This is a genomic window from Nonomuraea sp. NPDC050733, from assembly GCF_040654215.1.
Lineage (GTDB): Bacteria > Actinomycetota > Actinomycetes > Streptosporangiales > Streptosporangiaceae > Nonomuraea.
In genome coordinates this window covers 1-56,506 of the sequence record NZ_JBFAHO010000034.1, presented here as the reverse complement: position 1 = coordinate 56,506, position 56,506 = coordinate 1, and the positions used below count along the sequence as shown (strand labels likewise).

The following is a 56,506-nucleotide window of genomic DNA, read 5'->3' as shown; positions in this document are numbered from 1 at the left end:
CTGAGCAGGCGGAGCCGGTCGGCGGGGCTGGTGGTCGTGCCGCCCCAGTACCTGCTCGGTCCCGGCACGGTCTCGCGCAGGCCGACCCGGCGATAGAAGGCGCTCATGCCCTCGCCCGCGCCGACCCGCGCCCACAGCGCGTCGGCGGCCAGGTTGTCGCTCTCCCTGATCATGCGGGAGGCGAGGTCCTGCTCTCCGGCGTCCAGGCTCGGGCGGCGCAGCATCAGCGCGGTCAGGATGTCCACCTTGACGCCGCTGGCGGTGATGAGGTCGTGCTGGTGCTCCCCCTGGCCCAGCCGGACGCCCGTCACCAGGTCGTGCGCGGCGAACACCACCCGCCCCGGGCGTCCGGCCAGGTAGCGGCGCAGGTCGGCCTCCAGCTCGGCGCGGGCCGCAGCGCCCGCCACGGGGTCGGGAAGCATGAGCAGGCACCGTGCGGCCCGGACCCGCTCGCCGGCCGGCTCGGCCACCGGCGGCAGGATCGTCGTCGGCTGGTCCTCGCAGCCGGCGAACCACGGCGGACCGAGCAGCAGCATGGCAGCCGCGGACCACATGACGCGCACACGCCCCACCCCCTGTGACATCAAACGGGGGTTCAGACGGTTTTCTCCCCGCGCGCCCGCCTCGTCACACCTCCTGCCGCTCCACGGCAGAAGCGCTCAGAGGTGGGCGTCGAGGAACGCGGCGGTGGCCTCCACGGCCTGGGTGACGTAGGGCTCCTCGTCGTAGAGGTCGATGTGCCGCTTGGCGTCCAGCCAGACCAGCTTCTTCGGCTCGTCCAGCCGCCGGTACGCCTCCTCGGCGCCCTCGGGCGAGCAGAACCGGTCGACGACTCCGTGGACGATCAGCGCGGGCTTGGGCGACAGGAAGTCGGCGCCCATCATGTTGTCCACGGTGATCAGCTCGCGCACGCTGGCCCGCGTGACCTCGTTGGACCAGTGCGGGGACGCGCCGCGCGCGCTGCCGTAGTAGGCGTACGGCTCGTCGCCGGGCATGGCGGCCTCCCCCTCCTGCGCCACGGCCGGGAGGTACTCGACCGGCCCGCCGAGGTCCTGCCGCTCCAGGGTCTCCCCCAGACCGGCCAGCGCCGCCTGGTAGTCCATGCCGGACCGCATCGTGTACGGGTTGTTGTACGCCCCGGCGATCCCGGCGAAGACCTTCACCCGAGGCTCGAAAGCCGCAAATTTAAGGGCATATCCGGCACCAAGGCAGATGCCCACGGCCCCGATCCGCTCCCCGTCCACCTCCGGCCGCGACCGCAGCAGCGACACCGCCGCCCGCAGGTCGTGCAGCTTGCCCTGCGGGTCCTCGTGCCGCCGGGGCCGGCCGCCGGACTCGCCCCAGTTGCGGTGGTCGAAGGCCAGGGTGACGTACCCGAGGCGGGTCAGCCGCTCCGCGTACAGCCCGGTCACCTGGTCCCGCACCCCGGTGAAGGGACCGGTGAGCACCAGCCCCGGACGCGGCCCCTCGACCTCCGGCACCCTCAGCTCGCCGGCCAGCGTGACGTCGTCGGCCTGGAAGTCGATTCTCATGCCCCCAGTGTGCGGGCCGCGGGGATCGTCCGCGGCCCGCACAGCGCGCGGATCAGGAGTCGAAGCCCAGCCCCATCCGGTCGAGGGCGCGCAGCCACAGGTTGCGCCGGCCCTCGTGCCGGTCGGCCTGCGCGATCGACCAGCGGGTGAACTGGATCACCCCCGACCGCATCGGCTCCGGCGGGAACGGCACCGGCTTCTCCTTGACCATGCGCAGCTCGGTCCGCTCCGTGCGCTCGCCCGACAGCAGGTCCAGCATCACGTTGGCGCCGAAGCGGGTGGCTCCCACGCCCATGCCGGTGTAGCCGGCCGCGTACGCGAGCCGGCCGCCGTGCGCCTGCCCGTAGAAGGCGCTGAACCGGCTGCACGTGTCGATCACGCCGCCCCAGCGGTGCGTGAAGCGCACCCCCGCGAGCTGCGGGAACGTGGCGAAGAAGTGCCGCGCCAGCGTGGCGAACGTCTCGTCGCGCTGGTCGTACTCCGGCTTGACCAGGCCCCCGTTGTAGTAGACGGCGTCGTAGCCGCCCCACAGGATCCGGTTGTCCTCGGTGAGCCGGTAGTAGTGGAACCGGTTGGCCGAGTCGCCGACGCCCTGCCGGTTGCCCCAGCCGAGGGCGCCGAGCTGGGACGGGGTGAGCGGCTCGGTCATCAGCGCGTAGTCGTAGACCGGCACCACGAAGTGCTTGAGCCGCCGCAGCAGCGGCGGGAACACCCCGGTGCCGAGCGCGACCCGGCGCCCGGTGGCGACGCCGTGCGGAGTGCGCAGGCCGATCGTGACGCCGTCGTCGTCCAGCGAGCGCACCGGGCTGCGCTCGTACACGCGGACGCCGAGCCGCAGGCACGCCTCCCGCAGTCCCCACGCCAGCCGGGCGGGGTCGAGCATGGCGCAGCCCCTGCGGTCCCACAGGCCGGCCAGGTAGGTGGGCGAGTCCAGCTCGGCCCGCACCTGGTCGCGGTCCATCGGGACGTAGTCGAGGCCGAGATCGGCGATGACGTCGAGATGCTCGTTCAGGCTCTCCAGTTGCCAGGGCTCGGTGGCGACGTTCAGCTCACCGGTGCGCTCGAAGGCGCAGTCGATGCCGTAACGTCCCAGGGTCGCCTCGATCTCGTCGAGGTTGTCCACGCCCAGCCGTTCCAGCCGGTCGATCTCGTCCGGCCAGCGCTCCAGCCCGTTGGCCAGGCCATGGGTGAGGGTCGCCATGCAGAACCCGCCGTTGCGGCCGGAGGCCGCCCAGCCGATCCTGCGCCCCTCCAGCAGGACGACGTCCTGCCCGGGGTCACGCTCCTTGGCCATCAGGGCGGTCCACAGCCCCGAGAAGCCTCCGCCGACGACGACCAGGTCGGCGCTCGTGTGTCCGAAGAGCCGCGGCAGCGGCTCGGGTCTGGCCGGGGTGTCCAGCCAGTACGGCTTGCGCTCCGCGTCAGCAAGCGCCTTCAGCGGATCCACAAATCCCACTTCCCTACGAAAGTCAGAGTTCTATGAAAAATTGCGGGATCTCAAAGGGGTGATCACGCGCGGGTTCCCCCCGCCGGTATCCGATCTCGCCTCCCTGTTCTTGGCCGGAGTACGCCGAACCCCCCGCGGAGCCGCGGGGGGAAGCCTGGTGGAACGGTGGGTCAGGTACGGCGGCGGGCCGCGACCGCGTTGGCGATCGCGATGAGCACGCCGATTCCGAAGATCAACGTGCCCATGACGTTGACCTGGGGCGGGATGCCCGTCTTCACCGACCCGATGATCCACAGCGGGAAGGTGATGGTGGAGCCGTTGACGAAGCTGGTCACCACGTAGTCGTCGATCGACAGCGCGAAGGCCAGCATGGCGCCCGCCAGCACGCCGGGCAGCACGGCCGGCAGCGTGACCTGCCGGAAGGTGCCCCAGCCCGTGGCGCCGAGGTCCCGGGCCGCCTCCTCCAGCGACGGGTCGAGGGTGACGACCCTGGCCCGCACGGTGACGGTGACGAAGGACAGCGAGAACAGCACGTGCGCGATGATGATCGAGCCGGCGTCGCGCGGCAGGTTCGCGGAGACGAACAGCGACAGCAGCGACGCCCCCATGACCAGCTCGGGCGTGGAGATGGCGGCGAAGACGAGGAAGTTCGTCACCCCGCGCCCGCGGAAGCGGTGGCGGCCGAGCGCGAGGCCCAGCATGGTGCCGATGACGACGGTGATGACCGTGCTCGCGACCGCGACGGTGAGGGAGTTCTTCAGCGCCGTGGTCAGGTCGGAGATGCCGAACAGCTCGTGGTACCAGCGGAGCGTGAAGCCCTGCCAGCTCGTGTTCGACTTGCTCTTCTTGTCGTTGAACCCGAACAGGATCATCACGGCGATCGGCGACGACAGCCAGACGATGATCAGCCAGGTGTAGGCGTGCAGCAGGCGGTCGCCGATCCGCCGCCGTGGCCCGGCCGTCCGGATGGCGCTCATCGGGCCGCCGCCTCGAGGACGTTCTCGGTGCCGAGCGCCCGGGCGTAGATGAAGATCCCGACCAGCAGCACCGCCATGAGCGTGAACGACAGCGCCGAGGCCGTCGGGTAGTCGAGGTTCGTGAGGTACTCGGTCTGGATGATGTTGCCGATCATGGTGTTGCCGGTGCCGCCGAGCACCTGGGCGTTGACCGGGTCGGCCGTGGCCGGCACGAAGGTCATGAGCACCCCGGCGAACACCCCGGGCAGCGACAGCGGCAGCACCACCCGCCGGAAGGCCGCCGTCCGGGAGGCGTACAGGTCCTGGGCGGCCTCGACGACCCGCGGGTCCACCCGCTCCAGCGCCACGTAGATCGGCAGGATCATGAACGGCAGGAAGTTGTACGTCAGCCCGCCCACCACGGCCACCGTGGTGGCCAGCACGTGGAACTCCGGTGGCAGCAGCCCCCAGCCCTTCAGGGTGCCGAAGACGATCCCGTCGTCGGCCAGCAGGAACCCCCACGAGATGGTCCGCAGCACGAACGACACGAAGAACGGCAGCAGCAGCAGGAACAGGTACACGGACTTGCGGCTGCCGCCCTTGAAGGCGATCCAGTACGCCACCGGGTAACCGATGACCAGCATCGCCACCGTGGCCAGGCCGCCGTACCAGAGGGACCGGACGAGCTGGGTGCTGTACCTGCTCAGCGCGTCGGAGTAGTTGGAGAAGCTGAACGTCATCGCGAAGCCGTCGATGGCGTTGCCGGTCTGCAGCGACACCGAGGCCATCGCGGCCAGCGGCACCACCAGGAAGACCGCCAGCCACATCCAGCTCGGCAGCGCGAGCAGGTAGGGAGTCAGCCGCTTCATCGTCTACGCCTGGGTGATCGACTGGAAGATCGGGTTGAACACCTGCTCCTGCTGGGTGGTGAGCTTGGTGTAGGAGCGGAGCTTGGCGTAGTCCGCCTCCGAGGGGAACATGAGGGGGCTGTCCACCATCTCCTCCAGCGCCTTCTTGTCCTCGCCGGTGGCCTTGGCGGCCTTCTCCTTGAGGAGGTCCTGCACGGCGGGCACCGGGGTGACGAACTGGATGAACTCGTCCAGCTCGGCGGCGACAGCCAGCTGGTAGAGGAAGTCCATGAGCATGAGCGCGTCGACCGGGTTGGCGGCGCCCTTCGGGATGAGCATGTTGTCGGTCCAGATGGTGCCCCCTTCCTCGGGCACCACGAACTTGACGGGCTCACCGGCGAGCTGGCGCTGGAAGACGTCGCCGGACCACGCCATGGTCAGCCAGACGTCGCCCTTGGACACCGCATCGATGTACGACTGGTCGTAGTACTTGCGGACGATCCCGGCGTCGCGCTGCGCCTTGAGCTTGTCCCCGGCCTTCTTCCAGTCGGCCTCGGAGGAGTTCTCCGGGTCGATGCCGAGGGAGATCATGCCGAAGTTGGCGATCTCCTGGGCGTCGCCCATCATGCCGACCCGGCCCTTGTACTTCGGGTCGAACAGCGCCTCGATGCTGGTGATGTCGTCCTTGACGTACTTGGTGTTGTACGCGATCCCGGTCACGCCCGAGGTGTACGGGACCGTGTAGGTGCTGCCCGGGTCGTAGGCGCGGTTCTTGTACTTGTCGCCGGCGTTGGCCGCGAAGTTCGGCAGCTTGGAGTGGTCCAGGGCGACGCAGTAGCCGAGGTCGATCATGTGCTGGAGTTGGACGCCGTTGGTCATGACGACGATGTCGTAACCGAGCGACTGCCCGGCCCGCAGCACCGGGTCGGCCTTGCCGAAGAACTCCGCATTCTCCTGGATGACCTCCTTGTACTGGTAGGAGATCCCGGTCTCGCTCTGGAACTTCTTCAGCGGCGCCTGGTCCTCGGGCATGTACTCGGGCCAGTTGGCGAACACCACGCGGCCGTGCTTGGTCTGCTGGGCCCAGTAGTCCTTGACCGCGTCGGCCTTCGGCGGCGCCGCCTTCTGACCCTGCACGCCGCAGGCGGCCAGCGCCAGTCCGGCGGCCGACAGGCCCGCGAGGCGGAAGGCGTCGCGACGGGTACGGGGCCGGGTCATGCCCCTCAGCAGGGCGGGGTCGTGCTGGTGGTCCATGGGGTGGTTCAACTTCCTATCGCGTAAGAGTGCTGCGCCGGCCACGACAGCCAGACCGGGTCGCCCCGCTCGGCCGTGGTCGTCGCGTCGTGCGCGTTCTGCTGGAACACCGTGACCTCGGCCCCGTCCCCGACGCGCACGGCGTAGCTGTTGTAGGTGCCCAGGTAGACCACCTCGCTGACGGTCCCCGGCACGACGCTCACGTCGCCGTCCGGCTTGTCCAGGGTGATGGTGATCTTCTCCGGCCGGACGGTGAGGGTGACGTCCCCGTCCCGGTCCGGCACGAGGACCCGGCCCCCGCCGACCTCCAGGACCCCGCCGGCCGCGGTGCCGGTGAGCAGGTTGGAGGTGCCGATGAAGCCGGCGACGAACGCGGTGGCCGGCCGCTCGTAGATCTCCCTCGGCCCGCCGAGCTGCTCGACCAGCCCGTCGTTCATGACGGCGATCCGGTCGCTCATGGTGAGCGCCTCGTTCTGGTCATGGGTGACGTACACGAAGGTGATGCCGACCTCGCGCTGGATCCGCTTGAGCTCGATCTGCATGGCCTGGCGGAGCTTGAGGTCGAGCGCGCCGAGCGGCTCGTCGAGCAGGAGCGCCCGCGGCCGGTTGACCAGGGCGCGGGCCAGTGCGACCCGTTGCTGCTGGCCGCCCGACATCTCCCGCGGCCGGCGCTTCTCCCTGCCGGTCAGGTCGACGATCTCCAGCATCTCGCCGACCCGCCGCCTGATCTCCTCCTGCGGCGTGCGCCGCTGCTTGAGGCCGAACGCCACGTTGTCCCACACGTTCATGTGCGGGAACAGCGCGTACGACTGGAAGACCATGTTGACGTCACGCTTGTTCGGCGGGACGTTCGTGACGTCGTTGCCGTGCAGCCTGACCACGCCGCTCGACGGCTCCTCGAAGCCGGCGATCATCCGCATGGTCGTGGTCTTGCCGCACCCGGACGGGCCGAGCAGGGAGAAGAACTCCCCTTCGGCGATGCCGAGCGTGACACCCTTCACCGCCTGGACGACCTCGCCGTGCGAGAGGTACTCCTTGACGACGCCGTCGAGTTCGATCGCGTTCAGCTCGGCCATGTTCCGGATCTGTCCTTGTCGTGCTTATTCGCCGATGTAGTGCATGACGTGCTTGACCCTCGTGTAGTCATGCAGACCGAACACCGAGAGGTCCTTGCCGTAGCCGGAGTGCTTGAAGCCGCCGTGCGGCATCTCCGACACGAACGGGATGTGCGTGTTGACCCACACCACGCCGAAGTCCAGACGGTTCGACATGCGCATGGCGCGGCCGTGGTCCGAGGTCCACACCGAGCCGCTCAGGCCGTACCTCACGTCGTTGGCCTTGGCCAGCGCGTCGGCCTCGTCGGTGAACGTCTGGACGGTGATGACGGGCCCGAAGACCTCGTTCTGCACCATCTCGTCGTCCTGCCGCAGCCCGTCGACGATCGTGGGGGCGAAGAAGTAGCCCTTGTCGCCTACGCGGTGGCCGCCGGTCAGCACCTTGGCGTGCGCCGGGACCCGCTCGACGAAGCCCTGCACCTTGGCGAGCTGGTCGGCGTTGTTGAGCGGGCCGTACAGGGCGTCCGTGTCGGACAGGTCACCCGTGACGGTGCCGGCCGCGGCCTCGGTGAGCGCGGCCACGAACTCGTCGTGGACGCTCTCCTGGACCAGCACGCGGCAGGCCGCGGTGCAGTCCTGGCCCGCGTTGTAGAGGCCGGCGGTCGCGATGTCCGAGGCGGCCTTGCGCAGGTCCTTGACGTCGTCGAAGACCACGACGGGCGCCTTGCCGCCGAGCTCCAGGTGGACGCGCTTGAGGTCGTCGGCGGCGCTCCTCGCCACCGACATGCCCGCGCCGACCGAGCCGGTGATGGCGACCATCGCGGCCGTCGGGTGGCCGACGACCAGCGCGCCGGTCTCCCGGTCGCCGGTGACGACGTTGAAGACGCCGGCGGGCAGCACGTCGCCGAGGATCTCGGCCAGCTTCAGCGTGGAGGCCGGGGTGGTGTCGGACGGCTTGAGCACGACCGTGTTGCCGGCGGCCAGCGCGGGAGCGATCTTCCAGACGGCCATCATCATGGGGTAGTTCCACGGCGTGACCTGACCGACCACGCCGATGGGCTCGTGCCGGATGACGCTGGTGTGGTCGGCGAGGAACTCACCGGCGGTCGGCCCCTCCAGCGTGCGCGCGGCGCCCGCGAAGAACCGGAAGTGGTCGGCGGCGACCGGGGTCTCGTCCTCGGCCATGCGGGCGCGCGGCTTGCCGGTGTCACGGCACTCGGCCTCGTTGATCTCGTCGGCCCGCGCGTCGATCGCGTCGGCGACCTTGAGCAGCAGGTTCGCCCGCTCGCCCGGGGTGGTCCGGCCCCAGGACTCGAAAGCGGCAGCCGCGGCGGCGTAGGCAGCGTCGACGTCCTCGGCTCCGGAGATCGGGGCCTGGACGTAGGCCTCGCCGGTGCACGGGTCGATGATGTCGGAGAATCGGCCGCTCTTGGCGTCCACGAACTCACCGTTGATGAAGTTCTGCAGACGGGTGGTCAAGGTGATGACCTCCTGGTGAGGTGGCTGAGATGCCGCGACTCTTACAGAGTGGTTGCATCAGGGACAAGGGATTTCGTGGCGAAGATACCAAATTGCTACGAATTCGCTTGACAGGGCGTCGAGAACTGACAACATGTCGCACCAGGACGGCAATGGAACGGGAACGCGCCCGTAACGCGCGCCGCTAGGAGGACTCGCTCGCGATGACGACCCCGCCACGCGCACGCCGCGGCAGTGACACGGCGCCCGGACAGTTCACGCTCGACGACCTGTCCAAGCGGATCATCGAGCAGCTCCAGATCGACGGGCGCATGCCGTACGCGGCGATCGGCAAGGCCGTCGGCCTGTCGGAGGCGGCCGTCCGCCAGCGGGTGCAGCGCCTCCAGGACTCAGGGGTCATGCAGATCGTCGCGGTGACCGACCCGCTCACCCTGGGGTTCCCGCGCCAGGCGATGATCGGTGTGAACATCGAGGGCGACCTGGAATCGGTCGCCGACGAGCTGGCGGCCATCGAGGAGATCGACTATGTCGTCCTCACGGCCGGCTCCTTCGACGTGATCGTCGAGGTCGTGTGCGAAGGCGACGGCCACCTCCTCGACATTCTCAGTAAAATTCGGGCAATTCCTGCGGTCCGTGCCACGGAGTCGTTCGTCTATCTGAAACTGCGGAAGCAGACGTACTCCTGGGGCACCCGTTGACCTTCTGACACAAAGGTCCCCATCGCCCCACCGCTCTCACCGGTGCGGCGTCGGCCGCAGGCAGTCGCAACGGCATGAGCCAGACCTCCACCGCCCTGACCTCCGCCTGAGCCGCCAGCACGCGGTCGAGCCCGGTCAGGTTCTCCGCGACGACGGCGTGGGCGCCGCACAGCACCCGGTGTGCCGGGAAGTCCGCCGCGGGCGTCGGGTCGACGCTCAGCGCGTCCACAGGCCGCCCGCCGCCTCGGACTCCACGACCAGTGAGATGACCGGCCATGCCGGTCAGGCGCAGATCTCCTCGGCGGTGCCGTCCAGGGCTCACGCCAGGAGTTCCTCCATGGATGTCACATAGGAGGCGCGCTCGATCCACTTGCAGAGCACCTCCATGTCGGTGGTCGCCATGATCCGCTCGCGGTCCTGCTCGGTCAGCGCCACGTCACGGAAGTCGAGCAGCCTTATCACCGCCTTGGCCTCACCTCGGGCCTCACCTCGGGCCTCCCCCTCGGCGAGCAGGCTGCGGGCGTACTCTCCCTGGTAGAAGTAGGTCTGGGTGGCCATGAGTCGCTCCATTTCCTTCTGGGCATCGCCCTTCAGCGCCACGGTGACATACTCAGCGTAACGGTGCGCGATCGCTGGGTCGGTGGTCTCTCTTTCACGTTCAGTCGCCTGTCTGGATCGTGGCGATCTCCCAGGGCTGGAGGGGCAGGCGGAGGACTCCGTCCGTGACCGAAAGCGGGTCGCCCGGCCGGCCGCGGAGGTCGGCGTGGCGGGCACGGGTGAACGTGCCCCGCACCACCGCCTCCGTGCGGCCGGGGGTGAGGGCCACGACCCGCAGCTCCTTCCAGTCGTCGCGCATTCGCAGGGAGGTCATCACCACACCGTCGCCCGTGACCGACAGGCCAGAGGCTGCCGGGGGCAGCGTGAGCGACGGATCGCCCGTGCCGGGCACCGGGAGCAGGTCGTGGCGGAAGCGCTCCGCCTCCGGCGGAACCGCCGTCCAGCTCCCCTCGTACGGCATCAGCGCCAGCGTGACCGAGCGCAGCCCGCGTGACTGGGCGGCGGGCGTCGGGAGCTGGGGACCGGCGGGCTCGGGACGCAGCGCGTGGCGGTTGCGCGACAGGTAGCCGATGGAGCGGAGCAGGGTCAGCGCCAGCTCCGTGCCCTCACCCTGTCCCGCGCCGCCCCAGGCGGAGCCGTCCACGAGCTCGTACTCCGTGACGTGCTCCAGCAGCGCCGCCACTCCCCCGGCGGCCACCCACGACGAGGCCGGGAAGGTGGGCAGCGGCTCCTCGCCGCAGCCGCCCTCGGCGGTCAGGCCGCGGGTGACGACCGCGAACTGGCCCTCGGCGTGCGAGGCCGTCGCCGGGGCGGGCAGCGGCACGTGCAGCCGGACCCGGTGGTCGTCGCAGCGGTTGTCGAACGCCACCCGCAGACGGACGAACGGCTCGCCGGTCCGCAGCTCGACGCGGGTGTCCACGACGATCTCCTCGGTGGCGCCGGTCCGGGCGGGCGCGGGCAGCTCGGGCGTGCCCTCGATGCCGGCTCCCGCCGCGGGCCACCGGTACGTACGGCGCACGTCCAGCGCGGCGACCAGCGGCCCGGAGCAGACCGTGACGACCTCGACGGTCTCGGGGGCGGACACGACCCGGTCCTGGGCGGGGGGCGCGTGGTTGTAGCTGTCGCCGACGTCGCCGCCGTCCACGACGCGGGCCGCGCCGGTGAGCGTGACACCCCCGGCGGAGGTCAGCGACAGCGTTCCGTCCTCGGCCACCTCGACGCGGAGGAGGCCGTTGTCGAGCGCCACGCCGTCGATCCGTACGCCGTCCGGCGCCTCGGGGGTGTGCGGGGTGACGGCGAAGCCGTTGGAGCCGGCCCGGACGGCGACCGGGGGCTCCGGGCGGAGGCTCGTGTGGCCGAGCGGCGGGACCTCCACCAGGGCGGCCACCTTGCGGCGGGGCTCGGCGACGATGCGGACCCGCGTCACGCCCTCGACCGCGTCCCGCACCTCGGCCACGTTGAAGGCGGTGCGCGGCTCCCGCGCCACCTCGAAGGTGAGCACCCCGTCCTCGACCGACCAACCCGTGATGTGCTGGCCGTACAACTCGGTCCCGTGGACGAACGTCAGCGCCGTGGCCGGGTCCATCTCCTCGTCGAGCAGCAGCGTGGGGGCGTACTCCAGCGGCTGGACGGGCACGGGGGCGCCCGTGGCGTCCACCAGCGGGTCGTGCCCGGCCACGTCCAGGTGGACGACGCCGCGCCGGGTGACGGGCGTGGGGTTGACGACGAGCACCCCGCCGGAGGGGACCGTGGCGGCCAGCTTGGCGGTCACCATGTCGCGGACGGCGTGCCCGAGGTGCTCGGCCTCGGCGATGCGCGCGGCGACCTGCTGGGCGGTCTCGTCCACGCCGCAGCCGGTGACGGAGTCGTGGCCGCTGGCGTCGACGAGCCGCCACCACGCCATGTCGAGGAACCGGCCGGGCCACGCGTCGCCCCAGAGGGCGGCCAGCGGCTCGGCGTAGCGCTCGACCATGCGCTCGGCGCGGCTCATGGCCTGCTTGACGTGGGCGCGGACGGAGATGACGCCGGGCAGGATGTTGGCGCGGGCGTGGGAGCGCAGCTCGCCCTCGACGCGGGGCAGGCCCTCGACGGAGCCGCCGTCGCCGTACGCCGTGACGTAGCCGGACAGGGTGTCCATGCGGGCCCCGATCGCGGCCACAATGCCGGGCAGTCCCCGTACGGGCGCCGAGTGGTCGGTGCCGTACATCGCGAGCAGCGCGCCCTCGGGCCCGTGCCACTCGCGCATGCGGCGGGTGAAGACGGCCGCCCGCTCGGCGAGCCGCTCCGGGTCCTCGAACAGGTGGGCGCCGTTGCCGTAGCCGCCGATGGGCAGGTACTGCGTGCGTACCGCGGTGCCGTCGGGGGCCGTCCAGGCGAACGCGTCGGTCACCACGGACGACGGGACCCCCCGGTAGACGCAGGCGTACAGGAGCCCGGCCTTCCGCAGGATCTGCGGCATCTGCGCGGTGTGGCCGAACATGTCCGGCAGGTAGCCCACGGGCATGGCGCCGCCGAGCTTGTCGGCCCGGTCCATGCCGAGCTCCAGGTTCCGGATGATGTTCTCGCCGGAGCACAGGAACTCGTCGAGCAGGATCTGCCACGGCCCGACGGCGAGCCGCCCCGACTCGACCAGCGCCGCCACGCGGTCGCGCTGCTCGGGCCGGACCTCCAGGTAGTCGTCCACGCAGGCGAGCTGCCCGTCGAGGGTGAAGTGGTAGCCGGGCTCGCGCTCCATGGTGTCGAGCACCTCGTCCAGCAGGGCCACCAGCCGCAGCCGGAAGCGCTGGAAGGGCTCGTACCACTCGCGGTCCCAGTGCGTGTGCGGGACCACCACGATGTCGTTCGAGCCGGTCACGCTGCTTCCCCTCCGATCGGCAGTCCGTGCTGCACGGCGTAGCGGGCGGCGATCCGCTGGGCCGTGACGATGTCCTCCAGGGCGCCGGCCGCGCCGGTGAGCGGCGGCTCGCCCTCGGTGACGTAGGCGTGGAAGGCGGCGAGCTGCGTCTCGAACGCCTCGGTCACCTCCCGCCACTCGGTGCGTCCCTCACCGCCGGGCTCGGCGCCCGGCGTGACGACGGTGAGCGTGGTGGGCGCGTTGACCAGGTACGGGGCGGGGAAGGCCAGCTCCAGGGTGCCCCGGTCGTGGTGGACGGCGACCGTCTCCCGGTAGGCGGGGTAGTCCTCCAGGTAGTGCCAGCGGATGGAGAAGCGCCCGGCGACCGGGAGCGTGCCGGCGATCTCCACGGAGCCGGGGGCGGGGCCCCAGGTCTCGACGTGGGAGATCTCGGCCGGGGAGCCGGTGAGCCTGCGCAGCAGCGACAGGTCGTGGCAGACGGAGCCGAGGGCCACGCCGTACAGGGCGCGGACGGACTCGGGGGCCTGCTCGCCGAGGGCGCGGGAGACCAGGGCGTCCTCGTCGGCGCGCAGCGCGGCGAGCAGCGCGGGGTCCAGGTCGCCGGCCCGGGTGAGGTTGGCGAAGGCGAGCTGCGACCCGGCGCTCGGGTGCAGCACGGTCACCTCGACGGACCGGACGGCCTCGGGCCCGCCCAGCTCGGCCAGCAGCCGCTCGGCCCGCCGCACGGCGGGGTCGTACTGCTTCATGTAGCCGACCATGAGCCGCCCCTCGGGCAGTGCGGCCACCTCCGCCCGGGTCAGCGCCAGGGGCTTCTCGCACAGCACGGCGTGACCGGCGGCCAGCGCCTGCCGTACCGGCTCGCCGTGGGAGCCCGAGGCGAGCATGACCACGGCCTCGAACCCGCCGCCGGCGAGCATGTCCGCCAGGGACGTGTAGCGGCCGGGGGCGCCCAGGCGGTCGCCGACGGCGTCGGCGAGCGTGGGCGACAGGTCGCACACGGCGGTCACTTCGAACAGGTCGCGGCGCCTCGACAGCAGCGGCGCGTAGACCGCCTGCGTGACGGCTCCGCATCCGACCAGCGCGATCTTCAGAGTCACAGTCCCAGCTCTCTCAGCTTCTCCCGGTTGGCGGCCTGGTCGGCGATGTTGCGCTCGACCGTGCGGCGGCCGGGCAGGGTGTCCTGCTCGATGATCACCCAGCCCTCGTACCCCATGTCGTCCAGCGCCCGGACCACTCCGGGCAGGTCCAGCTCGCCCTCGCCGAGCTGGGCGAACCCGCCGCGGCCCATCAGCTCGCGCAGGTCCGCGCCGTCGGCGATCGCCTGGGCGAGGATCTCGGTGTCGCCGTCCTTGATGTGGACGTGCCCGACACGGCCCGCCCAGTCGCGCAGCGCCGTCACCGGGTCGCCGCCGGCGAGCAGCAGGTGGCCGGTGTCGAGACAGAGCGGCACGTCGGTCAGCTCCAGCAGCCGCTCCACGTCCTCGGGGGTCTCGACGTACGTGCCGAGGTGATGGTGGAAGACGGGCTCGAGACCGCGGTCGCGGCAGCGCTGGACCGCCTCCTGGACGCGGGCGGCGTACGCGGGCCACTCGGAGGCGGGCAGCCCTGGAGCGTTCCCGCCGGGGCGGGCGAAGCGCTCGGGCGAGCCGGAGCAGGCCAGCGTCGGCCGGGGCGCGAGGTGCGCCGGGGCGGGCGGCGCGGCGGCGAACACGTCGAGCGTGGCGTCGAGCGTGACCAGGCTCTTCTGGAACGCCTCGGCGTCGCGGTAGGCCAGGTCGGTCCAGCCGCCGGCGAGCAGGAGCCCGCCGAGCCGGTCGGCGATGTCTCCGGCGGTGCCGAGGTAGCCGAGCGGGCCGAGGTCGATGCCCTCGTAGCCGGCGTCGGACAGCGCGCGGACCATCTCGCCGGCACTCAGCGGCGGCGGCTCGGTGGCCAGCTCGAACACGCCGAAGCTCACGGGAGCGTTGGCGACACTGATCATTCCGGTGTTCATGGCCTCACTCCGTGAGGCTGCTCGTTCGCTCACATCCGCCGCCTTCCCTCGTCGCTCTGGTCGCTGCGCTCCCGCCGCTCCTCAGTCCAGGCGGCGGCGCTCACTCGCATAGCGCGATCACCTCGTTCTCGTAGGTTTCCAGCCGGTGCCGGCCCTCGCCGGCGGGCACCAGGGTCCGGGCGCCACGGATGACCTGCCGGCCGCCGCCGGGGCGGACCAGGACGAGGCCGTCGGCGTCCAGGGCGAGCAGTTCGTCGCCGAGCCGGAGCAGCAGGGGCTCCCCCGGCCCCGCCGAGATCGCGGTGCGGCCGGCGGCCACGGCGCCGAACGCGGCGGCCGGGTCCTCGGCCAGCACCCACGTGGTGGGCGAGCCGGGCAGGCCGTCGTCGCCCGGCCGGTGGAAGTCGCTGGCCCCGATCGCCACCAGGTCGTCGCGCCAGGCGTCGGCCCAGGCCAGGGGCGCGCCCCAGCGGCGGTCCCACCAGCCGGAGTGCCACACCTCGGCCACGTGGGGCCGCTCGGCCAGGGGCTGCAGCCAGGCGCAGTCGCCGCCGAGCGGGTGGTTGATCGACATGAGGCCGCCGTGGTCGCGGGCGTGCCGGGCCCAGGAGTCGGCGGGCTCGCGGAAGTCGACCCAGCCGACGTCGCCGAACACGTTGGCGTGGCCGCGGTCGGTGGTGACCTCCTGGCCGGGCAGCAGCGTGATGCCCCGGCCGGCCGAGGTCAGCTCGGGGTGGTGGCTGACCGTGTTGTGATCGGTGACGGCCAGGAAGTCGAGTCCCCGACCGCGGGCCAGCGCGGCCAGCTCGCCTACGGTCAGCGAGCCGTCGCTGTGGACGGTGTGGGAGTGGAAGTCTCCGGCGTACCAGCGCAGGCCGTCCACGGCGGGGATGTCGCGGCGTGGCGGGCGCTCGGCGACGGGCGGCTCGGCCGTGACCGGGGCGGGCGGCGCCGCGTCGGCGACGGTGATCTCCAGCGTGTAGTCCAGGCCCTCGGGAGGGACGCGGTGCAGCCGCAGCCACACCGTCCACGGGCCGGGCTCCACGGGGCCGGGCAGGTAGCCGGGCGTCGCCCACTCCTCCGTGATCGTGTACGTGTCCCGGGCGCCGCCCGACCAGCCGCGGAACCCTCGCGGGCTGCCGCTGCCGAGGTCGAGCACCCCCCGGGACCGGTCGTAGGACAGCCGTACGGTCACCCCCGCGGCCCCGGCCGGCACCTCGAACGGCACCTCCCGGAGCATGCTCTCCAGCCGGTCGTCGAGGGTCCAGCGCCCCCGGATCACGCTCATCCCACCAGCTCCCCGTCGCGGTAGACCAGCGCCCGGTCGCGGCGCGGCACGGCGAAGCCCTCGTCGCCGACGGCCGGCTCGCTGCCCTCGGGCACGACGGCCTGCACGGTGACGTCGTTGACGTCGAGGGTCACCAGGTGGGAGGCGCCGAGGTTCTCCACGATCACCACCTTCCCGGCCAGCGAGCCCTCCGACGACCCGTCCGCGGGCTTGGCCGCGTAGGCGTTGTACTCGGGCCGTACGCCGTAGACGACCTTCTCGCCGTCGGCCAGCAGCCCGGCGGCCGAGGTCGGCACGGGCACGGTGCGGCCGGCCACCTCCAGCGTGTCACCGCGGACGACGGCGTCGAGCAGGTTCATGGGGGTGGAGCCGATGAAGGAGGCGACGAACGTGTTGGCGGGCCGCTGGAACACCTCGGCCGGGGTGCCGATCTGCCGGATCACGCCCGCCTCCATCACGGCCATCCGGTCGGCCATGGCCAGCGCCTCGGCCTGGTCGTGGGTGACGAAGACGGTGGTGACGCCCAGCTCGCGCTGGAGCTTCTTCAGGAACGTGCGGGCCTCCAGGCGCAGCCGGGCGTCCAGGTTCGACAGCGGCTCGTCGAACAGGAACGCCTGCGCCTGGGTCGCCATGACGCGGGCCAGCGCGACGCGCTGCTGCTGGCCGCCGGAGAGCTGGCCGGGCCGCCGGTCCATCAGGCGCTCCAGGCCCAGCCGGGCCGCGACCTCGCCGGCCCTGCGGTGGCGCTCGGCCTTGGGGACCTTCTTGATGCGCAGCGGGTAGGCGACGTTGTCGGTGACGTCCATGTGCGGGAACAGCGCGTAGTCCTGGAAGACCATGGCGATGTCCCGGGCGCCCGGCTGCACGGAGGTCACGTCGCGCTCGCCGATGACGACCGAGCCGCCGGTGGCGGTCTCCAGCCCGGCGATCGTGCGCAGCAGGGTGGTCTTGCCGCACCCGGAGGGGCCGAGCAGCGCGAAGAACTCGCCGTCGGGGATGACCAGGTCCAGCGAGTCGAGCGCCTTGACGCCGCCGGGGTAGACCTTGGTCAGCCCTCGCAGTTCGATTGCCGCCATTACCGCTTGATCCCTCCGTGGAAGCGGAAGCCGTACTTCTTGCTGACGAACAGGTACATGAGCACCACGGGCACCGAGTAGAGCAGTCCGAACGTGGACAACAGCCGCAGGTTCGCCTGGCCGCCCTCGGTGTAGAGCGTGTACATGATGACCGCCGCCGGCTGCTTCTCCACGTCGCTGAGCAGCAGGTACGGCATGAGGAAGTTGCCCCAGACGTTGGCCACGGCCCACACCGCGATCGTCGCCAGGCCGGGCCGTACCAGGGGTACGACCACGTGCGCGACGATCTGCAGCGGCGAGGCGCCGAAGACCCGCGCCGACTCCTCGTACGACTTCGGCGTGGAGTCCATGAAGTCCTTGAGCATGAAGATCGCCGCGGGCAGCAGGCCGCCGGTCAGGATGAGGATCAGCCCGAGCTGCGAGTCGATGAGGCCGAGCTCGACGGCGAGCTGGAACAGCGGCACCATCGCGGCCGTGCCCGTGATGATCGACGAGAGCAGCAGCAGCGCGTAGAGCAGCGCGTCGCGGCCGGGCAGGCGCACGCGGCTGAGCGCGTAGGCGGCCAGCGCCGACAGCAGGACCACGAGCAGGGCCGTGCCGACGGACAGCAGCAGCGAGTTGTACAGCGACGGCAGCGCGTACGGGTGCTCCAGGATGGCCTGGAAGTTGTCGAAGGTGAAGTCCGGCATGCGGACCTCGTAGGTGGGATCACTGGTCAGCGGCGCCGACGCCAGCCACAGCAGCGGGATGGTGAAGAAGGCGAGCAGCACCGCGGTCAGCGTGTAGAAGCCGATCCGGCCCAGCACGAAGCGTGTCATCTCTTGCTCCTGAGCAGGCGCAGATAGAACACCGCCACGACCAGGTTGATCAGCAGGATGGCCGTGGAGACCGCGGCGCCGTAGCCGAGCTGGCCGCCCTGCAGGGCGACCTTGTAGACGTGGACGGCCAGCACCTCGCTCTTCCCCTCGGGACCACCCGCGGTGATCATGAACGGGGTGAAGTCGTTGAACGTCCAGAGGCTGATCAGCAGCAGGTTGGTGAGGATGTGCCCCTTGATGTGGGGGAAGACCACGTCCCTGAGCTGCTGCCAGCCGGAGGCTCCGGCCAGGCGGGCGCTCTCCAGGTGCGAGGGCGGCACGTTCCCGAGGGCGGCGCCGTACAGCATCATCGAGAACGCGGTGCCGCGCCAGGTGTTGAAGATGACGATGGACAGCATCGGGTGTTCGAGCAGCCAGGCGTAGTCGCCGGTGGCGAGCAGCGCGTTCAGCGTGCCGCCGTCGGCGTCGAGCAGGGCCACCCACAGGAACGACACGACGGCGCTCGGCAGGATCCAGGCCAGGATGACCAGGCCCTCGACGATCCGCTTGAGCGGCCCGCGCCTGTCGCGCAGCAGCCAGGCGATCGCGAACCCGAGCCCCACCTGGCCGATCACCGCCGAGCCGAGCACGAACTGGACGGTCAGCCAGGTCGAGTTCCAGAACGACGGGTCGCCTATCGCCGACAGGAAGTTGTCGAGCCCGACGAACTTCGGGTCGGCTGCGGCGACGCCGGTCAGCCGGTAGTCGGTCAGCCCGAGATAGAGCACCCACAGCGCGGGGAAGACGAGGAAGACCGCGATGAGCAGCAGCGCGGGGGCCACGAAGGCGCCCGCGCGCCACCGGCCCAGGCCCGCCGCGTCGACGCTGTAGCGGCGGGCCGTGGAGTCCGTGGCCGCGCCGGCGAGGTCAGGAGGAGACGTTACCTGCGCCACCGACGATTCCTTCGAGCTTCTTCTGGTACTCGGCGGCCGCCTCGTCCGGCGTCTTGCCGCTGACCACCGCCGAGGTGGCCTCCTGGAGCGCCACCGACACCTGCGGGTAGACGGCGACCGGCGGCCGGTAGGCCGTGAGCGGCAGCACCTTCTCCGAGATGAACGTCAGCAGCGGCTCGCCGGCCAGGATCTCCTTGTTGACGTCGGTGCGCGGGGTGATGCGCACGTTGCCGTCCTTGGTCTCCTCCTTCAGCGCCTCGGGCGACAGCGTGAAGGCCAGCAGCTCGAAGGCCTCCTTCGGGTGCTTGCTGTTCGGGTTGACCGTGCGCAGCGCGCCGCCGGACATGCTGACGAAGTCCTGGCCGCGGATGCCCTTGCCGGGCTCCATGGCGGGGATGAGGGCGTAGCCGACGCTCTGGTCGCGGTCGGCCATCTTGGCGACGCCGTCCTTGGGGTTGACGACGCCGCGCCAGAAGTAGTCGCCCTCCAGCAGGATGCCGATCTTGCCCTGGGCGAACTGCTGGAACGACTTGTCGCGGCCCTTGGCCTCCTGCTGGAGCCGGGGGTCGCCGAGGCCGCTGCCGCCGTAGATCTTCTGGTAGAAGCCGAGGACGTCCTTGACCGGCTGCGCGGCGCCGGCCCACTTGCCGTCCTTCTGGACCTCGCCGCCCGCCCCGGCCAGCAGCGGCAGCACGCCCTGCATGGTGGTGGCCTCGCCCATCGCGGTGCCGGCGTTGACCTGGATCGGCACGGGCACGCCGGCCGTCTTGAGCTTGGCGCCCGCGTCGAGGATCTCCTGCCAGCTCTTCGGCTGCCAGTCGGCCGGCAGGCCGGCCTTCTGGAAGAGCGGCTTGCTGAAGTAGAGCACGCGACCGTCGGTGCCGACGGGCAACGCGTACTTCTTGCCGTTGAAGGTGGCCAGGCCCTGCACGGACTCGGGGATCTGGGCCCAGCCCTCCCAGCTCTCCGCCTCGGGCCCGGCCAGCTCGGCCAGCGGCTTGATGTAGCCGGCCTCGGCGAACTCACCGGCCCAGATGCCGTCGATGTCGATCACGTCGGCGCCCTTGCCGGACTTCAGATCCAGGGAGAGCTTGGTCTTGTACTGCTCGTCGTCGACACCGCTGGGGACGAACTTGACCTTGACGTCCTTGCCCTTGGCCTTCTGGGCCGCCTCGAACTTGGGAACCACCCAGTTGGCGACGAAGTCCGCCGCCCTCGCGTTCTTGCCGCCCGCGATGGCGTTCTGGGCGATCGTCAGCTCTATCGTGCCGCCGTCACCGTCACCGGACGACCCACCGCACGCGGTCAGCGCCAGACCGGACGCGGCCAGAACCGCGACCACGTTCACCGATCTTCTCCGCAATCCCATGCAAACCCTCCGACTCATCCGTAACGGAGCCCACGCCAATATGTCATGACATCTAGATGACGTAAAGGTTTGGATATATTTCAGGGATGTGTCGACAGTACTCGGGACCTCGGCCCGCCGACCGGTGGCGACGACCCGGGTTCGGACGATCTCGGGGGTGGCACCTACCCAGTAGGGATTCGGACTGGCAGAATGCAGCACTGAACGGACATCGGTATGTCAGGACAATAGATCATACTGGGGAGTGGGACTCTCACTGGAGGTGCGTTGTTCGACCTGATCACGATCGGCCGCTGCGGCGTCGACGTCTACCCCCTGCAAACAGGCGTGGGCTTGGACCGCGTCGAGACCTTCGGCAAGTTCCTGGGCGGCAGCCCGACGAACGTCGCCGTGGCGGCGGCCCGGCACGGCCTGCACTCCGCGGTCATCACCGCCACGGGAGCCGACCCCTTCGGCGCGTACGTACGGCGGGCGATCCGTGACTTCGGCGTGGACGACACGTTCGTGGCCACGGTCGAGGGATCGCCCACGCCCGTCACGTTCTGCGAGATCTTCCCCCCCGATGACTTCCCGATCTACTTCTACCGGGGCGGGCACCCACCCGACCTCCAGATCAGCGCCGACTCGCTGGACCTGGACGCGATCCGCGCGGCCACGGTGTTCTGGTTCACCGCCACCGGCCTGAGCCAGGAGCCGAGCCGCTCCGCCCACGCCGCGGCGCTGGCCGCCCGCGGCTCCGGGTGGACCGTGTTCGACCTCGACTACCGGCCCGTGCTGTGGGAGTCGCCCGAGGCGGCCCGGCGGGGCGTGCGCGAGATGCTGCCCCACGCGAACGTGGCCGTCGGCAACCTCGACGAGGTCGAGAACGCGGTCGGCACGCGCGACCCCGAGGCCGCGGCACAGGCGCTGCTCGACGCCGGGATGCGGGTCGCCGTGGTGAAGATGGGGCCCGAAGGGGTGCTGGCCCGCTCCGCGGACGAGCGGGCCGTGGTGGAGCCGGTCAAGGTCGAGGTGGTCAACGGCATCGGCGCCGGGGACGCCTTCGGCGGCGCCCTGTGCCTCGGGCTGATCCGGGGCTGGCCGCTGGAGCGGACCGTCCGCTTCGCCAACGCGGCCGGCGCCTACGTGGCCGCCCGCCTGGCCTGCGCCGACGCCATGCCGACCACGGACGAGGTGCTTGCCCTCCAATGAGTGACGTGATCCTGCCCACCGATGCCGTGTCCAACGGCTCCCCTGCCACCACCGACTCCCGCTACGAGCAGCTCACCCGCATCCGCTCCACCCGGCCCGGTGAGATCGCGCGGGCAGCGGCACGGCGACGCCGGCGCGGGCTGCCCGGCGAGGACGAGCGGCTGCTCGTCATCGCCGCCGACCACCCGGCCCGCGGCTCGCTGTCCGTACGGGACCGGCCGCTCGCGATGGCCAGCCGCACGGACCTGCTGGACCGGCTGTGCACGGCCCTGGCCAGGCCCGGCGTGGACGGCATCCTCGCCTCCCCCGACGTGCTGGAGGACCTGCTCCTGCTGGGAGGCCTGGAAGGCAAGCTGGCCTTCGGCTCGATGAACCGGGGCGGCCTCCAGGGATCGGTGTTCGAGGCAGACGACCGGTTCACCGGCTACGACGCCGCCTCCATCGACGCCATGCGGCTCGACGGCGGCAAGATGCTGTGCCGCATCGACCCCGACGACCACGCGACCGTGTCCACGCTGGAGTCGTGCGCCCACGCCATCACCGACCTGGCCCGGCGGCAGCTCGTCGCCATGGTCGAGCCGTTCTGGTCGAGCCGCTCCGGCGGCGGGCCGCTGCGCAACGACCTGTCGCCCGACGCGGTGATCCGGTCGATCAGCGTCGCCCAGGCGCTCGGCGTCACCTCCGCCTACACCTGGCTGAAGATCCCCGCAGTCGCGGAGATGGAGCGGGTCATGGCGGCCACCACGCTTCCCGCGCTGCTGCTCGGCGGCGACCCGCCCGACATGGACGCCGCCTACGCCGACTGGGGGCGCGCGCTGCGGCTGCCCGGCGTGCGCGGTCTCGTGATCGGCCGCGCCCTGCTCTACCCTCCGGACGACGACGTCGCCACGGCCGTGGACGGTGCGGCCGCGCTGATTCGAGAGGTTGGCTGATGACATACCTTCCGTACGGCAAGGCCGCCAACGGGCCCTGGTCGGTGGAGATCACCCCGGACGTGGCCGGCTGGACGTACTCAGGGCTGCGGGTGGTGGAGCTGGGGGACGAGCCGGTGTCGTTCGCCACGGGCGGGGAGGAGATGATCGTCCTGCCGCTGGCGGGCTCCTGCACCGTGCGGTGCGCCCCCTCCGGCTCGGCCGAGGTCGTGTGGCGGCTGGAAGGGCGGGAGTCGGTCTTCCACGGCCCCTCCGACTTCGCCTACCTGCCGATCTCCTCGGAGGTGACGCTGGAGGGACGGGGCCGGATCGCCCTGCCGTCCGCCCGCGCCGGCCGCGCGCTGGAGCCCCGGTACGTGCCCGCCTCGCAGGTGCCGGTGGAGCTGCGCGGCGCCGGCCAGGCCAGCCGCCAGGTCAACAACTTCGGCGCCCCCGGCGTCTTCGACTGCGACAAGCTGGTGGCCGTCGAGGTGCTCACCCCGGGCGGCAACTGGTCGTCCTATCCTCCGCACAAGCACGACACGCCCGGCGCGGGCGAGGCCGTGCTGGAGGAGGTGTACTACTTCGAGGTGGCCGGCGAGGGCCAGGGCTACCAGCGGGTCTACTCCTCCGAGCGGGGCCGCGTCGACACCCTCGCCGAAGTGTCCTCCGGTGACGTGGTGCTCGTGCCCTACGGCTACCACGGCCCGTCGATGGCGGCGCCCGGCTACGACATGTACTACCTGAACGTACTGGCCGGACCGGCCGAGGAGCGGACCATGGCCTTCTGCGACGACCCCCGGCACGCCTGGATCCGCGCCACCTGGCAGGACCAGGCCGTCGACCCGCGCCTGCCGTTCGGGGGCGGGCGATGACGCGCCTGACCGTCGCCCAGGCGGTCGTGCGCTTCCTGGCCGCCCAGTGGACCGAGCGCGACGGCGCCGAGCACCGGCTGTTCGGCGGCTGCCTCGGCATCTTCGGTCACGGCAACGTCGCCGGGCTCGGCCAGGCCCTGGCCACCTCGGAGGAGGACCTGCCCTACCGGCTCAGCCGCAACGAGCAGGCGATGGTCCACACGGCCGCCGCCTACGCCCGGGCCGCCAACCGCCTGTCCACGCTGGCCTGCACCACCTCCATCGGCCCCGGCGCGACCAACATGATCACGGGCGCGGCGGGCGCCACCATCAACCGGCTGCCCGTGCTGCTGCTGCCCGGCGACGTGTTCTCCACCCGCGTGGCCAACCCGGTGCTCCAGGAGCTGGAGGACCCGCGCTCGTACGACGTGTCGGTCAACGACTGCTTCCGGCCCGTCTCCCGCTTCTGGGACCGCGTCAACCGGCCCGAGCAGCTGCCCTCGGCGCTGCTCGCGGCCACGCGGGTGCTCACCGACCCGGCCGAGACCGGCGCGGTGACGCTCGCGCTGCCGCAGGACGTCCAGGCGGAGGCGTACGACTGGCCGGACGAGCTGTTCGAGCGGCGCGTCTGGCACATCCCCCGGCAGCGTCCGGAGCGGGCCGCCGTGGCCAGGGCCGTCGAGCTGGTCAGGTCGGCAGCCCGGCCGGTCATCATCGCCGGCGGCGGCGTCCTCTACAGCGAGGCCGCCGAGCGGCTGCGCGAGTTCGCCGAGGCCCACGGCATCCCGGTGGCCGAGACGCAGGCCGGCAAGGGCGCCCTGCCGCACGGTCACCCGCTGGCGCTGGGCGCGGTCGGCGCGACCGGCACGACGGCCGCCAACACACTGGCCCGCGAGGCCGACCTGGTCATCGGCGTCGGCACCCGCTACAGCGACTTCACCACGGCCTCCCGCTCCCTGTTCGGGGCCGGCACGCGCTTCGTGAACCTCAACGTCACCGCCTTCGACGCGGCCAAGCTGTCCGGGCTGCAGCTCGTGGGCGACGCCCGCGAGGGCCTGGCCGACCTGGGCGAGGCGCTGGCCGGCCGGGACACCGGCGCCGCGTACCGCGAGCGGGCCGCCGCGCTGATCCGCGCCTGGGACGCCACGGTGGACGCCGCCTACGGGCAGGACGGCTCACCGCTGCCGCAGGGCGCCGTGCTCGGCGCGGTCAACGCAGCCGCGGGCGACGACGGGGTGGTGGTGTGCGCGGCCGGCTCCATGCCGGGCGACCTGCACAAGCTCTGGCGGCCCAGCGGCCCCGGCTCCTACCACGTCGAGTACGGCTACTCCTGCATGGGCTACGAGATCGCCGGCGGCCTCGGGGTCAAGCTGGCGGCGCCCGAGCGGGAGGTGTTCGTCCTGGTGGGCGACGGCTCCTACCTCATGATGGCCCAGGAGCTCGTCACGGCCGTGGCCGAGGGGATCAAGCTGGTCGTGGTCCTGGTCGACAACTCCGGCTTCGCCTCGATCGGCGCCCTGTCGGAGAGCGTCGGCGCCGAGCGGCTCGGCACGTCGTACGCCTACCGGGGCGCCGGCCGCTACGACGGCGGGCCGCTGCCGGTGGACCTGGCCGCCAACGCCGCCAGCCTGGGCGCCACCGTCCTGCGCGCCGAATCGGTGGAAGGGCTGCGCGAGGCGCTGAAGGAGGCGCGTGCGGCCACGGCCACCACGGTCGTGTACGTCCGCACCGACCCGCTCGGCCAGGCGCCCTCGTCGGAGGCATGGTGGGACGTGCCGGTGGCGGAGGTCACCACGACGGCCGCGGGCGAGCAGGCGCGGCAGGCGTACGAGTCGGGCAAGAAGGAGCAGCGGCAGCACCTGGCGCCCCTGGACTGAGTGGTTGCCCGGAGAGATCCGGGGAACGCCTCTGTACCGAGCACGACGTCGGGAGGCGGGGATGGCCGGGAGCCGGACATGAGGGCGTGGCGCGCGCTGGGATGGATCGCGCTCATCGCGGTGGGGCTCTACGTGTTCTCCGTCCTGCGTACCGTGGCCATCTCGATCGTCGTCGGCCTCCTCCTGACCGCGCTGCTGCACCCGCCGGCCGAGTGGCTGCGGCGGCGCGGCCTGAACCGGGCGCTGGCCACCACGGTGGTCTTCCTCGGCGGCTTCCTGCTCGCCGGGGCGTTCGTGGCGCTCGTCGTGCCGCCCACCGTGGCCAGCGTCGCGGAGCTGCACGACAGCGTCGGCAAGGCCGTCAACGACCTGAACGGCCTGGCCTCCCGGCTCGGCCTCAACGGCGGGTCCCTGACCGCACGGGCCGGGGACTACCTGTCCACGCAGGGGCGGCAGATCGCGAGCGGGGCGCTCACGGGCGTGCGGACGGCGGGGGAGATCGTCGTCGGCGCCGTGGTGGCCGTCGTCCTGGCCATCTACTTCCTCCACGGCGGCGACCACCTGTGGCGGTGGCTGGTCGAGCTGCTGCCCGTCCAGGCCCGCCCGCGCGCCGACCGGGCCGGTGAGCTGATCTACGGCATCGTCGGCCGCTACATCCGGGGCGTCGCCCTGGTGGGGCTGGTGGACGGGTTCTTCATCGGGCTCGCGCTGTGGATCCTGGGCGTGCCCATCGCGCTGCCGCTCGCGGTGCTGACGTTCGTCGGGGCGTTCCTGCCGGTGGTGGGGGCGTTCGTGGCGGGGCTGCTGGCCGCGGTGGTCGCGTTCGTGGCCAAGGGCTGGCTGGTGGCGCTGATCGTCGTCGCGGTGACCGTGCTCGTGCAGCAGCTGGAAGGGCACGTGCTGGCGCCGCAGATCTACGGCCGGGCGCTCGACCTGCCGGCCCCGGTCATCCTGATCGCCATCGCGGTGGGCAGTCTGGTCGGCGGGATCACCGGCGCGTTCCTCGCCGCGCCGGTCGCGTCGGTGATCGTGGCCCTCCTGCACGACCGCGCCCACGACGCCGCGCACGAGCTGCCCCCGGCTCCACCTCCGGCTCCGCCGCCCGCTCCGGCCCCCGCCCGGCCGGCCGAACCGGCCTGAGACGGCCCAAGACGGCCCGAGACGGGCTGAGTCTGCCCGAACCGGCCAGAGACGGGCCATGATGGTCACCATGCGATGGGTGACGTTCGACTGTTTCGGCACGCTGGTGGACTGGCGGCACGGCATCGCGACCAGCGCCGAGCTGGTCGCGCCCGGACACGGCGAGCGGCTGCTCGACGCCTACATCCCGCACGAGCAAGCGGTCCAGGAGGAGTCTCCGGGCCTGCGCTACCGCGAGGTGCTGGCCGAGGCGCTGCGCCGCGCCTGCGCCGAGGAGAGTGTCGAGCTGCGGCCCGACGACGCCGGGATCCTGGCCGCCACGCTCCCCTACTGGCCCGTCTTCCCCGACGTCGGCGCCGAGCTGGCCCGGCTGCGGGAGGCCGGCTGGCGGATCGCGCTGCTGACCAACTGCGACCGCGACCTGATCGCCGGGACCCGGCGGCGGCTGCCCGTGCCGTTCGACGCGGTCGTGACCTCCGAGGACGCCGGCGCCTACAAGCCGGACCTCGCGCCTTTCACCATGTTCAGGGACTCGTTCGACCCCGAGCGGTGGGTGCACGTGGCGCAGAGCTACGTCCACGACATGGTGCCGGCGCACCGGCTGGGGCTGCGCCGCGTGTGGATCAACCGGCAGGGTGATCGGCCCGCCGACCCGTCGGTGCCGCAGGACGTCCTGCCGGACCTGCGCGGCCTGGTCACCCTGCTCTGACCGGCCGCAGGGTCACCCGCGCTGCTCCAGCACGTCGGAGATGCCCGCCAGGAAGGCGTCCACGTCCGAGATGAGGTAGCCCGACCTCAGCAGCACGGTCGAGAACTTCGCCTCCCGCACCTCCTTGGCCGTCACCGGGTACTCGGTGGTGCCGCGCAGCGTGGCCACGATCCGGTCGAGGAACGCGTCCACCTCGTCCTCGTTGTAGCCGGTTCCCATCCGGCCGGGCCGGAACGCCACCCGCTCCACCCGCGCCGCCTGTGTCTCGAACCACTCCTCGCGCAGCATCTCCCCGGTCGGCTCCGCCATGGCCGCCAGCCTGACGGGGCTCCTGGCCTGTGTCTCCAGCGCCACGACGAACGCCTCCAGGGCGAAGTCCACGGCCGTCTCGTGGTAGCCGCCGCGCCTGGGGCGGAAGGTGGCCCGGCGAACGTCGTCGGCGGTCACGGGCTCCGCCTCACCCGCTCCCCGGCCCAGCGCCGACTCGATGCGCCCGATCAGGGCGTCGACCTCGGCCGGGTCATATCCGGAACGCATGCCCATGACGCGCGGAAAGCGGTTCAAGCCCACTCCTCCCGGAAGCTGCTGAGGGGTTTCGATCTCTATTGTGGGGTTCTTTATCCCGATGATGCGAGCCGCCTTATACCGTTACAGCACCATGTGGCTCGCTCAGGTGTCATTCCGCTACCGGAGACGCGACCGTTACGTCATCGAGGCCGCGGACGCCCGCCTCGCTCCCGGTGACGTGGTCGAGCTCAGCGGCCCCAACGGCGCGGGCAAGTCGACGCTGCTGCGCCTGCTGGCCGGTCTCACCCGGCCCACCTCCGGGACCGTCACCGGACGGCCCGGCGTCGTCGGGTACGTCCCCGACCGCTTCCCCACCGGTCAGCCGTTCACCGTGGCCGGCTACCTGGGCCACATGGCGCGCGTGCGCGGCGGCGCCCGCTGGGAGCCCTGGGCCGAGCGCCTCGGCCTGGCCCGGTTCGCGGGCGCGCGGCTGGGCGAGCTGTCGAAGGGCACGGCGCACAAGGTCGGCCTGGTGCAGGCGCTCATGGCCGAGCCCGGGCTGCTGGTGCTGGACGAGCCGTTCGCGGGCCTGGACCTGGACACCCGCGACGCGCTGCCGGGCATCGTCACGGAGGTGGCCGCGCGGGACGGCATCGTCGTGGCGAGCGACCACCAGGGCGGACTGCGCACGCTGGCCGGGCTGCGCCTCTGGTCGTTACGCGACGGCCACCTGAGCGAGCACGCCGGCCCGCCGCCCGTGCCCTCCCCCGACGCCGCCCCCTGGAACGTGGACGAGGAGAAGACGGTGACCGTCGAGGTGAGCGTGCCGGCCCGCGACCTGGAGGCGTTCCTGCGCCGGACCCGCGACGACGGCTACCGGGCCCGCGCCCTCACCGGCGAGGAGGCCCCGTGACTGCCCTGGTGGTCTTCCGCCTCGCCGCCTACGTGCGCTCCCACCGCGTCTACCAGGCCCTGCTGCCCGTCATCATCACGCTCTCGATCGTCTACGCCAGCCGCGCGCCCCGCGGCTCCGAGGCGGCCGCGTTGACGGACGGGGCCGTGCTGATCATCCCGTTCCTGGCCTGGGCGGCGCGGAGCCTGCTCGACACCGAGCCCGACGAGCAGCGCGCCATCTCCGCCACCGCCGCGGGCGGGCGCGGGCGCGAGACGGCCGCCGGGCTGCTGGCGGCCCTGGTCGCGTGCGGCGCGTTCGCGACACTGGCCCTGGGCTGCGGGCTGGCGCTCGGCCTGTCCGCCGCTCCTCCGCCCGGCGTCTCCATCGCCGGCGCGGTGGTCCACGCCCTCGCCGCCCTGGCCGGGGTCGCGCTCGGCGCTCTCACCAGCCGGGCCGTCGTGCCGTCACCGGCGTTCTCGGCCATGGGGCTCGTGGGCGGGTTCCTGGTGATGCTCGTGCTCAGCGTCTCTCCCGCGTACTGGCTGACGGTGCCGGTGGCGGCCTGGATGAAGGCCGCGGCGGCGGGGCGGCTGGTGGCCGAGCTGCCGGGGCTGGGCGCCATCTCGCTCGCGTGGTGCCTCGTGGGGCTGGGCGTGTACGGGTACCTGCGACGCACGAGACCTTGACGGCTCCGGTCCAGCCGGTGAGTGGTCCCCGGCCGGCGGTGCGCGCGTAACGGCGGCCGGCCCCGTGCGGGCTCAGCGGGCGTCTTCCTGGAGGTCCTCAGCCCTGTGCGGCGGGTGGGGGCTGCCTGGCCTTGCCGTGAAGGATGGGTGACTCAGGCGTCCGCGGCGGCGAGCTGGCCGCAGGCGCCGTCGATCTCGCGCCCGCGCGTGTCGCGGACCGTCACCGGCACCCCGTGGAACTGCAGCCGGCGCACGAACGCCCGCTCGTCCTCCGGACGCGAGGCCGTCCACTTCGAGCCCGGCGTCGGGTTGAGCGGGATCAGATTGACGTGCACCAGCTTGTTGCGCACCAGCTTGCCGAGCAGGTCGGCCCGCCATTCCTGGTCGTTGATGTCCTTGATCAGCGCGTACTCGATCGACACCCGCCGCTTCGTCCTGGCCGCGTACGCCCACGCCGCGTCGAGCACCTCGGCGACCTTCCACCGCGTGTTGATCGGCACCAGCGTGTCGCGCAGCTCGTCGTCCGGCGCGTGCAGCGACAGCGCGAGCGTCACCGGCAGCCCCTCCTCGGCCAGCTTGCCGATCGCCGGCACCAGGCCGACCGTGGACACCGTGACCCCGCGCGCCGAGATGCCGAGCCCGTGCGGCGCCGGCTCCACCAGGCGGCGCACCGCGCCGATCACCTGCTTGTAGTTGGCCAGCGGCTCGCCCATGCCCATGAAGACCACGTTGCTGACCCGGCCCGGCCCGCCCGGCACCTCGCCCGCCGCAAGCGCCCGCGCGCCCGACACGACCTGCTCGACGATCTCGGCGGTCGACATGTTGCGGGTCAGCCCGGCCTGGCCGGTGGCGCAGAACGGGCAGTTCATGCCGCAGCCGGCCTGTGACGACACGCACATCGTGACCCGGTCGGGGTAGCGCATGAGGACCGACTCCACCAGCGCCCCGTCGAACAGCCGCCACAGCGTCTTGCGGGTCGTGCCGGCGTCGGTCGTCAGCTCCTTGACCGGGGTGAGCAGCGACGGCAGCAGCGTCGACAGCTTGTCGCGTGAGGCCGCCGGCAGGTCCGTCATCGCGTCCACGTCGGCGGTGAGGCGCTCGAAGTAGTGGCGCGACAGCTGGTCGGCGCGGAACGCCTTCTCCCCGAGCTCGGTCACCGCCGCCCGCCGGTCCGCCATGGACAGGTCGGCCAGGTGCCGGGCGGGCTTGGCCCTGCGCGGCGCGACGAACGTGAGCTGACCTGGCTGCTGGGACACGGGACTGCCTTCTGCTAGAGGGGGTTACCGACCAGGGTAGTGAACGCTCGGCGCGAAGGCGTCATTCCGGGGGCATCTGTTCCGGCGCGGTGCGCCGGGGGGGGAGCTCCCGGTCGCGGTACCGCTCGCACAGGGGTCCTCCGCCGATCTACAGTCATCTCGTATGACGATTTTCCGGTCGGCGTCTGGCGAGGGGCGGGCCGAGGTCGTCCTCACCGCCGTCAACCCGTACGGCAGCCGCGAGCTCGTGGTCGAGCGCGACGAGGACGCCTCGGTGGCCTACCTGCGCGCGCCCGACGGCACCGTGCACGGCGCGGTGTGGCTGGCCAACCACCGCGCCGCCCCACCGGTCGTCGACCTGGCCCGCGTCAACTCCGGCCGGCCGCCGCTGATGCCCAGGCCCGGCACGACGCACCCCGCCGGGCGCGGCCCGCTCGGCAGGCTGACCGTCCTGTGGTTCGAGGAGGGGGACGGCGTGGCCCTCTACGAGGACGACGACCTGCTGGCCGTCATCCCGGGCTGGGCCGACATGAGCAGGGGCATGCCCGGCTACGCGCGCGACGCCGTGGGCGAGTCGCCGTTCGCGTGGGCGCTGTCGGAGGCGCTGGAGGGTCTGGCGCCGCGCATCTCCAACGCCCGCTCCTACTGGGTGTGGCGCCACGCGGAGGGGTCGTGGCCGTCGTTCCAGCAGTTCGCGATGGGCCACATCGACGCGGTGCTGGGGCGGGCCGGGCGCTACTGGGACGCGAGCGGCGACCGGCTGCCGACCGTCGGCATCACCGAGCGTCCGCCGCGCGAGGGCCGGCCGTTCAGCGTGTTGTCCACGGTCGGCATGAGCTGCCAGCGCATGCCCACGGTCGAGCAGTGGATCGACCAGCCCGACGCGTACGCCCGGATCGAGCTGGCCGTGGCCACCCGCGACGACCCGCGTGAGGCGGCGCTGCTGCTCGTCTGGCTGGCGCAGTACCCCTGGCACTCGGTCACCTGGCTCGGCCACGGGCACACCGCGAAGTGGTACCACGAGCCGGCCACGTTCCCGCTGGGACCGCGGTACGCGGGAGTGCTCATGCTCGCCGATCCCCCCGACATGCCCGACTTGTCGGGATTCACGTTCGGAGGTGAGGCGGTGCGCTGGCTCTGGCTCACGCCCATCACGGCCGAGGAGCTAGAAGAACACCGTCATTAGCAGCCACACCGGCACCAGCGTGGTCACCAGCGAGTCGAGCCGGTCCATGAGGCCGCCGTGGCCCGGCAGGATGGTGCCGAGGTCCTTGATGCCGAGATCCCGCTTGATCATCGACTCGATCAGGTCGCCCACGGTCGCCAGCAGCGCGGCCAGCGCGCCGATCAGCGCTCCCTGCCAGAGCCGCCCGTCGAACAGCCAGGTCACCAGCCACGCCCCGACCACCGTGCAGGCCACCACCGACCCGGCCAGGCCCTCCCAGGTCTTCTTCGGGCTGATGACGGTCAGCTGGTGCTTGCCGAACAGCACACCCGCGACGTAGCCGCCGATGTCGCTGGCCACGGTCACCGCGATGAACACGATCACCCGGTCGCGGCCGTCGCCCGGCGCCAGCAGCAGCGCCACGAAGCCCGCCAGCAGCGGCGGGTAGACGAGCAGGAAGACGGAGCCCGTCGCGTCACGGACGTACCCGGCGGTGCGCCCGCCCTCGCCCTCGTCGCCCGTGAACATGCGCCAGATCAGCAGGACGAACACCGACACCACGAACACGCCGAGCAGCCAGACCGGCCCGCCCCAGTACGCCCCGGCCTGCATGGCGGCCATCGACACCAGCACCGGCACGACGGGCACCCGGATGCCGCGGGACGCGAACGCCTGTGTCATCTCGACCACGCCGACACCCACGGCCGCCACGACCACGACCAGGAAGAGCTCCTTGACCGTGTAGAGGGAGGCGATGACGAGCGCGCCCAGCCCCACGCCCACCGCGATCGCGGCGGGCAGGTTGCGTCCCGTACGGCCGCCGCCGCTCGGGCTGCCGCCAGCCGTACGTTCTTCCACAGAGACTCTCCATAAGCCACGGCCCCCGCCATCGGGCGAGGGCCGTGCGGCGGGCGCCGCTCAGACCTCGAGCAGCTCGGCTTCCTTGTGCTTGAGCAGCTCGTCGATCTTCGCGACGTGCTTCTGCGTCACGTCGTCGAGCTCCTTCTCGGCGCGCCGCACCTCGTCCTCGCCCGCCTCGCCATCCTTGATCATCTTGTCAAGGGTCTCCTTGGCGGAGCGACGGATGTTGCGCACCGACACCTTGGCGTGCTCGCCCTTGTTACGGGCCACCTTGATGTACTCCTTGCGGCGCTCCTCCGACAGCTCGGGGAACGACACACGGATCAGCTGGCCGTCGTTGCTCGGGTTGACGCCGAGGTCGGAGTCGCGGATCGCCTTCTCGATCGCGGCCATCGAGCCCTTGTCGTAGGGCTGGATGATGACCATGCGGGCCTCGGGCACGTGGAACGAGGCCAACTGCTGGATCGGGGTCGGCGAGCCGTAGTACTCGGCACTGATCTTGTTGAACATCGAGGGCGTGACACGGCCCGTGCGGATGGCCGCGAAGTCCTCCTTCGCGACCGACACGGCCTTGTCCATCTTCTCCTCGGCTTCGAGGAGGGTTTCGTCGATCACAGCGGCTCCCTGTCTTCTAGCTGGCGGATCGGGCTCGCTCGCTCACTTGCCTGCGGGACTCACCAGCGTGCCGATTTTCTCACCGCGGACCGCTCGCAGGATGTTGCCCTCACCCATGAGATCGAAGACCACGATCGGGAGGTCGTTGTCCTTGCACAGGCTGATCGCGGTCGCGTCCATGACCTGCAGGTCCCGGATCAGCACCTCGCCGTAGTCGAGGTGGTCGAACCGCACCGCGTCCGGGTTCTTGCGCGGGTCGGAGTCGTAGACGCCGTCGACCTGGGTGCCCTTGAGCAGCGCCTCGGCGCCGATCTCCAGGGCGCGCTGCGACGCGGCGGTGTCGGTGGAGAAGAACGGCGAGCCGAGCCCCGCCCCGAAGATCACCACGCGGCCCTTCTCCAGGTGCCTGATCGCCCGGCGCGGCAGGAACGGCTCGGCCACCTGCTGCATGGTGATGGCCGTCTGCACCCGCGTCTCCACGCCGCGCCGTTCCAGGAAGTCCTGCAACGCCAGGCAGTTGATGACCGTGCCCAGCATGCCCATGTAGTCGGCGCGGGCCCGGTCGATGCCCTGTTCCGACAGGGCGGCCCCGCGGAACATGTTGCCACCGCCGACCACGACCGCGACCTGCACGCCCTCGCGGACGGCCTCGGCGATCGAGTCGGCCAGGTGGTCGACCACGAGCGGGTCGATCCCCAGCGGGTCACCGCCGGCGAACGCCTCACCCGACAGCTTCAGCATCACCCGCTTCCAGCGCAGCGGGCTCTGGGACGAACCCGGACGCGAGGAAGCCGCCGGCGTGGCTGGCTCCTGATTGTCCTGCACGGCGGCGGCCTCCTTCTTAGAAGTTTCGGTGAGCTGAGGGTTCGCTCAAGCCTAAGCCTGACCGACCTTGAAGCGGACGAACGAGAGCACCTCGGCGCCGTTCTCCTCGGCGTACTTCGCCACGCTCTTCTTGTTGTCCTTGACGAACGCCTGCTGGAGCAGCGTGAAGTCCTTGTACCAGCCGTTGACGCGGCCCTCGACGATCTTGCCGATGGCGGCCTCGGGCTTGCCCTCCTCGCGGGTCATCTCCTCGAAGAGCTTGCGCTCCTTCTCGACGACCTCGGCGGGCACGGAGGCGGGGCTCAGGTACTGCGGGGCCATCGCCGCGGCGTGCTGGGCGATGTCCTTGGCGACCTCGGCGTTCGGCTTGTCGAGCTGCACGAGCACGCCGACGGCCGGCGGCAGGGCCGGGTCGGTGCGGTGCATGTAGGCGCCGATGTAGCCGCCCTCCAGCACCGCGAAGCGGCGGACCTCGATCTTCTCGCCCAGCGCGGCGTTGGCCACGTCCAGGTGCTCCTTGACGGTCTTGCCGCCGAAGGAGGACTCGAGCAGGGTGGCCACGTCGGCCGGCTTGGTGGCCAGCACGTGGTCGACGACCTGGGCGGCCAGCTCCTGGAAGCGCTCGCCCTTGGCGACGAAGTCGGTCTCGCAGTTGAGCTCGAGCAGCGCGGCGGCGGAGTCGCCGTCCTGCTTGAGGGCGACCAGGCCGTTGGAGGCGGTGCGCGCCTCGCGCTTGCCGACGTCCTTGGCGCCCTTCAGGCGCAGCAGCTCGATGGCGCGGTCGAAGTCACCCTCGGACTCCTCCAGCGCCTTCTTGCAGTCCATCATGCCGGCAGCGGTGATCTCGCGAAGCCGCTTGACGTCGGCCATGTTCACGGAAGCCATTGCTTTTTCCTCGTGGGATTTCGTCGTGGATCGGATGGGCGCCGGGTCCGGCACCCACCCTGGGGTGGTACGGCCGGCGCGTGCCGTGTGGAAGCTTGGCCCTGCTCGGTGTCTAACCCGAGCCGGTGGGCGCTAACCCGGGCGGGGGCCCGGTTTCGCGTCCTTGTGCTGGTGACCGGTGCGGCGCCTCAGGGACTCTCTCCCGGCACGTCGCCCGGAGGCGCTTCCTGGGAGAGGGTGTCCCCCGGCGGTGCGGCGGCGTCGCGCCGGCGTCGCCTCGGGACGATGCGCCCCGGGCCGCCGTCACATCGCTGGACCGTCGTCCCGGCCCCGACCGATGCACCGAGCCTCGTCCCTGACCTGAGCGACCTCCCGGAACCTCGTCCCGGGGCCTCGCCCCTCACCGGAGCGATGTCCTGGGACCTCGTCCCTGACCGGAGCGACGTCCCGAGAGACGTCCAGCCGGAGCGGCGGCGGCCGGCGGTGCGATGCCGGCCGGAGTGGCGTCCGGCGGCTCGGCCCGGCCGCCCCGTACGGACGGCCGGGCTGGGAGCCAGGCGACTCGGTCGGTCAGGCCTGCGGCTGCTCGGCGCCGGCCTCGGGCGCGGCGGCCTCGGTCGCAGCGGCCTCGGGCGCGGCGGCCTCAGCCTCAGGAGCGGCCTCAGCCTCGGGCGCGGTCTCAGCCGGAGCGGCGGCCTCGGCCTCAGGAGCGGCCTCGGTCGCGGCAGCCTCGGGCGCGGCGGCCTCGCCGGTGCCCTGCTCGATGAGCTCGCGCTCCCACTCGGCCAGCGGCTCGGCGGCGGCGGGCTTCTCGTCACCACGGGCGGCGCCGGAGCGGGCCATCAGACCGGCGGCGACACCGTCGGCGACGACCCGGGTCAGCAGGCCGACGGCGCGGATCGCGTCGTCGTTGCCGGGGATGGGGTAGTCGACCTCGTCGGGGTCGCAGTTGGTGTCGAGGATCGCGACGACAGGGATGCCAAGCTTCTTGGCCTCGCTGATCGCGATGTGCTCCTTCTTGGTGTCGACGACCCACACGGCGCTGGGCACGCGGCCCATGTCCCGGATGCCGCCGAGCGTGCGCTCCAGCTTGTCCTTCTCACGCCGGCGCATGAGGAGCTCCTTCTTGGTGAGCCCCGAGCCCGCGACGTTGTCGAAGTCGAGCTCCTCCAGCTCCTTCAGGCGCTGGAGCCTCTTGTGCACGGTGGAGAAGTTGGTGAGCATGCCACCCAGCCAGCGCTGGTTGACGTACGGCATGCCGACGCGGGCGGCCTGCTCGGAGATGGCCTCCTGAGCCTGCTTCTTGGTGCCGATGAACAGGATCGTGCCGCCGTGGGCGACGGTCTCCTTGACGAAGTCGTAGGCGCGGTCGATGTACGACAGCGACTTCTGCAGGTCGATGATGTAGATGCCGTTGCGCTCGGTGAAGATGAAGCGCTTCATCTTCGGGTTCCACCGGCGAGTCTGGTGTCCGAAGTGAACGCCGCTTTCGAGCAGCTGTCGCATGGTGACGACGGGGGCCATCAGCTGGTCCTCCAGGTCAGGGCGCCCGGCAGGCGGGCGCGATTCTCGGTTGTGACGCGGCGGCCAACGGCCACCGCCCTGATGCCCCGAATCACGCCAGCCGGGCCAGGCCCGGACCGATGGTGTGATCCGTGACGGGGCATGCGAAGTCGGCCTGTGGTAACAGGCCACCGGAAAGTCTACCTTGCACGCCGCCCCGGCCTGACCGCCTCCGGTCAACCGGTCGTCCCACCTGCGTCGTGGTTCTCCGTGGGGAGCCCCGGCGCCGGCCTCCGCACATGCGGGAACAGGTTGAACTGCGCCTCCGCGACCCGGGCCCCCTCCGGCGCCGCCTCGGGCGGCCGGTGGCGGGCGACGTACGGCTGCAGGAGCTTCTGGATCTCCTGCCCCAGCCGGGCCAGCTCGGCGGCGTCGACCCGGAGAATGGTGCGCGAGAAGGTGGTGGCGTCGCGCCACTCCTGCGGCTCCTGGTCGTGGTTGGCCAGAGCCCGCCGCGCCTCCTGGTCCGCCTCCTTGCGGAACGCCTCGATCAGCAGGTCCTTGGCCTCACGCACCTCCGGCCGGTCGTCGGGCAGCCGGCCGATGGCGAAGGATTTGTCCACCGCCTTCCACAGGCGCTCCCTCCCGTCCCCCCGGGGCGGCGCGTCCTCCACGAACCCGTACTTGGCCAGCATGCGCAGGTGATAGCTGGCCGCGCTGGGCGTGATGCCCGCTCCCTCGGCGACGTCGGTGGCCGTGACGCTGCCTCCGGCGCCGAGCCGGTTGAGGATCGCCAGGCGTGCCGGATGCGCCAGAGCCCGCATCGCCTTGGGATCGCTGAGGCTCTCCATCTCCCGCGTCATGGGCACAAGGTACCCGGCTCCCGATGTGAAGCATTGCCTTCAGAACTATGAAGCGTTACTTTCACACAATATGAAGCGTTCCCTTCACACCTCCGCCGCTGTGACGCCCCTCCGGAAGCAGCGTGACTACCGCTTACTGTGGGGCGCCCGGACCGTCTCGGTCACCGGCTCGGAAGTGTCCAAGCTGGCGATCCCCCTCACCGCCGTCACGCTGCTCACGGCGTCTCCCGCCGAGATGGGCCTGCTCACGGCCGCCGCCTCGGTCCCCGCCCTGGTGTTCGGCCTCCAGACGGGCGCGATCGCGGACCGGCTCACCCGGCACCGCCCGGTCATGATCGCCTGCGAGCTGGTGGCGGGCCTGGCGGCGTCGACCGTTCCGGTGGCGTGGCTGCTGGGAACGCTGGACGTGATCTGGCTGATCGCCGTCGCGCTCGTCGTGGGCACCGCGTCGGTGCTGTTCCGAGCCGTGAACTTCCCGCACCTGGCCGTCATCGTCCCCCCGGACCAGCGCACCGAGGCGATGGCGGGCCTGCAGGCGTCCTACTCCGTCGCCTCGGTCGCCGGCCCCGGCCTCGCGGGGCTGCTCGTCCAGCTCCTCACGGCCCCGCTCGCCGTACTGGCCGAGACCCTGTCGTTCCTGACGTCGGCCGTGCTGCTGCGCTCCATCCGCATCCCGGACCGTCACGAGCCCGCCCCGTCACGGGGCATGTGGCGTGACGTGGTCGAGGGACTCCGCGTCAGCGCCACCCACCCCGTGCTCCGTGCCCTGCTCGGCGCGGGGGTCACGATCAACTTCTTCGCGATGACCTACATGGCCGTCCACATGCTGTACATGGTCGACACCCTGGGCATCCCCCAGGGCCTCATCGGGGCCCTCATCGCCTTCAGCGGTCTCGGCGGCCTGCTCGGCGCCTGGGTCACGACCCGCCTGGCCGGCCGCTACGGCGCGAACCGCGTCCTGCTCGCGTCCGTGCTGTTCTTCCCGGTGGAGGTCCTCATCGTCGGCCTGCTGAGCGGCCCGCTCTGGTGGAAGCTGGCGGTGCTCGCCATATCCGGAACGGTCACCGGCGGCATCGTGGTGGCGTTCTCCACCTGCATGGGCGCCGTCATGCTCGACGAGGCCACGCCCGAGCTGCGGGGCCGCGTCAACGCCACGACGACGTTCGCGGTCCAGGGCGTCATGGCGCTGGGCGGACTGACGGGCGGCCTCCTGGCGGAGTGGGTGGGCCTTCGCGCCGTCATCCTCATCTCGGCCGCGGGCATCGCCCTCAGCACACTGTGGATCTGGGCCTCCCCCCTACGTCCGGGCCGTCGCGACGCCCCCCACGCGTCACGTGACGCCACCTCGTCGACGGCCGGCCTGGACGGGTCTCCTGTATGAGCGCCCGGACCGGCGGGGGGCCGGCGGAGGCCGTGGACCTCACGCCACGCGTGGGGACCACGGCCGCCCCCGTGAGGCGCCGCGGGCCCTCCGCGTGCCGGGAGATCCGCCCATGAGGCCCCGCGGGCCGGTCTCCCGGCACACGGGACCTCGCCCGCCCTGGGGCGTCAGCAGTCGGCGGTGCCGCTCGGCGCGTAGACCCCCGCGTACAGGTCCGCCCGGCTGTAGGCGCCCACCCACTCGCACGGTCCGTCCGGCCAGCCGTCGACCACCGCGCGCATCTGCCGCGACGAGCCGCAGGCGTTGTACACCCGCGCGTACCAGTAGATGATCTGCTTCTTCACCGCCCCCTCATAGGCTCCGCAGCCCAGCGCCGCCACCCGGGCTCCGGCCGCGGCCGGGCTGTCGGCGGCCGTAGCCGCACCGGGAGAGGCCAGGACCGTGCCGGCGCACAACGCCGCGGCCGCGATCGTCGTCAGGAGCCTGCCGTTCTTCATCGTGGTCACGCCTTTCTCCGGTGGGGGTCACGGCTTGGTCAGCTTGACCAGGAAACCGTCGTGATCGGTGTAGGTCAGCCCGTACTTGTCGGTGCCGACGAAGGAGAAGTCGTTGGTGAAGATGACGTGCTGCACGTCGCCGTCGCCCTTGCGGATGTTTCCGGACGGCACACAGTTCTGGGCGTTCTCCGGATCGGAGGTGTCGTATTCCAGGTTGAAGTCGCCGCCGACCACCGTTTTGCCGGACACGCCCTCCTGCGACCTGATGGACGGCACCACGCTGAACATCAGCGCCTGGCACTGCGCCAGGGCGACCGGCTCGCTGGAGGAGCTCAGGTGGGTGGCGCAGGACAGGTGGTCGCCGATGGCGTAGGCACAGGCGAAGGTGCGCATCTCGTTGGTGGAGTCCTGGGTCGCGTACTGACCGACCCAGCCGTTGGCGCCCCGCCACTGCGCCACGGGAACCCGGCCGAGCACGGCGTTGCCGAAACTGTCGCCGTTCGTGCAGGTGACCGGCCCGCCGGTCTGCCGGTTGACGGCCGGGTAGAACATGTAATAGGTCCAGTCGTCCGGCCATGCCTCGGCCAGCGAGGGTTGCAGGTAGTCGGGCAGGTCGTTGGAGCAGATCTCGTTCAGCGTCACCAGGTCGGGGGCGAGGTAGTAGATCAGGTCGCCGCCTTCGAAGACGGCCTGGCCGCCGGCGTAGCAGCCCGCGTAGCCGCTGTTGCACAGGTTGAGCTGAAGCTCCTTGAACGGGCGCGCGGCCGCAGTGCGGGCCGTGTCCGTCCGCGGCACACCCTTGGGGGCCGCGGGCCTGGCCTTGCCGCCGCGGGCCTTGGCCGTCACCGCGCCGGCCTTGGCCCCCATGGGCGCGGCGCTCTGCGCGGGCAGCCGCTGGACGGCAGTGGTTCCGGCGGTTCCGGCGGTTTCCTCCGGAGCGGCGGTGGTCGCGGCGGCGGGGGGCGTGCAGGTCAGCGTGAGGACGAGCCCGGACGCGGCAGCCAGGGCGGCGGCCAGACGTCGGGCGATGCGAACACGGGGCAATGTCACGGGCATTTCCTCCATCGGGCGCGGGACAACGGATTTCCGGTGCCGTTGATGTCCGATGGTGGCGATAAACGCGAGAGCCAGAAAGAGCCTTTGCGCCCTAGCGAAAACCCGACAAACACCAATAAAAGCATCTTGACTGGTGCTGTATGTCGTGGTGGGGTGCCGGGTGTAAAGCCGAGGCAGAGGGGAATGAATGGGCACCTTACGAATCCATTTCACCGCGGAAGACCTGGCGCGCGTCACCCTGGCCGATGGGCCGGACCCCTTGTGGGAGGTGATCTTCACGCGGTTCCGGTTCCGGGACCGGGTGCGTCCGCTGACCTTTCGCCCGTGGTTCGAGGAACTGCACGCCGAACCCGCCAGGACCGCCGGGATGCGGCAGGGCGCCCGCCTCCTCGACTCTCTCGTTCCGACCGGGCCGTACTTCCCCGACTTCCTCACTCCCCCTGAGGGCCTGCTCGGCCTCGAACGCGGACTCGCGGCGCTGCTCGGCACGCCCAGGACGCGGCTGGCGACCGAACTGGGGCGCCTGGCCCGCCACCAGAGCCTGCCCGGCTGGGCACGGCCCCTCGCCGAGGGAGATCTCGGCACGCTCAAAGGACTGGTGGCCGCGCTGCGCGACTACCACGAGGCCGCCGTGGCCCCCTTCCACGCGCTGATCACCGCCGCCGTGGCCGTCGATCTCGCCAGCCGCACGCGGAGCATGCTCAGCGGTGGAATCGATCGGCTGTTCGCCGGGATGGGGCCGCTGGTCCGCTGGACACCCCCCGTTCTCCAGACCGACTACATCGTCGACAAGGACCTGGTGCTCGGCGGGCGCGGGCTGCGGCTGGTGCCCTCCTACTTCTGCCACCGCACTCCGCTGACTCTGGCCGACCCCGAGCTGCCGCCCGTCCTCATCTATCCCATCGAGCAGCGACACCGCTGGCGGCAGGCGGCGACCCGCCGGGGAGATCTCGGCGCGCTCATGGGCGCCAACCGCTCGGCTGTGCTGCACGCCCTCGACCGCAGCGCCACCACCACGCAGCTGGCCCGCATGCTGCGCATCTCACCGGCAGCGGCCAGCCGCCACACCACCGTGCTGCGCGAGGCCGGGCTCATCGAGACCCGCCGCGACGGCACCGCCGTCCTGCACACGCTCACCGCGCTCGGCACGGCGCTGCTGGAGGGCACCGCGGGCGATCCCCGCTGACGCACGACCCGCGCCGAACAGGCGGGCACCTGTACGAGGTGATCAGCGAGCCCCCAGCCGCCCACGAATCCACACAAGCGTGATGCCCTAACCAAGCCAACGACTGTTGGCGCCGCTGAATGGGCACGGCGCGCAGCGGTGCTCTCAGCACCGCGCCTGTGCACAACCCACAGCCATCCACAGAACCACGTTCACCAGCTCGAACCGTGCAGGGCCCCCGCCAAACTGCCGGGCATGCCGACACCTCCTCCCCCGCATCCCCCGTCCAAGAGCGCACGTCAGAAGGGACGCAGTACGGCCGCCGCCGCTGCCGCCGCCCAGCACCGCAAAACTGAGACACATCCCAAGCAGCCCGATGGCCGGCCACCCCGCGAAGGCCACCTCAGCCACCCTCGCCGCCTTCGCCCCCTCAGCCGACATGAGACCCGGAGCACCGATCCCCCGCGACGATCACGCGCCACGCCCATCCCCACAAGCGGCCATCCCCAGTGGCAGTACAAGATCTCGCGCGCCTCCGGAGCACCGGAGCACGAAGAACCGCTCCAGCACACGACCGGGCCCGCCCATGCTCACTCCGCTCCCACACAGACCCGAATCAGCGGCATCCCGACGCGCCCGTCCCCGATATCCGGCACGACCACGATCTCCGGCCGGATGGCCATGACCCTGGCCCTGCTCATCGTTCTCGCCCTGGTCCAGCTCCTCCCGGCGTCACCCGCGGCAGCCGCCCCGCCCGTCTGGCGCTGGCCCCTGGACGGCCGGCCGAGGATCGTGCGCCACTTCGCCCCGCCCCTCGAACGCTGGCTGGCCGGCCACCGCGGCATCGACCTCGCCGCTCCACCCGCGACCCCTGTCCTGGCCGCCGGCGCCGGCACCGTCCGTTACGCCGGCCGTCTCGCAGGCCGAGGTGTCGTGTCCGTCGAGCATCCCGGCGGCCTGCGGACGACGTACCTCCCCGTCATGCCCTCGGTCCGGCGTGGTCAGCACGTCTCCGCGGGGGATCCGATCGGCACGGTGGAGGCTTCGGCGAACCACCATTGCGACGAGTCGTGCCTGCACTGGGGCCTCCTACGACCGCCCCGCTACCTGGACCCCCTGCTCCTCCTGGGACAGGCTCACATTCGACTGCTCCCCTTCTGGGACCCCGTACCGGAGGTGAACGTACGGTTCCCGCCCGACGCCCCCTCCGGAGCACGCCCGGAGACTCTCGACGTGAGATCTGGAGGACGCCCGGAGACTCTCGACATGAGAGGGGAGGACACGCACGAAGGACCGCCCATGAGCCCGGCCTTCGCCACGCCCCATGTGACGCCGCCGCCCCCCACCGCCCCTGGGCCAATCCGGCCGCACGACACGACTCACCCCGAAACAAGCGGCTCAGCCACCCTGCAAGCCGTCACCACCACACCGAACAGCAGCCGGGAAAGCAGTTCCCCGACGAGAACCCGCTCTCCCGCCACCACCGCAGCAGCGTCTCAGCCGCTCATCACCCTGGCGCAACATGAGCAGAGACGCACAACGACCACCGCGAACCACCAGCACACTCCCACCGAGGCGCACACCGCCACCCATGCCATCACCGATCCAGTCGCCCCCACCGCCCCGACGCAGAGACCGACACCGACACCGTCGCCGCTGAGAGCGCCCCTGAGGTGCTCCAGGGCACTGTGGTCCAGGGCACTGTGGTCCCGGGCACTGTGGTCCCGGGCACTGTGGTCCCGGGCACTGTGGTCCCGGGCGCTGTGGTCCCGGGCGCTGTGGTCCCGGGCGCTGTGGTCCCGGGCGCTGTGGTCCCGGGCGCTGTGGCCCCGGAGGACTCGGAGAGCACGGACGACGCGGAAGACGCGAAGGACTCGGAAGACGCGAGGAGCACTGCGGTCGCCGACGGTGGGCGAGCCGGCAGCGCCATGGCCGGCGCATCCCCGCTCATTCCCGGGCATCGCCGCATGCTCTTCACCGCACTGGACAACCCAATGCCGTGCACATCACCACACAACCCACCTCAGACGCCGAGTTCCGCCTCCACCGTGTGGTCTCTACGGTTCCCGCACGGTGCCGCCGCAGCCCCCGCGGCAGGCGCCCTGGGCACGGCCACGCTCCTCGCCGGCATCCTCCTGGTCGTACTGCTGCGTCATCGCAAACCAAGCCGCCCAAGGAAACCAAGGCAGAGACCGGCACGAGGCGCTCATCGAAAGCCTCAACGCGCGGAAGCGAACAACTCCGCACGAAGGTGAGGACGACACACCACGACACCACCCACGCCACCTGCCCGCCACCCACCCACCGCGAGCGGCGGGACGGCGAGACGGCGAGGCAGCGAGACGACAAGACCGTGAGGCGGCGAGGAGGCGAGGAGGCGAGGAGGCGAGGAGGCGAGGAGGCGAGGAGGCGAGGAGGCGAGGAGGCGAGGAGGCGAGGAGGCGAGGAGGCGAGGCGGCGAGGCGGCGAGGCGGCGAGGCGGCGAGGCGGCGAGGCGATCGACGCAGATCCCACATCCCTATGACGACATGACACGTCGGCGATGATGCTCGCCCCGAGTTCAGGCGCGTGGGTGGGCCTGGCGGTAGGCGGCGCGCAAGCGGTCAATCGAGACGTGGGTGTAGATCTGCGTGGTGTTGAGTGAGGCGTGGCCGAGCAGTTCCTGGACGCTGCGAAGGTCGGCGCCTCCTTCCAGCAGGTGGGTGGCGGCACTGTGTCGAAGGCCGTGGGGGCTCAGGTCGGGCGTGCCCTCCACCGTTCTCAGCCTTCCGTGTACGGCTCTGCGGACGGTGCCGGGGTCGATTCGGCCGCCTCGGGTTCCGAGGAAGAGCGCCGCCCCCGAGTGTGGGCGGATCCACAACGGGCGACCGTGTACGCACCAGCGATCCAGGGCCCGCAGGGCGGGACCGCCGAAGGGTACCGAACGCTCCTTGCGGCCTTTGCCGAGCACCCGGATGACGTTGCGATCGCGGTCCACGTCGTCCACGTCCAGCGCGCACAGTTCGCTCACCCGTACGCCGGTCGCGTACAGCAGCTCCAGGATCGCCTGGTCGCGGAGTTCTTTGGGGTCGTCGGTCGTCGGCAGGTCCAGAGCGGTTCGTGCTTGACTCTGGTCGAGTACCGCGGGGAGGGTACGAGGCGCCTTGGCGCTGCCGAGCAGCAGACCCGGGTCATCCGGCAGCCAGCCTCGGCGGTGACAGTAGGCGGTGAACGTACGGGCACACGCGGTGCGCCGCGCGAGAGTCGCCCTCGCCTTTCCCTCGGCGTGCTGGCCTGCCAGCCATTCCCGCAGCGTAGCGATGTCCAGACAGTCGAACCGGGCGTCGAGGTGCGCCATCAAGGACGCGACATCCGACAGGTAGGCCCTGACGGTATGCGGTGAAAGGTCTCGTTCGCGACGCAGGTACCTGTCGAATTCGGCGAGGACTTCGCCAAGGTTCGCTTCCTGACTCACTTCACCCCCATGGCCGGCATCGGACGCATCGGCAGCTTTGGTACCCATCATGGCGCCTCGTGCCCGATCTGAGCCAATACTCACCGACCAGGCGACCCAGCTGAGATAGCGCGCGGCTCGCGCCCTTAGGGATGGCTCAGTCCTGGTGGGGGCGTTATGAAATGAAGACGGCCATCGCTTGATCCTTCGAAGGGCAAAGTGAAAATCGAAGGAGACGACGATGGCCGTGGACACCAGTGTGATGCCTGAGCGATGGCCAGCCACGGCAGATCGAGACCGGGGACCCCGACTTGTCGCGATCCACGATGAAGACCATGGGGGCGTTGATGTCGGCCGAGGCCGAAAGCCTGTGCGGGGCCGCATACGCTCGCCGGGGGTGGGACGTTCGTGCGTGGTTCGGCACTCGATGGCGGCACGACACACGACGTTGGTACGACGTTCGCGGGTGGTTCGAGGCTCGACGTCGGTTCAACATTCGTGGGTGGTTCGAGGCTCGTGGGTGGTTCGACACCCCTGGGTGGTTCGAGGCTCGTTGGTCATTCGACATTCATGGGCGGTTCGACGCTCGTAGGTGGTTCGACGCTCGTAGGTGGTTCGACGCTCGTAGGTGGTTCGACACGCGTCGGTCATACGACGCTCGACGTCGGTTCGACGCTCGTGGGTGGTTCGGCACCCTACGTCGGTACGGCACACGGCGGAGGTTCGATGAAAGTGTCTGCGCCTGCGGAATTGGCCGGGTCGGGGAGGGCGGTGTCCGCTTTGCGGTACGAAGCGGAGGCTCGGCGGAGGCGCCAGCCTTTCTCCACGCGTTCGACGTAGCCGGCGGCGGCCAGGCCGCCGAGGGCGCTGAGGGTCGCGTCCAGCGAAACGCCCGCTGACAGGGCGATGCTGGCCGGGCCGGTGCCGCCTCGGGACGGGACGGCGTCCAGGACCTTCCGGGTGACCTCGCTCAAGGCGTCTCTCGGAACGGCCGGGCCGCGTGCGCAGGGAGCGAGGTCGCCTCCGATCGTGCCCACCAGCTCGATCACCTCCTCGGGCGTCGTGACGCAGGTCGCCTTACGTTCGCGCAGGAGGCGGTGACATCCGGCGGACAGCGTGGACGTGACCGGGCCGGGCACGGCGGCGAGGTGGCGGTTCAGCCCAAGGGCATGGGTGGCCGTGTTGAGGGCGCCGCTGCGGAGTGCCGCCTCCACGACCACGGTGCCGCGTGAAAGCGCGGCGATCAGCCGGTTGCGGATCAGGAAGCGGGCACGCGTGGGGTGTACGCCGGGCGGGCACTCGCTGACGATCACCCCTTGGTCACGGACGGCCGCGAACAGCTCGTGATGGCCGCGAGGGTACGAGATGTCGACACCGCAGGCCAGGACGACGACCGTCGGGGTGTCCGAGGCCAGTGCCCCTCGGTGGGCCGCGCCGTCCACGCCGTAGGCGCCTCCGGAGACCACGGTCCAGCCGTCCTCTCCCAGTCCGAGCCCGAACTCGGCGGCCACGTGCGCCCCGTACGGAGTTGCCGCCCGTGCGCCGACGATCGCCACGGAGCGCAGACAGGAGAACCGCAGATCGACCGTTCCGTACAGCCACAGACCCAGTGGCCTGGCGGCGCCGAGCTGGTCGAGCTGCGTGGGCCATTCCGGGCTCCCGGGCACGATCAGCCGCGCACCGAGCCGCTCACCCGCCACCAGGTCGACCTCCGGGGCCGCCGCAGAATCCGCCGCGGCCAGGCGGGCGTGCCAGGTGCTCAACCGTTGATCGAGTTTGGTCGAGGGCTGATGCTGTGTCTCCCGCGCCGCGAACTCCGGAGGTATCGTGCGCTCGCGGATGGCGCGAACGGCCGCTGGTGCGCCGGAGTGAGCCACAAGGCGGCCCATCATCGCGTCTCCGGCGTCGGCGACACGCATGAGAGCGGCCCTCGCCTCGAGTTCGGCACTGTTCATGATCGTGATGTGACCTTGCCTGCACTGGTGGGATGGAAACTCGCCTGCACGGATGGGATGAGGAAATGGGCCGACCGTCCAGGAGCCGGTGGTGGTCCTCTGCCGTTCCCATGCCGATGGTGTCGGTGATGACGTGGATCTCGCCGGTCTCACCGTGAGGAGGGGACGCTGGTGGTCATGAGTTCAACCCCATCCACAGGGCCAGGGCGGTGCCGGTTTCGTCGGGGCCTGGCTGGGGTTTGCCGGCGAGGTCGGCGAGGGTCCAGGCCACTCTGACGACGCGGTCGAGGCCGCGGGCGCTGAGTGCGCCCGAGTCGAGGCAGGACGCGACCTGCTTCATCGCCTCGTCGCTGGGCCGGTAGTCGGCGTGCAGTGCGGCGGACGGGATCTCGGCGTTCGTACGCCACGGAGTGCCGGACAGGCGTTCGGCCGCCCGTTGCCGGGCGCTGAGGACGCGGGCCGCCACGGTCGTGCTCGACTCGACGAACTGGCGGTCCGCCATCAGCTCGCGCCGGGACGAACGCGCCACGGTGACCTTCATGTCGATGCGGTCGATGAGGGGGCCCGAGAGCCGGCCGAGGTAGCGGCGCTTGATGGTGGGAGTGCAGGTGCAGCTGTCGGCTTTGTCCTGCGGCTGGGCGCACGGGCAGGGGTTGGCGGCCATGACCAGGATGAACCTCGCGGGGAACGTCACTGACCCGGCGGACCGCGACACCGTCACCTGACCCGACTCCAAGGGCTGACGGAGAGCGTCGAGCACATGGCGCGGGAACTCCGGAGCCTCGTCCATGAACAGCACTCCCCGATGGGCCAGGGAGACGGCCCCCGGTCGCACGATGGTGCTGCCTCCGCCCACAATGGCGGCTGATGTGGCCGTATGGTGCGGGCTCACGAGCGGCGGTCTGTTGACCATGGGGCTGTTGGACGGGAGTACGCCGGCGACGGAGTGGATGGCCGTCACCTCCAGCGCGTGGTCGAGCTCCAGATCCGGCAGCAGGGTGGGCAGGCGCTCAGCGAGCAGCGTCTTGCCGGTGCCAGGCGGACCGAGCATCCAGAGATTGTGGCCACCGGCCGCACAGACCTCCAGGGCCCGGCGCGCGACAGGCTGGCCGACCACGTCCGAAAGGTCGACGGCCGGGGAGACCGCGGGCCGTACCGGGTCCGTGAGGTCGAACGGGAGGGGCGCCGGCGGCGGATCTCCCTTGCGCAGCCACTCCACGAGCTGTCGCAGGTCGGACACGGGCATGATCTTCACGTCGGGGACCAGGGCGGCCTCCGCCGCGTTGGCCGAGGGGATCACGACAGTGACCTCGCCATGCTTGGCGGCGCCCAGAACGGACGGCAGCACGCCGCGTACGGGCCTGAGCCGCCCATCGAGGCCGAGCTCCCCCAGGAAGAACGGCTCGGCGATGCGCTCGGCCGGTATCACACCCGCTGCGCCGAGGATTGCCACGGCGATGGCGAGATCGAACTGGCTGCCCCGCTTCGGCAGGCTGGCCGGGAACAGGCTCACCGTGATGCGAGCATCGGGCCAGGGGTAACGGCTGTTGACCATGGCCGAACGGACCCGCTCCCGGGCCTCGGACAGCGCCGTGTCGGGCAAGCCGATGAGATGGATGCCGGCCAGGCCGTTGCCGACGTCTGCCTCCACCTCGACGCTGCGGCCGGACACACCGACCAGCGCCACGCTGCGGGTGCGTGCCACGGCCATCTAGACCGCCCCCCGGACATGGAGAAGGGAGTAGTCGCCCGCGAAGCGCTCCAGTGCGATCACATCGACCCGCACGGTCTCGAACCTGCGCGGCTGGCCCGTCAGCCATTGGGCCGCGAGCATTCTGAGCCGGCTCAGCTTGGCCGGTCGTACGGACTCCAGGGCAGTGCCGTGGGAGCGGCCCGATCGGGTCTTGACCTCGACCACCACCAGCGTGGGACCGTCTTCGGCGATGATGTCGATCTCGCCGTGACGGCATCGCCAGTTGCGGTCGATGATGGTGAGTCCCTCGGATGTGAGGTAGTCGACGGCGAGTTGCTCGCCGTGTCTTCCGAGCTCGTTCTTCGTGGCCATGTGGCAGCACCTCCGGGCACCGACTTTCGCGGATGGGGGGTGGCGGCGTGGGGCCGAACGAGGTTCTGGGGATGGGGGTAGGAGGGGGACGACGGCTGTGGACAAGGGGGGCTGGAGTGGCGGGCGGACGCTGGTGGGCGACGCCGCCGGGGGGAGCTCCCTGGATGAGCCCCCGGTCGCGAGTGAGCACGTGGACGAGCGGCCGGTGTCGGTCGGCGTGGAAGTGAGCGCCCCATGGGGCGAGTAGCCGGTGCGGGCGGGCGAAACGTGGAAGGGGGCGGGCGTGGAAGCGAGCCGCCCAATGTTGAGCCGCCGGTGCGGCCGAAACGTGGAAGGGGGCGGGCCTGCGGGCGGGCGTGGAAGCGAGCCGCCCAGGGTTGAGCCGCCGGTGCGAGCGGGCGGGGAAGCGGCGGCCGGTGCGGGCGGGCGGGCGTTGAGGCGAGCGGCGCGATGCACATACGGAAGGGGCGCCCCGACCCAGGGACGCCCCATGTGAATCACCCGGCGGCCAGGCCCTCACCGTCGCCACCGAGGCGGCGGCCAGGGGCGGGCGCAGAGGCCGGTGCGGGTCAGCCGGAGAAGCCCTCCTTGGGCATCTCCAGGTCGGCCTTGGCGAGTTCCTCCACGTTGACGTCCTTGAACGTGACCACGCGGACGTTCTTCACGAACCGCGCCGGCCGGTACATGTCCCACACCCACGCGTCCTGCATCTTCACGTCGAAGAAGACATCCCCGTTCTCCGCGGTGCGGACGTCGAGGTCGACCGAGTTGGTCAGGTAGAAGCGCCGCTCCGTTTCCACGACGTAGGTGAACAGCCCGACGACATCGCGGTATTCGCGGTAAAGCTGCAGCTCCATCTCGGTTTCGTATTTCTCGAGATCTTCTGCGCTCATCGCGGTCCTCCTGTCGTACCGGTCCCCCGGCGTGCCCGGTCAGGCAACCCCGGCCCCCCATTCATTCTCGCCCATCTCCCTGGCCACCGTGACGAACGAGTAACGGTGGTGCGGACATGGGCCATGCGTCTCCAGTGCCCTGCGGTGGCCGGGCGTCACGTAGCCCTTGTGGTCGGCGAACCCGTACGCCGGGAACTCGCCGTCCAGCTCCACCATCATCCGGTCCCTGGTCACCTTGGCCACGATCGACGCGGCCGCCACGCAGGCGGCCACCTGGTCCCCCTTCCACACGGCCAGCGACGGCGCCGGCAGCCCCGGAACCGGGAAGCCGTCGGTCAGGATGTACTCCGGGTCACAGGTCAACCGCGCGACGGCGCGCCGCATTCCGGAGATGTTGCTCCGGTGCAGCCCCCGCGCGTCGATCTCGGTGGGCGGGATGACGACGACGCCCACATGGGCGGACCGTACGATCTGCTCGTACAGCCGCTCTCGTACGGCCGGCGACAGCAGCTTGGAGTCGCCCAGCCCGTCGATCTGTTTGCGCAGGACGACCGCGGCGACGACCAGCGGTCCGGCGCAGGCTCCCCGGCCTGCCTCGTCGACTCCCGCGATCGGGGTCAGGCCGCGGCGCGCGAGCGCCCTTTCGTAGGCGTACAGTCCGGAGTCGCGCCGGACGACGCTGGGCCGGGGGCGGAACGCAACAGTCATGACAAGAGGCAGCGTACGCCCCAATGGCCGCGAACCGCGACCGGAACCCCGGCCCTACTTGACGTCGGCGAAGGTGTCGGGCTTGGTGAAGATCAGCCCGCGCGACAGCGGCCAGTAGCGGAGGACCGCCGTGCCGATGACCGCGTCCTCGGAGATGAACCCGCCTCCGGGCTCCTCCACGTGGGCGCGCGAGTCACGCGAGTTGCTGCGGTGGTCGCCCATCAACCAGAGCTTGCCCGGCGGCACCGTGTACTTGAACGAATTGCCGGAGGGGTTGTCGCCTGGATAGAGGTAGGACGACTCCTCCAGGGGTGTGCCGTTGACCGTGACGCGCCCCTTGGAGTCGCAGCAGGCCACCTTGTCACCGCCGACGCCGATGACCCGCTTGATGGTGTCCTCCCGGCCGTCGCTGTCCCACCCCTTGAAGACGACGATGTCGCCCCGCTCGGGCTTGCCGGCGAGCTTGTTGACGAAGACCCGGTCGTTGATCTCCAGGGTGTTCTCCATGGACCCGGACGGGATGTAGAACGACCCGATCACGAACTGCTGGAGCACCAGCGCGATGCCCACGCCGAGGATGAGCAGCAGGACGGTCTCGCGGAGGCCGCCGCCCTTCTTCTTCGGCTTGTCGCGCCCGGCCTCCGACTTCTTGATGCCGACCATCAACGTCTCCAGGGGAGCTCGGCGCCGTCGTCGGTGCGGCGCGGACGACGCAGCCGCAGGGCGCCGGGCAGCCGTCGCCGGCGGATCAGGAACAGGGGTGTGGCCAGCGCGAACCCGGCGAGCAGCGGAGCCGAGTCGCCCAGCGCCTGCAGGGCCGGCTGGGCGAAGGTGGCGGGGATGTCGAGCGTGGTGGCTCGGGAGAACGGCCACACGATGACGAACGCCCGTCCGATGACCTGGCCGACGGGGATGGAGCCGCCCCCGGGGTCACCCGTGTGAGCCCGCGAGTCCAGCGAGACGACCCGGTGGTCGCCCATCACCCACAGGCGCCCCTCGGGCACCTTGATGTCGAAGGAGTGGTCGGAGGGCACATTGCCCGGATAGAGGTAGCTGTTCTCGTCGATCGCCACGCCGTTGACGGTGATCCGGTTCTTGGCGTCACAGCACTTGACGTGGTCGCCGCCCACGCCGATGACCCGCTTGATGTAGTCCTTCTCGCCGGGCACCACGCCGAAGGCGGTGCCGACCCAGCGGAAGAAGGCGGCGATCGGGTTGGAGGGCTCCTCCATCTCGAACTCGCCGTCCCAGGAGTCGACCCCGGAGAAGACCACCACGTCGCCGCGCTCGATGTCGCGCGTGTGGTAGACGAGCTTGTTGACCAGGACCCGGTCGTTCTTGAGGAGAGTGTTCTCCATCGACTCGGACGGGATGTAGAAGGCCTGGATCACAAAGGTCTTGATGATCAGGGCCAGCACCAGCGCCACAACGACCAGGACAGGCAGTTCTTTCCAGAACGACCCTTTCTTGTCCTTTTTATCGCCTTTTGCTGGCTTCTGTGTCTCTTCCGCGACCACGTCCACCTCGTCCTTGACAGGGCGGCGCGACGCGCCGTGCTCCTGGCTCTCACTACTCATCGCTGACGAGCCTAGATGATGCGCCGGCTCGACAGACCTCGACCGACGTTACACCCGAGCCCGAGTCGCTCCGCATAAAGGAATTGCCCCGGTAAAGCCGAATGGCCCGCGCAGGACGCGGGCCATGGGCTGAAGCTGGACTTACTTGGCGGGGGTCGCGTCACGCTTCTCGCGGATGCGGGCGGCCTTGCCGCGAAGGTCACGCATGTAGTAGAGCTTCGCACGGCGGACGTCGCCGCGGGTCACGAGCACGATCTTCTCGATGACCGGGCTGTGCACCGGGAAGGTGCGCTCGACGCCGACGCTGTAGCTGACCTTGCGGACCGTGAAGGTCTCGCGGGCGCCGCTGCCCTGGCGGCGCAGCACGAAGCCCTTGAAGACCTGGATACGGGAGCGGTTGCCTTCGACGACGCGCACGTGCACCTCGAGCGTGTCACCGGGACGGAAGTCCGGCACGTCGCTGCGCAGGGTCGTCTTCTCGAGCTCCTGGATCTTCGTGTGCATGAGAGATGTCCTCAAAGTCTCGCGAGCACGCGGAGGTCCACCCGGCCTGAGCTCGCGGCGGACACGCTTGCTGATGTGATCGACGCCCAGGAGTCTCTCCCGGGCATGGCAGACCAACCACGTGATGGTTGGCAACGCTTCAGTGTGCCATATCTTCCGGCCCGACGCGAAACGCCAGCTCATCCAGCAGCTTCCGGTCGTGCTTGTCGAGCGTCGCGGGGTCGATCGCCGCCGCCAGCTCGGGCCGGTTGGCGACGGTACGGCGCAGCGCCTGGTCGCGGCGCCACCGGGCGACCTTCCCGTGGTGTCCCGACAGGAGGACGTCCGGGACCTCGTGGCCGCGCCACACCGGCGGCTTGGTGTAGACAGGGCCTTCGAGCAGGTTGCGCATGGCGCCCGGGGCGAAGGAGTCGTCCACGGCCGAGTGGGCGTTGCCGAGCACGCCCGGCAGGAGCCGGCCGACCGCCTCCACCATGACCAGCACCGCCACCTCGCCGCCGGCCAGCACGTAGTCGCCGATGCTCAGCTCGTCGACGCGCATCCTGGCGCCGTACTCGTGCATGACCCGCGAGTCGATGCCCTCGTAGCGGCCGCACGCGAACAGCAGCCACGGCTCGGCCGCCAGCTCCTGCGCGATCTCCTGGGAGAACGGCCGGCCGCTGGGCGTCGGCACGATCATCCGCGGCGTCCCGTGGGAGGCCGCGCCGTCGCCGACGACCGCGTCGATGGCCTCACCCCACACCTCGGGCTTCATGACCATGCCGGGTCCGCCGCCGTACGGGGTGTCGTCGACGGTCCTGTGCACGTCGTGCGCCCAGTCGCGCAGCTGGTGGACCCGTACGTCCAGGGTGCCGCGCTCGCGCGCCTTGCCGATGAGCGAGACGTCGAGCGGGGAGAAGTACTCGGGGAAGATGGAGATGATGTCGAGCCGCATGCCCGGAGGCGTACGCCCGTCGTGCGGATCCGCGGTCATGACAGCAGCCCCTCGGGGGGATCGATCACGAGCCTCCCGCCACGCACGTCAACCTCGGGCACGAGCGCGCGCACGAACGGGACGAGCGCGTCGTCCTGGCCGGGCCGGGCGATGACGAGCAGGTCCTGGCCGTGGTGGAGGACGTCGGTCACCTCACCGACCGGCTCCCCCGCGGCCGTCACCACGGCGAGCCCGATCAGCTCGTGGTCGTGGAACTCGTCGGGGTCGTCGGACGGCTCCACCTCGGCCGAGTCGATGACGAGCATGGTGCCGCGCAGCCCCTCGGCCGCGTCGCGGTCCTCCACCCCGGCGAAGCTGACCAGCAGCCCGTCCTTGTGCCAGCGGCGGCCCTCGATGACGAGCGGCCCTCTGCCGGGAGGGTCGGTGGCGATCGACGCGCCGACGGCGAAGCGCAGCTCGGGATCGTCGGTGCGCACCTCCACGGTCACGTCACCACGGATGCCGTGCGGGCGGCCTATCCGGCCGACGACGAGCTGCACGTGTACCTGCCTTCTCTCACGCGAGCGCCCCCATCGGAACGAGACCGATGAGGGCGCGAATTCCTGACGCTAACGGACTGCTTCGTCCAGGTCGAGCAGATCGACCCGTACGTACTTCCCGTCGGCCAGGGCGTTCACCACGGTGCGCAGCGCCTTGGCGGTGCGCCCGCCGCGACCGATGACCTTGCCCAGGTCCTCGGGGTGCACCCGGACCTCCAGGACGCGCCCGCTACGGATGCGGCGTGCGCGGACCCGGACATCGTCGGGATGTTCGACGATGCCCTTCACGAGGTGCTCGAGAGCCTCCTCGAGCACGTCAGGCCTCGCCCTCGGTCTGGGTCTCGGCGGCGGCCTCGGCGTCGTCCTTCTTCTTGGCCTTCTTCGGCGTGGTGGCGGCCGTGCCGGTGTCGCCACCGGACAGGGTCTCCTTGGCCGCGGCCTCGTAGAGCGCGTGGCGGTCGGCCGCCGGCTCGGCGACCTTCAGCGGCGCAGGGGCGGGCTCGCCCTTGAACTTCTGCCAGTCACCGGTGAGCTTGAGCAGCTTCAGCACCGGCTCGGTCGGCTGCGCGCCGACACCCAGCCAGTAGGCCGCCCGCTCGGCGTCGATCTCGATGCGCGAGGGGTTCTGCTTCGGGTGGTACAGGCCGATCTCCTCGATCGCCCGGCCGTCACGCTTGGTGCGGCTGTCGGCGACGACGATACGGTACTGAGCGTTGCGGATCATGCCGAGCCGCTTGAGCTTGATCTTGACTGCCACGGGTGTGGTCTCTCCTGCTTTTGAGCGCGGGTGAGCGGCGCCTCGCCGAGTGGGGCACGGCAGGACGATCGCTCCAGGGACAGGCGTGGCCGCCGGGAGGTGAGAGGGCACCCGACTGGTCACGATGTTCCAACATGTCATTCTGCCAGATCCCAGACACTGCCAGCGACACGACGCGCACGTCCCGGCCACGCTCGCCCTGTGGGGAGCCTCCCCCGCCTGGCGGCACGGTGAGACCTGCGGGCGTCCCACCACCCGAGAACCCGCCACATCGGTGTACGGAGCGTGAGCGCCGGACGCGGAGCCCGCGGCACCGCGGGGCCGGGTCGGCGGTGACCGGCCGTCCGCGTGCATGCCGACGCCGCTCCCCCGAGGCGATCCGGGGAGCGGCGTGGAGGCGCTACTTCTGGCGGGGCAGGTTGAGCTTGGTGGGGTCGAAGCCCGGCGGGAGCTCCATGCCCGGCGGCAGCTTGCCGCCGAGGTTGCCCAGCAGACCGCCCGGCTTGGGGGTGGCGGCCGGACCGTCGGTGTCGGCGGCCTGGGCCTTGCCGAGCGCGGCCTTGCGCGGGTCGCCGCTGACCCGGCGGCCCTTCTTGGCCTTCTTCTGCTGCTTGGCGGCCTTGCCCCGGCCGCCCGGCATGCCGGGCATGCCCATGCCGCCGGCCACGCGCTTCATCATCTTCTGCGCCTCGAAGAAGCGGGTGACGAGGTTGCTGACGGCCGTGACCGTGACGCCGGAGCCGGCGGCGATGCGGGCGCGCCGCGAGCCGTTGATCATCTTCGGGTCCTGGCGCTCGGCCGGGGTCATCGAGCGGATGATGGCGGCGATGCGGTCGAGGTCGCGGTCGTCGATGGCGTTGAGCTGGTCACGCATCTGCCCCATGCCGGGCATCATGCCGAGCAGGTTCTTGATGGGGCCCATCTTCTGGACCATCATCATCTGCTCGAGGAAGTCGTCGAGGGTGAAGTTCTCGCCCGAGGTGAGCTTGCCCGCCATCTTGGCGGCCTGGTCCTCGTCGAACGTCTTCTGCGCCTGCTCGATCAGGGTGAGGATGTCACCCATGTCGAGGATGCGGGACGCCATCCGGTCGGGGTGGAAGGCGTCGAAGTCCTCGAGCTTCTCACCGGTGGAGGCGAACATGATCGGCCGGCCGGTGATGTGCCGGACCGAGAGGGCGGCGCCGCCGCGGGCGTCGCCGTCGAGCTTGGTGAGGACGACACCGTCGAAGCCGACGCCCTCCATGAACGCCTGGGCGGTGGTGACCGCGTCCTGGCCGATCATGGCGTCGACCACGAACAGGACCTCGTCGGGCGAGACCGCGTCGCGGATGTCGGCGGCCTGCTTCATCATCTCCTGGTCGATGCCGAGGCGACCGGCGGTGTCGATGATGACGATGTCGTGCTGCTGCCGCCGGGCCTCGTCGATGGAGCGGCGGGCCACCTCGATGGGGTCGCCGACGCCGTTGCCCGGCTCGGGTGCGTAGACGGCGACCTGCGCGCGCTCGCCCATGACCTGGAGCTGCTGGACGGCGTTGGGCCGCTGGAGGTCGGCGGCGACCAGCATGGGCACGTGGCCCTGCTCGCGCAGCCAGCGGGCGAGCTTGCCCGCCAGCGTGGTCTTTCCGGCACCCTGGAGGCCGGCGAGCATGATGACCGTCGGCGGCGTCTTGGCGTAGCGGAGCCTGCGGGTCTCGCCGCCGAGGATCTCGATCAGCTCGTCATTGACGATCTTGACGACCTGCTGCGCCGGATTGAGCGCCTGGGAGACCTCGACGCCGCGGGCGCGCTCCTTGACCTGGGCGACGAATGCCTTGACCACCGGCAGCGCGACATCGGCCTCGAGCAGCGCGATGCGGATCTCGCGGGTGGTGGCGTCGATGTCGGCGTCAGACAGCCGACCCTTGGATCGGAGGGAGGAGAAGACCGATGTCAGCCGGTCGGAAAGCGTCTCGAACACGTGGTTGGCCAGTCCTCGAAGCGAATGTAGGTCTGAACTCAGCCTAGCCGCTCCGTCAGCCGCTCCAGCCTGGCACGGCCATCCGTACCGTGAGCGCGTGTTCGACGAGGTTGATCAGCGCGCTCTTGACCGAGTCCTTGGAGCGCGCGTCCAGACGCACCAGCGGGATGTGCGGCGCCAGCGTC

54 protein-coding genes and 1 pseudogene (1 of these 55 cut by a window edge) are annotated in these 56,506 nt (G+C 71.0%); 13 read left to right on the top strand and 42 right to left on the bottom strand.

Translation table 11 applies throughout. The annotated features are described in order from the left end of the window. The 8 genes from AB0H64_RS34945 to AB0H64_RS34910 all read right to left on the bottom strand — a co-directional run. Nucleotides 1-554, bottom strand: the 5' portion of a protein-coding gene (locus AB0H64_RS34945) for a serine hydrolase (RefSeq protein WP_357633298.1). Its footprint begins 364 nt before the window's first position; 554 of the gene's 918 nt are visible here — the first part of the coding sequence; the start codon lies at nt 552-554; its stop codon lies off the left edge, out of view. Nucleotides 555-659: 105 nt separating this feature from the next. Beyond that, the gene (locus tag AB0H64_RS34940) at nt 660-1,532 is read right to left on the bottom strand and encodes an alpha/beta hydrolase (RefSeq protein WP_357633215.1); all 873 of its coding nucleotides are present in this window, start codon (nt 1,530-1,532) and stop codon (nt 660-662) included. Between the two features lie 52 nt (nt 1,533-1,584). Then, entirely contained in the window at nt 1,585-2,979 is a 1,395-nt protein-coding gene (locus AB0H64_RS34935; protein ID WP_357633295.1) for an FAD-dependent oxidoreductase, read from the bottom strand. Nucleotides 2,980-3,149: 170 nt separating this feature from the next. Continuing rightward, entirely contained in the window at nt 3,150-3,956 is an 807-nt protein-coding gene (locus AB0H64_RS34930; protein WP_357633212.1) for an ABC transporter permease, read from the bottom strand. After that, the gene (locus AB0H64_RS34925; RefSeq protein ID WP_357633209.1) at nt 3,953-4,804 is read right to left on the bottom strand and encodes an ABC transporter permease; all 852 of its coding nucleotides are present in this window, start codon (nt 4,802-4,804) and stop codon (nt 3,953-3,955) included. The genes AB0H64_RS34930 and AB0H64_RS34925 overlap by 4 nt, the downstream gene beginning before the upstream one ends. 3 nt (nt 4,805-4,807) lie before the next feature. After that, nucleotides 4,808-6,037: a spermidine/putrescine ABC transporter substrate-binding protein gene (locus AB0H64_RS34920; protein ID WP_357633206.1), complete on the bottom strand. Its 1,230-nt coding sequence runs from the start codon at nt 6,035-6,037 to the stop codon at nt 4,808-4,810. Between the two features lie 8 nt (nt 6,038-6,045). Continuing rightward, entirely contained in the window at nt 6,046-7,113 is a 1,068-nt protein-coding gene (locus AB0H64_RS34915; RefSeq protein WP_357633203.1) for an ABC transporter ATP-binding protein, read from the bottom strand. Nucleotides 7,114-7,137: 24 nt separating this feature from the next. Next, nucleotides 7,138-8,571, bottom strand: a complete 1,434-nt coding sequence (locus AB0H64_RS34910) for a gamma-aminobutyraldehyde dehydrogenase (protein WP_357633201.1) — start codon at nt 8,569-8,571, stop codon at nt 7,138-7,140. Nucleotides 8,572-8,774: 203 nt separating this feature from the next. Between AB0H64_RS34910 and AB0H64_RS34905 the strand changes: the two genes are divergently transcribed. Then, on the top strand, nt 8,775-9,269 hold the full coding sequence (locus tag AB0H64_RS34905; protein ID WP_357633198.1) for an Lrp/AsnC family transcriptional regulator: 495 nt from the start codon (nt 8,775-8,777) through the stop codon (nt 9,267-9,269). A 318-nt stretch (nt 9,270-9,587) separates the two neighbouring features. Here AB0H64_RS34905 and AB0H64_RS34900 read toward each other — a convergent pair whose 3' ends face one another. The 9 genes from AB0H64_RS34900 to AB0H64_RS34860 all read right to left on the bottom strand — a co-directional run bounded on the left by AB0H64_RS34900 (nt 9,588) and on the right by AB0H64_RS34860 (nt 20,136). Further along, a complete protein-coding gene (locus tag AB0H64_RS34900; RefSeq protein ID WP_357633196.1) occupies nt 9,588-9,827 on the bottom strand; it encodes a hypothetical protein in 240 nt (79 codons plus the stop codon). Between the two features lie 100 nt (nt 9,828-9,927). After that, entirely contained in the window at nt 9,928-12,681 is a 2,754-nt protein-coding gene (locus AB0H64_RS34895) for an alpha-mannosidase (protein ID WP_357633193.1), read from the bottom strand. Then, on the bottom strand, nt 12,678-13,778 hold the full coding sequence (locus AB0H64_RS34890; RefSeq protein WP_357633191.1) for a Gfo/Idh/MocA family oxidoreductase: 1,101 nt from the start codon (nt 13,776-13,778) through the stop codon (nt 12,678-12,680). The genes AB0H64_RS34895 and AB0H64_RS34890 overlap by 4 nt, the downstream gene beginning before the upstream one ends. Beyond that, complete coding sequence (locus tag AB0H64_RS34885) at nt 13,775-14,674, bottom strand: TIM barrel protein (protein WP_357633189.1); 900 nt, start codon at nt 14,672-14,674, stop codon at nt 13,775-13,777. Before AB0H64_RS34885 ends, AB0H64_RS34890 begins: the two co-directional genes overlap by 4 nt. 100 nt (nt 14,675-14,774) lie before the next feature. After that, nucleotides 14,775-15,962 carry a CehA/McbA family metallohydrolase gene (locus AB0H64_RS34880; protein ID WP_357633187.1) on the bottom strand — a complete coding sequence of 396 codons (1,188 nt, stop codon included), beginning with the start codon at nt 15,960-15,962 and terminating at the stop codon, nt 14,775-14,777. Continuing rightward, entirely contained in the window at nt 15,959-17,038 is a 1,080-nt protein-coding gene (locus AB0H64_RS34875) for an ABC transporter ATP-binding protein (protein WP_357633184.1), read from the bottom strand. The genes AB0H64_RS34880 and AB0H64_RS34875 overlap by 4 nt, the downstream gene beginning before the upstream one ends. Next, on the bottom strand, nt 17,038-17,856 hold the full coding sequence (locus tag AB0H64_RS34870; RefSeq protein ID WP_357633182.1) for a carbohydrate ABC transporter permease: 819 nt from the start codon (nt 17,854-17,856) through the stop codon (nt 17,038-17,040). The genes AB0H64_RS34875 and AB0H64_RS34870 overlap by 1 nt, the downstream gene beginning before the upstream one ends. Next, nucleotides 17,853-18,788, bottom strand: coding sequence for a sugar ABC transporter permease (locus AB0H64_RS34865; protein ID WP_357633179.1), 936 nt, complete (start codon nt 18,786-18,788; stop codon nt 17,853-17,855). Before AB0H64_RS34865 ends, AB0H64_RS34870 begins: the two co-directional genes overlap by 4 nt. Further along, entirely contained in the window at nt 18,763-20,136 is a 1,374-nt protein-coding gene (locus AB0H64_RS34860; protein ID WP_357633177.1) for an extracellular solute-binding protein, read from the bottom strand. Before AB0H64_RS34860 ends, AB0H64_RS34865 begins: the two co-directional genes overlap by 26 nt. A gap of 288 nt (nt 20,137-20,424) precedes the next feature. Between AB0H64_RS34860 and iolC the strand changes: the two genes are divergently transcribed. From iolC to AB0H64_RS34830, 6 genes are all read left to right on the top strand, one after another. Further along, nucleotides 20,425-21,348 carry a 5-dehydro-2-deoxygluconokinase gene (gene iolC, locus AB0H64_RS34855; protein ID WP_357633174.1) on the top strand — a complete coding sequence of 308 codons (924 nt, stop codon included), beginning with the start codon at nt 20,425-20,427 and terminating at the stop codon, nt 21,346-21,348. After that, a complete protein-coding gene (locus tag AB0H64_RS34850) occupies nt 21,345-22,280 on the top strand; it encodes a deoxyribose-phosphate aldolase (RefSeq protein ID WP_357633172.1) in 936 nt (311 codons plus the stop codon). Before iolC ends, AB0H64_RS34850 begins: the two co-directional genes overlap by 4 nt. Then, nucleotides 22,280-23,134 carry a 5-deoxy-glucuronate isomerase gene (gene iolB / locus AB0H64_RS34845; protein ID WP_357633169.1) on the top strand — a complete coding sequence of 285 codons (855 nt, stop codon included), beginning with the start codon at nt 22,280-22,282 and terminating at the stop codon, nt 23,132-23,134. Before AB0H64_RS34850 ends, iolB begins: the two co-directional genes overlap by 1 nt. Further along, on the top strand, nt 23,131-24,990 hold the full coding sequence (gene iolD, locus AB0H64_RS34840) for a 3D-(3,5/4)-trihydroxycyclohexane-1,2-dione acylhydrolase (decyclizing) (RefSeq protein WP_357633167.1): 1,860 nt from the start codon (nt 23,131-23,133) through the stop codon (nt 24,988-24,990). The genes iolB and iolD overlap by 4 nt, the downstream gene beginning before the upstream one ends. Before the next feature lie 78 nt (nt 24,991-25,068). After that, a complete protein-coding gene (locus AB0H64_RS34835) occupies nt 25,069-26,130 on the top strand; it encodes an AI-2E family transporter (RefSeq protein ID WP_357633164.1) in 1,062 nt (353 codons plus the stop codon). Between the two features lie 70 nt (nt 26,131-26,200). After that, nucleotides 26,201-26,839, top strand: a complete 639-nt coding sequence (locus tag AB0H64_RS34830; RefSeq protein ID WP_357633162.1) for an HAD family hydrolase — start codon at nt 26,201-26,203, stop codon at nt 26,837-26,839. Between the two features lie 12 nt (nt 26,840-26,851). Here AB0H64_RS34830 and AB0H64_RS34825 read toward each other — a convergent pair whose 3' ends face one another. Further along, nucleotides 26,852-27,403, bottom strand: coding sequence for a DivIVA domain-containing protein (locus AB0H64_RS34825; RefSeq protein WP_357633159.1), 552 nt, complete (start codon nt 27,401-27,403; stop codon nt 26,852-26,854). A 94-nt stretch (nt 27,404-27,497) separates the two neighbouring features. Between AB0H64_RS34825 and AB0H64_RS34820 the strand changes: the two genes are divergently transcribed. Next, nucleotides 27,498-28,259 carry an ATP-binding cassette domain-containing protein gene (locus AB0H64_RS34820; RefSeq protein ID WP_357633156.1) on the top strand — a complete coding sequence of 254 codons (762 nt, stop codon included), beginning with the start codon at nt 27,498-27,500 and terminating at the stop codon, nt 28,257-28,259. Further along, entirely contained in the window at nt 28,256-28,927 is a 672-nt protein-coding gene (locus AB0H64_RS34815) for a hypothetical protein (protein ID WP_357633154.1), read from the top strand. The genes AB0H64_RS34820 and AB0H64_RS34815 overlap by 4 nt, the downstream gene beginning before the upstream one ends. Before the next feature lie 152 nt (nt 28,928-29,079). Here AB0H64_RS34815 and rlmN read toward each other — a convergent pair whose 3' ends face one another. Next, nucleotides 29,080-30,183 carry a 23S rRNA (adenine(2503)-C(2))-methyltransferase RlmN gene (gene rlmN, locus AB0H64_RS34810; protein WP_357633150.1) on the bottom strand — a complete coding sequence of 368 codons (1,104 nt, stop codon included), beginning with the start codon at nt 30,181-30,183 and terminating at the stop codon, nt 29,080-29,082. Nucleotides 30,184-30,346: 163 nt separating this feature from the next. Between rlmN and AB0H64_RS34805 the strand changes: the two genes are divergently transcribed. Further along, the gene (locus tag AB0H64_RS34805; RefSeq protein WP_357633147.1) at nt 30,347-31,369 is read left to right on the top strand and encodes a suppressor of fused domain protein; all 1,023 of its coding nucleotides are present in this window, start codon (nt 30,347-30,349) and stop codon (nt 31,367-31,369) included. Here the strand turns inward: AB0H64_RS34805 and AB0H64_RS34800 are convergent. The 6 genes from AB0H64_RS34800 to AB0H64_RS34775 form a co-directional block, all read right to left on the bottom strand. Next, entirely contained in the window at nt 31,349-32,206 is an 858-nt protein-coding gene (locus tag AB0H64_RS34800; protein ID WP_357633144.1) for a phosphatidate cytidylyltransferase, read from the bottom strand. The genes AB0H64_RS34805 and AB0H64_RS34800 overlap by 21 nt on opposite strands. Before the next feature lie 60 nt (nt 32,207-32,266). Next, the gene (gene frr, locus AB0H64_RS34795) at nt 32,267-32,824 is read right to left on the bottom strand and encodes a ribosome recycling factor (protein WP_310710732.1); all 558 of its coding nucleotides are present in this window, start codon (nt 32,822-32,824) and stop codon (nt 32,267-32,269) included. A 42-nt stretch (nt 32,825-32,866) separates the two neighbouring features. Then, the gene (gene pyrH, locus AB0H64_RS34790; RefSeq protein ID WP_217709034.1) at nt 32,867-33,565 is read right to left on the bottom strand and encodes a UMP kinase; all 699 of its coding nucleotides are present in this window, start codon (nt 33,563-33,565) and stop codon (nt 32,867-32,869) included. Nucleotides 33,566-33,700: 135 nt separating this feature from the next. Beyond that, nucleotides 33,701-34,534, bottom strand: a complete 834-nt coding sequence (gene tsf / locus AB0H64_RS34785) for a translation elongation factor Ts (protein WP_357633141.1) — start codon at nt 34,532-34,534, stop codon at nt 33,701-33,703. A 570-nt stretch (nt 34,535-35,104) separates the two neighbouring features. After that, nucleotides 35,105-36,058, bottom strand: coding sequence for a 30S ribosomal protein S2 (rpsB, locus tag AB0H64_RS34780; RefSeq protein WP_357633138.1), 954 nt, complete (start codon nt 36,056-36,058; stop codon nt 35,105-35,107). A gap of 215 nt (nt 36,059-36,273) precedes the next feature. Further along, the gene (locus AB0H64_RS34775; protein WP_357633135.1) at nt 36,274-36,900 is read right to left on the bottom strand and encodes a winged helix-turn-helix domain-containing protein; all 627 of its coding nucleotides are present in this window, start codon (nt 36,898-36,900) and stop codon (nt 36,274-36,276) included. Between the two features lie 70 nt (nt 36,901-36,970). Between AB0H64_RS34775 and AB0H64_RS34770 the strand changes: the two genes are divergently transcribed. Next, nucleotides 36,971-38,281 (top strand): MFS transporter, encoded by a 1,311-nt coding sequence (locus tag AB0H64_RS34770; protein WP_357633132.1) that lies wholly within the window; start codon nt 36,971-36,973, stop codon nt 38,279-38,281. A gap of 167 nt (nt 38,282-38,448) precedes the next feature. Here AB0H64_RS34770 and AB0H64_RS34765 read toward each other — a convergent pair whose 3' ends face one another. Together AB0H64_RS34765 and AB0H64_RS34760 are read right to left on the bottom strand one after the other, a co-directional pair. After that, complete coding sequence (locus AB0H64_RS34765) at nt 38,449-38,787, bottom strand: hypothetical protein (RefSeq protein WP_357633129.1); 339 nt, start codon at nt 38,785-38,787, stop codon at nt 38,449-38,451. Between the two features lie 18 nt (nt 38,788-38,805). Then, a complete protein-coding gene (locus AB0H64_RS34760) occupies nt 38,806-39,828 on the bottom strand; it encodes a hypothetical protein (RefSeq protein ID WP_357633127.1) in 1,023 nt (340 codons plus the stop codon). A gap of 193 nt (nt 39,829-40,021) precedes the next feature. On the opposite strand from AB0H64_RS34760, the gene AB0H64_RS34755 reads away from it, so the two are divergent. Both AB0H64_RS34755 and AB0H64_RS34750 read left to right on the top strand, forming a co-directional pair. After that, entirely contained in the window at nt 40,022-41,020 is a 999-nt protein-coding gene (locus AB0H64_RS34755) for a helix-turn-helix domain-containing protein (protein WP_357633124.1), read from the top strand. 234 nt (nt 41,021-41,254) lie between these two features. Next, entirely contained in the window at nt 41,255-43,531 is a 2,277-nt protein-coding gene (locus tag AB0H64_RS34750; RefSeq protein WP_357633290.1) for a peptidoglycan DD-metalloendopeptidase family protein, read from the top strand. Nucleotides 43,532-43,559: 28 nt separating this feature from the next. Here the strand turns inward: AB0H64_RS34750 and AB0H64_RS34745 are convergent, their stop codons facing one another. From AB0H64_RS34745 to AB0H64_RS34675, 15 genes and pseudogenes are all read right to left on the bottom strand, one after another. Continuing rightward, nucleotides 43,560-44,501 carry a tyrosine recombinase XerC gene (locus AB0H64_RS34745; protein WP_357633287.1) on the bottom strand — a complete coding sequence of 314 codons (942 nt, stop codon included), beginning with the start codon at nt 44,499-44,501 and terminating at the stop codon, nt 43,560-43,562. A gap of 626 nt (nt 44,502-45,127) precedes the next feature. Further along, complete coding sequence (dprA, locus tag AB0H64_RS34740) at nt 45,128-46,195, bottom strand: DNA-processing protein DprA (RefSeq protein ID WP_357633121.1); 1,068 nt, start codon at nt 46,193-46,195, stop codon at nt 45,128-45,130. A gap of 367 nt (nt 46,196-46,562) precedes the next feature. Continuing rightward, nucleotides 46,563-48,098, bottom strand: a complete 1,536-nt coding sequence (locus AB0H64_RS34735; protein WP_357633118.1) for a YifB family Mg chelatase-like AAA ATPase — start codon at nt 48,096-48,098, stop codon at nt 46,563-46,565. After that, nucleotides 48,099-48,452, bottom strand: coding sequence for a YraN family protein (locus AB0H64_RS34730; RefSeq protein WP_357633115.1), 354 nt, complete (start codon nt 48,450-48,452; stop codon nt 48,099-48,101). It abuts the gene before it with no gap. Between the two features lie 569 nt (nt 48,453-49,021). Then, nucleotides 49,022-49,345, bottom strand: a complete 324-nt coding sequence (locus tag AB0H64_RS34725; protein WP_026215037.1) for a DUF2469 domain-containing protein — start codon at nt 49,343-49,345, stop codon at nt 49,022-49,024. Between the two features lie 39 nt (nt 49,346-49,384). After that, entirely contained in the window at nt 49,385-50,053 is a 669-nt protein-coding gene (locus AB0H64_RS34720; protein WP_357633111.1) for a ribonuclease HII, read from the bottom strand. Between the two features lie 54 nt (nt 50,054-50,107). Continuing rightward, nucleotides 50,108-50,716: a signal peptidase I gene (gene lepB, locus AB0H64_RS34715; protein ID WP_357633108.1), complete on the bottom strand. Its 609-nt coding sequence runs from the start codon at nt 50,714-50,716 to the stop codon at nt 50,108-50,110. Continuing rightward, nucleotides 50,716-51,630: a signal peptidase I gene (lepB, locus tag AB0H64_RS34710; protein WP_357633106.1), complete on the bottom strand. Its 915-nt coding sequence runs from the start codon at nt 51,628-51,630 to the stop codon at nt 50,716-50,718. Before lepB (AB0H64_RS34710) ends, lepB (AB0H64_RS34715) begins: the two co-directional genes overlap by 1 nt. A 141-nt stretch (nt 51,631-51,771) precedes the next feature. After that, nucleotides 51,772-52,134 carry a 50S ribosomal protein L19 gene (rplS, locus tag AB0H64_RS34705; RefSeq protein WP_310710717.1) on the bottom strand — a complete coding sequence of 121 codons (363 nt, stop codon included), beginning with the start codon at nt 52,132-52,134 and terminating at the stop codon, nt 51,772-51,774. Between the two features lie 139 nt (nt 52,135-52,273). Next, a complete protein-coding gene (trmD, locus tag AB0H64_RS34700; RefSeq protein WP_357633283.1) occupies nt 52,274-53,068 on the bottom strand; it encodes a tRNA (guanosine(37)-N1)-methyltransferase TrmD in 795 nt (264 codons plus the stop codon). A gap of 35 nt (nt 53,069-53,103) precedes the next feature. Next, the gene (gene rimM, locus AB0H64_RS34695) at nt 53,104-53,607 is read right to left on the bottom strand and encodes a ribosome maturation factor RimM (RefSeq protein ID WP_357633103.1); all 504 of its coding nucleotides are present in this window, start codon (nt 53,605-53,607) and stop codon (nt 53,104-53,106) included. Between the two features lie 69 nt (nt 53,608-53,676). Continuing rightward, on the bottom strand, nt 53,677-53,922 hold the full coding sequence (locus AB0H64_RS34690) for an RNA-binding protein (RefSeq protein ID WP_020546537.1): 246 nt from the start codon (nt 53,920-53,922) through the stop codon (nt 53,677-53,679). A gap of 1 nt (nt 53,923) precedes the next feature. Beyond that, the gene (rpsP, locus tag AB0H64_RS34685) at nt 53,924-54,364 is read right to left on the bottom strand and encodes a 30S ribosomal protein S16 (protein ID WP_357633100.1); all 441 of its coding nucleotides are present in this window, start codon (nt 54,362-54,364) and stop codon (nt 53,924-53,926) included. Nucleotides 54,365-54,764: 400 nt separating this feature from the next. Beyond that, nucleotides 54,765-56,321: a signal recognition particle protein gene (gene ffh, locus AB0H64_RS34680; RefSeq protein WP_357633098.1), complete on the bottom strand. Its 1,557-nt coding sequence runs from the start codon at nt 56,319-56,321 to the stop codon at nt 54,765-54,767. A 55-nt stretch (nt 56,322-56,376) separates the two neighbouring features. Beyond that, nucleotides 56,377-56,506, bottom strand: a pseudogene (locus AB0H64_RS34675) (ATP-binding protein); the annotation flags it as partial.

Excerpts from the sequence above, each read along its gene's own strand:
- AB0H64_RS34755 (WP_357633124.1), top strand. The coding sequence starts at position 40,022 with ATGGGCACCTTACGAATCCATTTCACCGCGGAAGACCTGGCGCGCGTC.
- AB0H64_RS34750 (WP_357633290.1), top strand. The coding sequence starts at position 41,255 with ATGCCGACACCTCCTCCCCCGCATCCCCCGTCCAAGAGCGCACGTCAG.
- AB0H64_RS34745 (WP_357633287.1), bottom strand. The coding sequence starts at position 44,501 with ATGGGTACCAAAGCTGCCGATGCGTCCGATGCCGGCCATGGGGGTGAA.
- AB0H64_RS34830 (WP_357633162.1), top strand. The coding sequence starts at position 26,201 with ATGCGATGGGTGACGTTCGACTGTTTCGGCACGCTGGTGGACTGGCGG.
- AB0H64_RS34880 (WP_357633187.1), bottom strand. The coding sequence starts at position 15,962 with ATGAGCGTGATCCGGGGGCGCTGGACCCTCGACGACCGGCTGGAGAGC.
- AB0H64_RS34770 (WP_357633132.1), top strand. The coding sequence starts at position 36,971 with ATGAAGCGTTCCCTTCACACCTCCGCCGCTGTGACGCCCCTCCGGAAG.
- tsf (WP_357633141.1), bottom strand. The coding sequence starts at position 34,534 with ATGGCTTCCGTGAACATGGCCGACGTCAAGCGGCTTCGCGAGATCACC.
- AB0H64_RS34885 (WP_357633189.1), bottom strand. The coding sequence starts at position 14,674 with ATGAACACCGGAATGATCAGTGTCGCCAACGCTCCCGTGAGCTTCGGC.
- AB0H64_RS34775 (WP_357633135.1), bottom strand. The coding sequence starts at position 36,900 with ATGACGCGGGAGATGGAGAGCCTCAGCGATCCCAAGGCGATGCGGGCT.
- AB0H64_RS34925 (WP_357633209.1), bottom strand. The coding sequence starts at position 4,804 with ATGAAGCGGCTGACTCCCTACCTGCTCGCGCTGCCGAGCTGGATGTGG.
- AB0H64_RS34870 (WP_357633182.1), bottom strand. The coding sequence starts at position 17,856 with ATGACACGCTTCGTGCTGGGCCGGATCGGCTTCTACACGCTGACCGCG.
- AB0H64_RS34725 (WP_026215037.1), bottom strand. The coding sequence starts at position 49,345 with ATGAGCGCAGAAGATCTCGAGAAATACGAAACCGAGATGGAGCTGCAG.
- iolB (WP_357633169.1), top strand. The coding sequence starts at position 22,280 with ATGACATACCTTCCGTACGGCAAGGCCGCCAACGGGCCCTGGTCGGTG.
- AB0H64_RS34905 (WP_357633198.1), top strand. The coding sequence starts at position 8,775 with ATGACGACCCCGCCACGCGCACGCCGCGGCAGTGACACGGCGCCCGGA.
- trmD (WP_357633283.1), bottom strand. The coding sequence starts at position 53,068 with ATGCGGCTCGACATCATCTCCATCTTCCCCGAGTACTTCTCCCCGCTC.
- lepB (WP_357633108.1), bottom strand. The coding sequence starts at position 50,716 with ATGGTCGGCATCAAGAAGTCGGAGGCCGGGCGCGACAAGCCGAAGAAG.
- pyrH (WP_217709034.1), bottom strand. The coding sequence starts at position 33,565 with ATGCTGAAGCTGTCGGGTGAGGCGTTCGCCGGCGGTGACCCGCTGGGG.
- AB0H64_RS34940 (WP_357633215.1), bottom strand. The coding sequence starts at position 1,532 with ATGAGAATCGACTTCCAGGCCGACGACGTCACGCTGGCCGGCGAGCTG.
- AB0H64_RS34875 (WP_357633184.1), bottom strand. The coding sequence starts at position 17,038 with ATGGCGGCAATCGAACTGCGAGGGCTGACCAAGGTCTACCCCGGCGGC.
- AB0H64_RS34900 (WP_357633196.1), bottom strand. The coding sequence starts at position 9,827 with ATGGCCACCCAGACCTACTTCTACCAGGGAGAGTACGCCCGCAGCCTG.
- AB0H64_RS34820 (WP_357633156.1), top strand. The coding sequence starts at position 27,498 with ATGTGGCTCGCTCAGGTGTCATTCCGCTACCGGAGACGCGACCGTTAC.
- AB0H64_RS34720 (WP_357633111.1), bottom strand. The coding sequence starts at position 50,053 with ATGACTGTTGCGTTCCGCCCCCGGCCCAGCGTCGTCCGGCGCGACTCC.
- lepB (WP_357633106.1), bottom strand. The coding sequence starts at position 51,630 with ATGAGTAGTGAGAGCCAGGAGCACGGCGCGTCGCGCCGCCCTGTCAAG.
- AB0H64_RS34735 (WP_357633118.1), bottom strand. The coding sequence starts at position 48,098 with ATGGCCGTGGCACGCACCCGCAGCGTGGCGCTGGTCGGTGTGTCCGGC.
- rpsB (WP_357633138.1), bottom strand. The coding sequence starts at position 36,058 with ATGGCCCCCGTCGTCACCATGCGACAGCTGCTCGAAAGCGGCGTTCAC.
- AB0H64_RS34730 (WP_357633115.1), bottom strand. The coding sequence starts at position 48,452 with ATGGCCACGAAGAACGAGCTCGGAAGACACGGCGAGCAACTCGCCGTC.
- AB0H64_RS34930 (WP_357633212.1), bottom strand. The coding sequence starts at position 3,956 with ATGAGCGCCATCCGGACGGCCGGGCCACGGCGGCGGATCGGCGACCGC.
- AB0H64_RS34835 (WP_357633164.1), top strand. The coding sequence starts at position 25,069 with ATGAGGGCGTGGCGCGCGCTGGGATGGATCGCGCTCATCGCGGTGGGG.
- AB0H64_RS34915 (WP_357633203.1), bottom strand. The coding sequence starts at position 7,113 with ATGGCCGAGCTGAACGCGATCGAACTCGACGGCGTCGTCAAGGAGTAC.
- rplS (WP_310710717.1), bottom strand. The coding sequence starts at position 52,134 with ATGCACACGAAGATCCAGGAGCTCGAGAAGACGACCCTGCGCAGCGAC.
- iolD (WP_357633167.1), top strand. The coding sequence starts at position 23,131 with ATGACGCGCCTGACCGTCGCCCAGGCGGTCGTGCGCTTCCTGGCCGCC.
- AB0H64_RS34920 (WP_357633206.1), bottom strand. The coding sequence starts at position 6,037 with ATGGACCACCAGCACGACCCCGCCCTGCTGAGGGGCATGACCCGGCCC.
- AB0H64_RS34805 (WP_357633147.1), top strand. The coding sequence starts at position 30,347 with ATGACGATTTTCCGGTCGGCGTCTGGCGAGGGGCGGGCCGAGGTCGTC.
- AB0H64_RS34850 (WP_357633172.1), top strand. The coding sequence starts at position 21,345 with ATGAGTGACGTGATCCTGCCCACCGATGCCGTGTCCAACGGCTCCCCT.